This is a genomic window from Lentilactobacillus raoultii (assembly GCF_900411375.1).
In the GTDB taxonomy this organism is placed as follows: domain Bacteria; phylum Bacillota; class Bacilli; order Lactobacillales; family Lactobacillaceae; genus Lentilactobacillus; species Lentilactobacillus raoultii.
Genome location: NZ_LS422998.1, coordinates 57,672 through 113,524, shown reverse-complemented (window position 1 = coordinate 113,524; position 55,853 = coordinate 57,672). Strand labels below are relative to the sequence as shown.

Sequence of the window (55,853 nt, the reverse complement as noted above, 5' to 3'; positions counted from 1 at the left end):
AGCACTCCTTTGTATCTTTCTTTTGTCAATTAAAGTATACAGCGCAGGAGCCCTTGCGTTTTAATTTTGATCAGAAAAAGCCAAAAATCACGCAATATTGAAGTGATTTTTAGCTTTCAAGTTTCAGTTAATAATAATAAAATTGCACTAATTGTTGAAACCATGATTATTCCTCCATGCCAGTCTTCAATAGTGCCATCTGAGCCGCAATCTGGTCATCAGTTGCCATTGGATATTCCAAGGCAATTGGCACATCATTTGGTAAGTCGGCTAAAATTTGCTGCCAATCATAGATCCCGGTATTCAAATCATCTGACGTTGTTAAACGACCTTGATTCTCAATGGTATTTTTTAGATGAATATAGTTAGTAAACTCTGCCAAGGCTTTGGCACTGGCAATGGCATCGTTACCGGTAAAGGCCCAGTTTCCCAAATCATACACATAACCGATTTGATTAAGTCCAGCCCGGCGTGATGCATCCAAGAACTTTTTGATTGGTGCAACGTTACCGGAAACCTTAGTTTGATCATTTTCGACGTTTAGTTCGATTTCATTAATCGGTAATTTACTAAAAGCCTGCTTTAAATCACCGCTAAACCGATCGAAAGCCCCGGTATTAAACTTGATCTTCGAAACGCCCATCGCTTTGGCTTCATCAAAATAAGTTGGCAATTTAGGGTTCAACGTCCCATCTGACAGAAACAACTCGTCTGGCACACTATAATTAACGATTAGGCCGGTTTTTTCGGCTTGGCGGCCAACCGCTGCTGTTTCGGTCAAAACATCCTGAAAATACTCGCGCCGAACCTCAATCCCATCCGCGCCAAGCTTAGCTGTTCGATTAACCAAGTCGGCTTGAGTGGTGCCGTTTTTAACTGCTTGTTCAAAAATCCACGTGTTTAAAATGAGTGTCATGATTAAGTCCTCCATTGCCTTGGTGTCTTCAATTTTTCCCTGCAACCATTCTTCAATTTATCTACGATTGATATGGTAAACGATTACCTAATTAATGTCAACAATTTTGAAAGCGTTTAAGATAACTGATAAACCAGTGAACTCGATAAAATATAACAAGAAAAGATATTTTTAGGTTAACGATTACATTAAAAACTTTATTCAAAAAATTTCAACAAAAAATCCCGCTACCCAGTCAAACAGAACGTACCGCTTTCTGTTTAACCAAGTAACGGGATTTTTAATTTTGCCTGTGAAAAGCCTGATCTTAATTGATTGGTTCACAAGTTGATAAAGTAATTGGCACAAATTGTCCACCGGGGGATCGTGATTAAACTACTTTCACAGTTAATGTATTCTTCCCCATTTATTGTTAGGTATCTGCTTGATTCAAAAAATCAGTTGCGGTTTTATTTCGAACCTTGATCTCACATACCGACACTGAGGAATTGTGCCGGTTCTCCTAACATTGGCTGAATCATGAAATCATTAACCGTGAATCACGAAAAATTTAACCAGGCTTTTCACAGTGGTGACAATCATCATCACGATTGCCACGCATGATTAGACTAGCATAAAATAATAAATTTAGCATGGAGTGGCGCATAAGTGCAACGTTATTAATTATTGCAACAACCAATCCTCAAGTTGTCGTTCATCATTAACCAGCGGTTCAACTAATTCATGGCTGACAATATTTTTGACAAAAGCTAAACACTCACGGGCCTGCTTAATTTCGATCAAGTGATGGCCCTGCTCACAATAACTCAAAAAATATCGGTAAATTCGGCAGCCCACACCGGCTAAAACCGCCGTTTGCGGAATTTTAACCCGATTGGTCATTCGCACAAATTTTTTAAAGTAATGATAATTTTGATGATGAATCGCCGTTGTCACGGCATGGTTTAAAACTTCAACCGGTGTCTGATGTGCCAACGTTGGATTAATAATTTTAGCAGCCGTTCGCATTGCCCGTGGTAATAACAAGTCGAGAATTTCCAAAGGTTGTAATTGGCAAATCGAAATAAAGAGGTTCAGCTCATACTGATAATAATGATCAATATTAAATAAGTAATTATTAAGGGTCGTCAGATTACAAGCCGTTTTTTCCAACCGACCCCGTTCGAAGTATTCGATATACATCGCTAATCTCAACATATTATGATAATCAATTAGGCTTCCGGTTTGATGATAACGAGAAGCCGCTTGTCGTTGCTCCAGACGAAGCGAGCTGAGACTGCAATTAAGTTTAGCCTGCTCTAAGCCAAGATTTAAATCAGCAATCACCCTTTGATAGCCATCCGAATGATAAAACAGCAGCGAAACAAACTCACTAATTCCTACCTGCATCCGACTTAAGAAGGCCATTAAATTTTGAACGTTGGTATTATGCTGCCCATTTTCAAATCGAAAATAACTGGATCTCGAAACGATCCCATCATAAACGTCTTTTGCCCGCATTCCCTTATCGAGCCGGACTCGCTTTACGGTCAGCCCCACTTTCAGCTGATTCTGAAATAGCGATTTATTTGTTTGCTGTCCCATTACCCAACCCCCTGACTATAAGTAACCAAACCAATCATTAAATGGTGGTTATGAGTTAAACTTTAAGTTATACAATGATGCATGTCAACAAGCTTCCTCAAGATGTAACCTAGATTAAATTTTTGAAATCTAATCATAATTAGAATGACACCTAATAGTCACTAAACCGCATAAATTTCCAATAAATTTATTATTAGGACTGCTCCTCCAAACAAACCTCTGCATGTAAAAGATTGATTTTTCTCACTTCATAAGGATAGCTGCCACAGGCAATCAACCGGTTTATCCAGCACTCATTTAAAACCCTTTTCGTTGAAAAATTCCTTTTCCGTGCCATAATGATGAATGTAAATCCAAATAATTTTGTTTGATTGGCTTTTCAAAACAGGGCTGGATGCTTCGTGATAACAGTGTTTATCTCGTTTTCATAATGTCTTGAGAGGCTGATGCAAACGCTTGCGTTCTTACTGAAAGGGTTTACAATTAACAATCGTAAAAGTTAATAGCTTACTTTAAGTCAGGGGGGATTCATATGCGTGCTCGACACTTAAGCATTTTCTTTATCTTCATTTTCGGTGCCTTAGGAGGCCTGTTATTCGGATTTGATACTGGCATTATTTCGGGAGCCTCTTCCTTAATCGAAAATGACTTCAATTTAAACATTGAGCAAACCGGCTTTATTACATCCTCTGTTCTGATTGGTTCCTCAATTGGAGCGCTTTCTATTGGAACACTTTCGGATAAGTTTGGTCGAAAACGACTATTGTTGGTTGCTTCAATTCTCTTTTTAATTGGTTCCGGCCTTTCAATGGTGGCAGTTGGTTTTGCTTCCATGGTCACGGCCCGAATTATTCTAGGTTTTGCCGTTGGGTCGGCTTCCGCTTTGACACCGGCCTATCTAGCTGAATTGGCTGATGCACCTCATCGGGGATCGTTAGGAACCATGTTTCAACTAATGATTACCGCTGGGATTCTACTGGCTTACGTTTCCAACCTGAGTTTTCTGCATCACAACCTGTTAGGAATTCGTGATTGGCGATGGATGCTTGGGTCAGCTTTGATTCCAGCCGCAATTCTCTTCATTGGTTCATTGATTTTGCCTGAATCACCACGTTACCTGGTTGAAAAGGGGGATGTCAATAACGCCCGTGACGTCTTACATGAATTACGAAAGAATACCGGTGAAGATCCGGATAAGGAACTCGCTGATATTCAAAAAATTGCTAATCAACCAAAAGGTGGCTGGAAGGAACTGGTAACCTTTGCTCGTCCGGCAGTGATTGTTGCGATTGGTTTAATGTTGCTGCAACAATTGGTTGGGATTAACTCAGTCATTTACTTCCTGCCACAAGTCTTCATTAAAGGATTTGGCTTCGCTGAAGGCAACGCCATTTGGATTTCGGTTGGCATTGGTGTTGTTAACTTCCTTTGCACCGTCTTGGCTTATCAGATTATGGACAAATTCAACCGTCGAACCATCTTACTCTTTGGTTCAATCGTGATGGCTGTTTCAATCGGAATTCTGTCCGTTTTGAATTACACGTTAAGCGTTCAAGCCGCCGCTGTGCCAACCATGATTCTAATTGGCATTTACATTTTCGGCTTTGCGGTTTCATGGGGCCCAATTTGCTGGTTGATGCTGGGTGAAATTTTCCCATTGAACGTTCGTGGCGTTGGGAACTCCATTGGTTCAGCTGCCAACTGGATTGGAAACTTCATTGTTTCTCAATTCTTCCTGGTTCTGCTAAGCATGTTCCATAACAACGTTGGTGGCCCATTTGCCGTCTTTGCTTTCTTCGCTGTCCTTTCAATCTTCTTCGTGATTTACATGGTACCGGAAACCCGGGGCAAATCACTTGAACACATTGAAATGGAAATGCGTCAAAAGGCTGCTTTGAAGAAATCAGCCAATTAATTCTAGAAATAACTAAAAAATTGGTTATCGTTTCTCGCTATCATGAGTGAGAGCAATAACCAATTTTTTAGTTAATAGCCAAAATCTGCAGCTGTCCAGGTCCCCATAAACCCACCAGTGTGTTCATGCAAAGTGGCACCCATCCCAATAGTTTTTAAATCAGCATTTAGTAAGATGTCCCGGTGACCCCAGTTGGAATCTGCATCATTGTATATATACTCATGGACGTCTTTTCGGGCAACCGAATCACTGGTACTATCACTGTCCCAAAAATTTTGGGCCAAGCATTCGGCACCAAAGTCATCAACATTGAATTGACCGGCCAACTCCTCAGCAATGATGTTTCCCTGGTCATCTTCATGGGCAAAATGCGTCACAATCTGGGTCGACCGAAGCTGAGCCAAGGCATCCAAATTTGAATCTTCGGTATAAGGTTGTAAGCCTCGAGTTGCCCGTTCCTGATTCAAATATTTAAGGAAGCTGGCCCGATAATCACTTAATGAAAAATTGCTAATCGGATTATCAGTCTTTTGAGATGTTGCATCTGAATCGTCAGTTGCTGACTGCTCGGCTTTGGTTGAAGAAATACTACTACCCCCGGATGACTGGTTCGAATTCGTTTTTGAAGATTGCTTATCAGGAAGTTTCTTAAGGTCTCCCTGCCAAATCCATCCAAAAATCCGGCCATTTCTGGAAATCACGTACTGATACTTTGCTCGGTGGCCATTCGCGCGCTGAATGGTCACCACACGATTCGAAAAGAAGCGCGTCTGCCGATAATTTTTTGCATTATGGATACGTTTAGTTAACTGTTTAGTTGAATACAAATAACCACCTGTGACATGATAATCGGCTCCCGCCAACTTGGCCGTTTTAATGACTTTTATCCTTTGGCTAGCGTTAACTTGATGGCTATTTGCTAAATCTCCTCCAAATGCCGTTACCCCTAACGCTGCGGTCAAAATTCCCATTATAAACTGCTTTTTCACTGCATTCACATCCCCTCAAATTAGGCTGCCTGCCGATTGACTGACAGTTATATTTTCATTCTACAATATTAATTTTAAATTCACCATTTAACTTCAAAAAAGTTTGGATTACTCTTGAAATATTAAGTTTTAATGATATTATGGTGTGTAAATAATCTATCATATTGCGTGGATGAGAAGAGTAGCAATCAATCATTTTCTAAAGAGAGCGACCAATTGATGAGAAGGCCGCAAAGTGATGACTGCGAAGATGAGCTCAGAGCATTAAGACCCGTGAAAGCGGAACTTACGGTAAGACCCGTTACAGTCTCAGACTTAATGACATCAGTCAAGTGTAGCCGGCTAATTGTCAAATGAGTTACTGAGGTGATTGTCGCAAGACAGTCATAAATTTGGGTGGTACCGCGTCGTCAACGTCCCTGTAGAAATTAATTTTCTGCAGGGACGTTTTTAGTTGTCTTCAAAATCAGTCACGATAGGAGTTGAGTAGTTACTATGACAAAAAATAATGTTGAAATCAATGCTGATGGGACCATTCGCGGGCTTTCCAACTTAGCCGTGCAAATGATTGCCTTTGGTGGGTCAATCGGCACAGGATTATTTTTAGGCGCCGGTAGTACCATTCATCGAACCGGCCCCTCGATTTTGCTGGTCTATCTAATCATTGGTGGGTTCTTTTTCTTAATAATGCGGGCAATCGGTGAAATGATGTATGCCGATCCGCAGCAACACACCTTCGTCTCATTTATTGGCAAGTACGTTAACCCCCAATTGGGTTACTTTGCGGCCTGGAGCTATTGGCTGGAGTTGGTTTTGGCCGGAATGGCTGAATTAACCGCCATTTCCACCTACTTCAAATTTTGGTTTCCAGGAGTTGCGCCTTGGGTGATTCAAGTTGCCTTCCTGCTGCTTTTAACTTTGGTCAACCTGGCCATGGTCCGTTCCTTTGGCCGCTCGGAAACCCTTTTATCCGGCATTAAAATTCTGGCCATTCTGGCACTGATCATCATCGGCATCTACCTGATCACCACTCATCACCAAAATCCAGCCGGCACCAACGCTTCTTGGGGTAATTTAGTTCATCACTTTGCCCTATTTCCAAACGGAGCACATCAATTTATCAACGCCTTTCCGATGGTCTTCTTTGCCTTTCAAGGAATGGAATTTGTCGGCATTACCACGGCCGAAACCAAACGCCCCCGAAAGGTACTACCCAGAGCCGTTAATCAAATTATCGGCAGGATCCTGCTATTCTATATTGGCTCGCTATTGATCATCATGGCAATTACCCCATGGAACACGTTAAATCCAAGTGAAAGTCCGTTTGTCCAAATCTTCAAATTAGCCGGGCTACCCGCTGCTTCGCAAATCATTAATCTGGTCGTTATCGCGGCCGCTTGTTCAACTTTAAATAGCGCCATTTTTTCAACTGGTCGCCATCTCTATCAACTGGCTGAAGAGTCGCCGACAAGAGGAATGAACTTCCTTACCAAGGTTTCTAAAAACGGGATTCCCATCACAAGTGTTCTGTTTTCAGCCGGCATGATGCTACTGGCACCAATTATTAGTTCCTTTAATTCGTTGAGTACTGCCTTTGCGTTTATCGCATCGGTCTCCAGTGACATTTACATTCTGGTATGTATGCTGACCATGGTGGCTCACTATCAATATCGGCACTCAACTGATTTCAAAACAGATGGCTTTAAGATGCCTCAGTATCGATGGTCCAATCCGCTAACCATCGCCTTTTTCCTAGCCATTTTCATCAGTTTATTTTTCAATCAGTCATCCCTGTTTCCAGCTGTTGGCGCACTAATCTGGGCCATCGTCTTCAATGGCTGGTTGGCCTACCGACAACGAAAACTGACCGTTACCAATTCCGAAGAATCCCTTTAGGAGGTTTTTAACATGAGTCTGATCGATTTAAAGAACGAATTAAGCTACCATCACTTAAAAGACCGATACATTGATTTACCAGCCACCGGTGCCACCGTTGCAGAAGCCGCCGACGTCCTGCACGTTGACCCTGATGCGATTGCAAAATCACTGGTGATTGACGTTAACCAGCAACCAATTGTGGTTGTTCTAAGTGGCAATGCGCGATTAAACAACCACCTGTTTAAAACCGAATTTAATGTTCGACCCCACCTGCTACCGCCGGCAGAGGTTCAACAATCCACTGGCTATCCGGTTGGCGGGGTTAATCCAATTGGCTTGGAGAATGATTTACCGGTTTATCTCGATACTTCATTAAAGGGATTACCTTGGCTGTATCCGGCAGCTGGCGACCAATATCATGCTTTAAAGTTATCGTTGAGCGAATTAACTGAACTGAGTCATCCCGTCAGATGGGTGACCGTTAGCGTTTAAAATTAAGACTTTTTTCTTCTCTTAAGCTATCGGGATTTTCCGATGGCTTTTTTGGTTAGGTGCTTTGATCTGCTCACTTTTCCTAGGACAGTTTCCTCAAAGCAATGTACTGCGTCTAAGGGATCAAATGACAAAAAGCCAAACCCAGGTTTCCCGCCATTTGACGCCTTAGTCTCCGTAGATTAACCGCTTTGATCCACTCACTTTTATTAGGACAGTTCCTCAAAGCAGCACCGCTCCAGATAAGGGATCGATCGGAAAAATCCAAAAACGGGATTTCCCCGATCGACGCCTTATCTTCCGGGTGCTAATCGCTTTGATTCACTCACTTAATTTGAGTATAATAGTTATCATATGAGGGGTATTAAGAATATGATCACTTTTTAATCATTTTCGTGTTCGAAATTCTATTAAGAAAGGACTGCACCCAAAATGAATTATCGTCGAATCAGATCTGTTATTCTAGCGACACTTTCAGTCGCTATTCTGGGGACGGTCGGCGTCTTCAAACCGGCCAACACAATTCAGGCCAAATCAAAAATTCAGGCCACCAAAGTTGTTAAAACCAAACCCACCAGCTACTGGGTCAAAACCAACATTTCAAAAAAGGCCTATGCTTATAATGCCAATTTAAGCAAGAAACTCTTTAATTTAAAAACTCACCAAAAGGTTGTCTTTTCCAGTCAATCCCAGCGAAAGATCAAAATTAAGGGAACCTATCGCACTTATCGTTATGTTACAAACGATGCCAATACCTTAAAGGGCTGGGTCAACAGCAGTTACTTAACTAAAGCCAACGTGCCGGTCAAAAATGATGTCTCAACAACCACAACTTCGACAACGCCGGCCGTTGATAACAACTCCTCGACCAGCAGTAGTTCAACGGCCACTCAAACGGTTAAAACACCGGTTAAGGATCCCAATAAAGTCTACACGCCGGATCAGGGCGTTAGTTGGTCGTCAAGCAATATCACCTATGCCTTTTATCCGGCAATGAGCCTTGCTGAACGAACGCTGTGGACCACTGCTATTCAAGAATGGAACAGTGTCAATGTGGTCAACCTGACCGAGACCAGTAATTATAATAAGGCTAATATTAAAATTACCAATGTTGCAGCTGATTCCAGCGGTGCCGATGATGAAACCCTTGGTATTTCTTATATTCAACGGGACACCAAACGTAATCCAGCAGGGTTCTACGCCATGAAGTCGGCAACCATTGGGATTTTGCCGGAACAGGTTTTACGCTTCAACTTAGATTACGCCTACACGCAATTTATTGCGGTTCATGAACTTGGCCACGCCCTTGGATTGGCTCACAGCACTGATGAAAACGATGTGATGTATCCTTATGAAAAGAGTCCATATACGCAACACATTACCGAAGCAGACGTCAATACATTGAAATATTTGTACAACAAACAATAACTTAACAGTCATCAGAAAATCATTGCGAAAGTAATTAATGACTCCGATTAAAATAACAGCTGCCGGAAACTTTTAAATTTCCTGACAGCTGTTATTTTAACCTATCAACTAGCCCTTGAGGCCTTCCTGCTGAACCTCATTGGCTAACTTCTTTAATTGTGAAAAGGTACCGGTTTCAGCCGCGTAAACCTTGTCGGACACGGCAGCCAAAAGTTTAGGGAAATCTGCTGGCAACTGATATGGTTTATCCGGATTCCCATATGGAATGGCAATGACAGTCAGCTGATTTTGACTATTCAGTTGAGCAACATACGTGTTGTCGGCATGTCGGGACGCTTCCCGATTAAATTCAATAAATGCGTCATTAATTTGATCAGAAAGTTGTGATTTTTCCATCCAAAAACTCCTTTTAAGCTTAACTAAAACTCACCAATTGTATTAAAGTTATCTTATCAGAATTAAGTTGAGAATCAATGACAGAAAAATTAAATATTGACGACCTCTTTATTTCAAAGCGAAAAACGTCTCAAAGAGAAAGGCTCACCAATTATGAACTGGTTCCCCTCTCTGAGACGTTTTTAAACTAAACTGCTACACCAATTACTTTTTAACCAATATCCTTTTGATTGGTCTCATCACCGAACACCCAAACCACAATTCCGGCAAAGAGTGCAATCCCACCAATTGTCCAAAAGATCATGTTGGCATTCGTCACTTTCAGCATCCAGGCCACCACGATCGGCATCGCAACAGTAAAGAGCTTGGCAGCCCCATTGGCAATGCCGGAACCGCGGAACCGAAACTTGGTTGGAAAAAGTTCAGCAACGTAAACGGCAATCACTGAGGCCATCAACACGTAAAAACAAGCTTCCAGCAAAAAACCGATTGTCATGACACCAACTACCGTTGATTGCTGGCCATACATGAAACCGAAGACGGCCGTCATGAAAAAAGCCGGCGCAATCGTCTTTTTACGACCGATTCGATCAACCAAATAAGCACCCACAGCACATCCCACAGGTGCCCCTACCATCATAAAGGCTGACATCCAAAGTGATCCGGAAATATTAATCCCCCGACTACTCAAAAGTGTTGGAACCCATGAAGTAAATGTGTACTGGCAAATAATGGTGGCCGAAGCCGCAACCGTTGCGACAAATAAGCTTACCCAAAGTGAATGGTGGACCACTTCACGCTTTTTGACAGTGACAGAATCAACATCGTCGTTAATCCCATTAACTTCCAGTCTTTCGATGATCGCTCGGGCCTCATCATCTCGTCCATGCGCCATCAACCAACGTGGGGATTCAGGAATGTTGCGCCGCAAGTACCAAAGAATGGCAGCCACAATCCCAACGGCCATAAACATCACCCGCCAGCCATAGCGGGGAATAATCGCACTGCAAAGAATCATTGTGATCGGGGCCCCACAATTCGCAACCAGCGACGTTGTGGCACACCATTTGCCGCGACTATGTATTGGGGCAAATTCATTAATCATTGAATATCCGGTCACAATTTCTGATCCCAAGCCGACACTGGCCATCAGCCGGCAAAAAATCAAGAAAGCCATATTGGGAGCAAAAGCGCCTAAAAAGGTAAATCCACCAAACATTAATAAGTTAATCTGATAAGCGACTCGCCGGCCCTTCAAATCGCCGATAAAGCCGGCAATGATCGAACCAAGAAATAAACCGAGAAACCCACTTGATAAGAAGTAGGAATTTAATTGTAAGGTTGACCAATGCGCCTTTAAAACGGTGGTTGCTACGGCACTGGCCAGGTAAACATCTACGGCATCCAAAAACATGCCGCCAGCTACCAACGCAAAAATTTCATAGAATAATGGTGACTCTTTTGTTCGGTCAATTCGACCCTGTAGACTGATTTGTCTTTCCATAGGCACCTACCCCCTAAACTTTCTCGTCTCTTAAACTTAATTCAAGTTAAAGTCAATTATCCAAAATCAGGAATTTTTGATTCGTAATCTTCAATTTGCTGTTCATAATTCATCGTAATGGCAATGTCGTCCAAGCCATTCACAAATTTATGTTTCCACAGCGGGTCAATCTCAAACGGGAAAACCTTTCCCCGAAAGCTGACCGTTTGGTTGGGTAAATCAACGGTAATTTTTTCATCCGGCGCAGCTTGGGCCAAAAATTCCCGCTGATCCTTTGGCAATTTAATTGCTAAAAAACCATTTTTGGTACTATTCATATAGAAAATATCGCTGTACCCACCGGCAATTACAACTCGAAAGCCCCAGTCTTTCAATGCCCAAACCGCGTGCTCTCGAGAAGAACCGCAACCAAAGTTGTCACCGGCAATCAGAATTTCGGCACCCTGTCGTTCCGGCCGATTTAAAACAAACTCAGGATTGGGCTTATTTGGTCGGAGATATCGCCAATCATAGAATAGATTTTTGCCATAACCGGTCTTCAAAATATTTTTTAAAAATTGCTTGGGAATCAGTTGATCTGTATCGATATTATCCCGCATAATCGGAATCGACGTACTCTTAATCACATTAATTTTTTCCATTTAACTTACGCCTCCTGTTTTCGAAGATCAATAAAGTGACCATGAATGGCGGCTGCGGCTACCATCGCTGGGCTGGCCAAATGCGTCCGTGAGCCGACACCTTGGCGGCCCTCAAAGTTTCGATTAGAAGTCGAGGCACAGTGAATGCCGGCCGGGACATGATCAGGATTCATCCCCAAGCAGGCGGAGCAGCCGGGTTCCCGCCACTCACAACCAGCCGCTTTAAAGATCTTATCAATCCCAATTGCTTCAGCCCGCTCCTTAATGGCTCGCGAGCCGGGAACCACCCAAGCCGTCAGCCCTTTCGCAATGTGATGACCCTTTAAGACTTGAGCAGCAATTTTCAAATCAGACAACCGGCCATTGGTACAGGAACCAAAGAAGGCCCATTTAATCGGAATTTCAGTAGCCCTTTGACCCGGTTTCAAACCAACGTAGTCATAAGCTTTACGGTCATCCTCATCCTGAATTTCGGGGAATTGCTGATCGATTGGAACGGCCATCCCAGGATTAGTTCCCCAGGTGACATACGGTGCCAAATCAGTCACATCAAAATCGACCACTTTATCAAAAGCCATTTCATCATCGGTTTTAAACTGTTGCCAATAGGTAATGGCCTTCTCAATATTTTTAGGCGCGTATTGCCGGCCTTTTACGTAATCAAAAGTGGTTTGATCGGGATGAATGCTACCCATCTTGGCGCCGCCTTCGATTGCCATGTTGCAGAGGGTCATCCGTTCTTCCATGCTCATCCGATCGATAGTATCGCCATAAAATTCGGCAGCATATCCGGTGCCAAACGCCACGCCTTCTCTGGCAATAATCCCCATGATAATGTCTTTAGCATAAACGCCACGTGGCAACTTCCCATGAACGTGGATGCCCATGGTTTTGGGTTTAGTCTGCCAAATTGTTTGAGTTGCCAAAACATGTTCGACCTCGCTGGTCCCAATCCCAAAAGCAATTGAACCAAAAGCACCATGGGTGGCAGTATGGGAATCACCACACACAATGACCATGCCGGGCTGGGTCAATCCCAACTGAGGGCCAATCACGTGAATAATTCCCTGATCTTCGTCCCCCATCCCAGCTAAGCGAATGCCAAACTCTTCAGCATTTTTCTGCAAGGTATCAATCTGTTTTCGAGCAATTTCATCTTGAATGTTAAAGATATCGACGGTGGGCACATTATGATCCATTGTCGCGAAAGTTTTGTCGGTCCGGCGAACTTTTCGGTGATTTTCACGTAATCCTTCGAAAGCTTGGGGTGAGGTTACTTCATGTAGTAAATGTAAATCAACATAAATTAACTGTGGCTCGCCCACTTTCCCGGTAATGACGTGTTGATCCCAAATTTTATCGAACATTGTTTTCGACATACGCGTTCCTTCTTTCACAAATTTGATTAATAATGGCGCTGGTAACTTGATCAGTTGTCGCCTGACCACCTAAATCAGGGGTCACAATGCCGCTTTCAATAACGGCGTCGACACCCTTCGCAATTTCATCGGCCAAATCCGGTCGATCAAACGAGTGCCGAAGCATCATGGCAACCGAGTTAATCATCGAAAGCGGGTTGGCAATCCCCTTGCCGGCAATATCCGGCGCCGACCCATGAATCGGCTCATAAAGCGCTGGTCCGGTGGTTCCTCGACTCATCGACGGGATGGTCCCAAGTGAACCCGTAATTTCAGCGGATTCATCACTTAAAATGTCGCCAAACATGTTCTCGGTTAAAATAACGTCGAACTGTTCCGGGGCACTGATGATTTTCATGGCAGCCGCGTCAACATAACTGGTGTCATACGTCACGTCCGGATAGTCGGCTGAAACGTCTTCAACCACTCGCCGCCAAAGGTTGCTGGTTGCCAAGACGTTAGCTTTATCCACCATCGTAACGTGTTGACGTCGCTTTTCAGCCATTTCAAACGCTACTTGGGCCACTCGACGAATCTCATCAACCGTATAGTGCATCGTGTCAATCGCGCGGTAGTCATCAATTTCTCTTGGTTGGCCAAAATAGATGCCACTGGTTAACTCACGGACAATCACAAAGTCGACTGGCTCGACCTGCTTAATCGGCGAATACTTTTGCATTGCCCGGCTAATTGAAGTTGGGCGAATATTCGCAAATAAATTTAATTTCTGACGAATCTCCAGCAGCCCCTTTTCAGGCCGTTTAATTGCCCGATCCCACTTTGGCCCACCAATCGCGGCTAATAAAACGGCATCACTAGCTTTTGCCGATGCCAAAGTGGCCTCAGGCAACGGATCGCCAGTTTCATCAATTCCGGCCCCGCCAAAGGGTCGCTCATCAATTTGGTAAGCAAACTCATCTTCGCTGACGGTTTTTAAGACGGCCAACCCGGCTTTCATAATTTCCGGGCCGATATAATCACCCGGCAAAACTGTAATCTTTGCAATTTGATCACTCATTAATGAACGGCCTCCTTTACTTTATCCATAATTTTCTTTAAATCAGTCTCAGTGACAATTGATTCATCATCTGCCACCCGCTTAAAGATTGGGAAGATTTTCTTCATATCCTCGCGATCCACGTGATAGCCGATTTGGTTTAATTTGGCCATCACAGCGTGCGATCCTGACAGTTTGCCAAGTGGTAACGTCGTCTTGTTGGCACCCACTGATTCCGGTGTCAAAATCTCATAAGTTTGTGGATTCTTCAGCATCCCGTCTTGGTGAATCCCCGATTCGTGGGCAAAGGCATTAGCACCAACCACGGCTTTGTTATGTGGCACCGGCATGTTGGCGAAGTCACTGATCATATCAGAAATCCGTTTAGTTTCTTTCAAATCAATGTTGCTGGTAGCGTCATAGTAGTCTTTACGGACATAAAGAGCAGCGGCCACTTCTTCAAGAGCGGCGTTTCCGGCCCGTTCACCAATGCCATTGATGGTGCCTTCAATTCGGGTAGCCCCATTTTCAATTGAAGCCAAACTATTGGCAACCGCCATCCCTAAATCATCGTGGCAGTGAACGGAGAAGGTAATCTCATCAAACTCTTTAACGTTTTCGCGAAGATTCTTAAACAAGCGGGCGAATTCTACCGGGTTGGTGTACCCGACCGTATCGGGAATGTTGATCACGGTAGCACCGGCATGAATGGCGGTTTCAATTGAATCAACTAAGAAATCGGGTTCGGTGCGAGTCGCATCTTCCGGTGAAAATTCAACGATATCAAAGAATTTATGAGCGTATGTGACAGAATCGCGAATAGCTGCAATCACCTGCTCTTTAGTCATATGAAGTTTGGAATCCCGATGAATTGGGCTGGTGGCAATAAAGACGTGGACCTGTTTGTTCACCGCATCTTTTGTGGCTTTGATGCAGGCATCGATATCACCTTTTCGGGCTCTAGCTAAGCCGGTAACCTGCGTATGAGAAACTGCTCGTGACACGGCCTGAACGGCTTCAAAATCTTCCGGGGAAGCCACGGGAAAGCCGGCTTCAATCACATTAACGCCCCATTTTTCAAGTTCCTTTGCAATAGCGACTTTTTGTTCAACACTGAAGTTCACGCCAATTGTCTGTTCACCGTCACGCAACGTTGTATCGAAAAATTGAATTTGTTTTGTCATTATAAAGATCTCCTTAATAAAATTTGTAAAAAAATAGTACCACCAGTCATCTGGGGTACTTTCACCGCCCCATTGCTTCTCAAATAGGGCTCGTCCAAATTGTCCGAGTCCGCTTCAAAGTAATAAGGCTAATAACGCAGCTGCTTTAAATGAAACCTTGTTGAATTTTACTGATGCAATTGCCTTAGTCATTTAAAACAGCTCCCTTCGTTTAATCGTTCTCGTTCATTCAGATTTAGTTAAATTAACTATGTGTCGGGATTGCTCCCGAATGTTCTTCACTAACTTGTGAAGATATGTGGGTTCATTGTGAAGTTGGTCGATGCCAACAGATCGATGAAGGTCAGACTGTTAACCATAAATGCGGCCAACTCACATTTGAAGTTCTTTGATTTTGATACATGGTCAACCATCTCCTAATTTATTTTTGATGAACAAAAAACGCCCTCTCAGCTTAATGCTGAAAAGGACGTTTAACCGTGTTACCACCTAACTTTGTCATTCACTCACATGAATAACCTCAACGAGTACCGATTTAAGTTCGATACTCCGACTTTTTTAAGGGAAGCCAGTCCCAAGTCCCTCGAAAAGGATTTTCGCTCAACCACACTTTCATTCACCAGGAAGATACATCTTCTCATCAACGATGCTTTCTTTAAACTTCGCTGGTCACTACTTAACGATTGATTAACACGTCGTTCATCAAATTGATTGGTGCTAGTATACAAAGCTTTTTCACAGTTTGTCAACACAGTTTTTAATTATTTTCTTTTTATTTTCACATTCAGAAAGTGATCATCGCCAAAGAAAATTAACTAAAATGTTATTGATTTTTAGAAAGCATCGCTAGTTTAACACTTCGTCAAATTCGATCATGACGAATACATGAGGATTCAAAGTCAAATTCAGTAATATATCATCGATTATAGAAAAATAAAAAGGAGCCACCTTAAATTTGACTTTTTAGGCAGCTCCTTAAATGAGAGAAATTAGGGTTATCCCTAATCATTATTCTGGGTCATTTCACTCGACTATCCAACTTGGCGTCACTTGATACTTGGTATAAGTCGTCTGGCGATCACACAGATAAAGTTGCTGTGAACTTAGTAGCCTGACATTATACGTGTATCGTTCACTGGTTGGCGCGATTTCTCGAAAATCCTGAGAAGTTGAGTAAGTCCAACCGGTAATTCGATAGGTATGATAGCCCAAATATTTGTATTTAACATACGTCAGTCCATACGGGTCAGCCTTCAAATAACCGCCATAGGTTGGCGAATATTGAAGCTGGTTCATTCCCGTGTGGTTTGCCCAATACTCCAAATACGACTTTTTCCCTGAATACCAGCATCCCCGCAAAGCTTTAGGCGTCCCACGATGATAGGTGCTGGCCTGAGCACTGGTATTTAATAACCACGCTCCCCCTAAAAGAAAGCCGATTACCAATAATTTCTGCGAACGCATCCTCATAACCTCCAGATGATAAAATATGTCACAACAAAAAATATTTTATCACTTTTTTCACATTGTAGTGCGCCCATTCACAAAAATTTAATTAAATATTATCTAATTAGGCTTTTTGATTTATAAATTGCTATCAATTAAATTGTGATCTTTTTAGAATTTGTTTCGAAACTGTTTAAGCAAGTTAAAGTGGCAGTGATGCAACTGCTCTGTCATAAAGCACAAACTAATTCATCAATTTTGCAGGCTTCTTTGATTTCTAAAAAGTGACGTAAGCACTTCCTTAAATTTTTTGATTTGTAAGTTATTCTTTGAAGAAATTAAATAGATATTCCTCTCAACAGGAAAGCCACTAATACTTAAGAATTTTAGATTAGCATCATTCTTTGGAATCCAAAATTTTGATAATAATCCAATACCATTTCCCCTACTAAGCGTTCGATATACCGTTTCGTGTTGAGAAACGCGAATAATGTTTTTGGCTTTAATTTGATTTTGACGCAAAAAACAACTTAACATGTCAGCTGTACTAGACCCCTCTTCTCTCATAACAAAAATTTGGTCCTGCAAATCAGCTATGCCAACTTTACGTTTTTGGGCTAAAGGATGGCTTCGATTGGCAACAAAATATACGATGTCTTTTGCAACAACTGTTACATAATACGATTTTTGGTAATTATTTAACTGCCGATCATTCAGAGGGGCAACAACACAATCCATGTCTGCTGAAGTTAAACTGGCAAGTGCCTTTGAAGAATTACTGATATTTATCATCAAATAAGTATTCGGAAGCTTTTCGTTGACTAAATCATAAATTTCTGGAACCAAAATAGTCCCCACTGATGTTGCCGCAACTCTTAGGTTGGTCTCTTTAACGTTTCGGTTCTCAAAAGCATGGCGTAAATCCGTTTCAAGATGGGAAATTTTATAAGCGTAGTTCAAAACAAAATAACCATCTTCAGTCGGCTTATATTTACTGCCATCATACTTTAAAAGTTTAGTATGCAATTCGTCTTCAAGGGATTTGATATGAACTGAGACGGTGGGCTGACTTAAATGTAATTTTTTGGCAGTTTTAGAATAATTTCCAATTTCAGAAAGTTGTATAAACGTTCTTAACGATTTTAAAGTTACCATGATTAATATTATTAATACCCCTATTTAATATTTTTATTCAATTAATCTTAACGTAATACTGACAATACAAGCTTTTTACACAACAATGATACTCTAAAACTGCATTAAAATAAATAATAAAGAAGGATTCTCACATGATGAACAAAGCAATGATTGTCTTAATTGATGGCGCCGCTACAGATTATTTAACAAAGTCATCAGCTCCTAATATTAATAAATTAGCTACAGACACCAATGGATTTTATAAAATTATTGATAGTCAAATCCCAACTGTAACAAATGTTAACCATGCTCGCATCTTAACCGGCAAATTCCCGGAGGTTAACGGAATTAACGGGAACGTCTTTTTTAATAAACGAACCAATGAAAAAACGTTTATCGAATCACCAAAGTATCTCAATGCTCCTACAATTTTTGCTGAACTCAAGAAGCAACATTTGAGTTCGGCTTTGCTAACGGTAAAAGGTAAAATTGACGAAATTTTTGGGCAGAAAGCAACTTACCGAATTAATGCAGAAAAACCAGATAACGATTTCCTAAAGTCTATTGGCACTAAACTGCCACCAAGGATTGATAGTTTAGAAAGTGGCAAGTGGGTTGTTGAAACTGCCAAGCAACTAATCCGGTCTAAATCTCCTGACTTTGTTTATGCGACTACCAACGATTATATAATGCACCATTTTTCCCCAGACAATCCGCACGCCCGTCAGTTCATCAGCCAGATTGATCAACAAATTGCTGAAATTCACCAACTTGAGCCTGACAGAACAATCTATATCACAGCTGACCATGGCATGAATAATAAACCTACACTAATTAATCTTCAGACATTTCTTAATCGTCAGAATTTTTCAACTACTGTTATTCTGCCACTAGCGGACCGCTATCTAAAGAATCATCAGTATCAGGAATCAGGAGCCGCATATATCTACGTAAGCAATCCTAGCGATGTTGATCACGTTAAAATTGTTGTTCAACAATTACCAGGTATTGAGAAAGTGCTAACAAGAGACGAAGCAGTCGTTAATTACCATTTAAACGGGCAAAGAATAGGTGACTTACTTGTATTTGCCGCAAAAGATGTCGCATTTGGATTACAGGATAAAGAAGTCCTCAAAAATTACCCTGGTCGTTCACACGGGTCTCTTCATGAATTAGAAGTACCGTTATTTTGTATTTCAAATCAAGAGACTCGACCTACTGAATATGAAACTTCACGAGATCTTTTTAACCATTTGAAACAGCTGTTGGCCTTCTGATTTGAGAAAAACTGAGGTTTCACTCAAAAAAGTGTCCCAGATAAACTGGATCGTAATTGTCATGTTTACCTTTTGACAAACTCTCCTAATAGATGACCTTTCATTCAAAATGCTTTAACGATTTTACCACGGTTGACACCGAATCTTTCTAATTAGTGGCTCTTTGTACAGACCATGCTTCAGAATACGTTTCAGGGTGTGCGTCTTGAAAAATCGAATAATAGCCATTTCGAAGCCCCCTCGTCTGTTGATAATCAATTTCGGCCTGAATGTATCCGGCTCGTTCGTGATCCAAATCGGCAAGCACATTGCCTAGCGGATCAATAATTTTGCTATGACCAAAGAATTCCAACCTATTATCAAGCCCAATCCGATTAGCTGCGACAATGGGCACAATATTATCCAGTGCCCTGGCTCGAACACAGAGTTCCCAATCGTGAACCCGCGGTCGTTCCCAGTTGGTGGAAACAGTGATCAGATCAGCCTGCTTCAGTGCCAACGCTCTGGCTGCTTCCGGATAGAACGTGTCGTAGCAAATCATCATTCCCAAAGTGCCAATTTTGGTTTTAAAAACCGGGTATGCGTTACCAGGCGTGAAATACCGTTGCTCGGTATCAAAAAGATGCACCTTGCGATAAACACCCACCACCTGTCCGTCATCGTCAATCAAGACACTCGAATTATAGAGTCGCTGTCGCATTTTAGGATCCCGTTCGGCAAAGCCAAAAATCAGATGGACCCGATATTTAGCGGCCACCCTTTGCATAAATGAAACGGCTGCTCCGTTAACCGGCTCTGCTAAATCAAAAAACTTTTGCCCACACTCATAGCCGGTCGTGCTAAGCTCCGGAAAAACGATTAACTCTGTTCGAAAATGTTGGGCTTTAATCTGATCGACCCAATCTGCCATGGCATTTAAATTAAAGCTGACCCGGTTTAGCTCTGGTTGAAACTGAACAGCTGCGACTTGAACCTTCATCATTAACGCCCCCTTGAGCACTAGATTAAACGAATAATAAGAGTCAAATTTATTTAATGTGATGTTTTCTAACATTTATTGACTAAATTATAATCATTTTGATTAATTAGTCAATCGCTTTTAAAAACTTCTTCAAAGAAATGTGATGACCGATTTATCTTAGCTTGGGCACACCAATTAACTAAAATAAGCTTAGATGACTATTGACTTTATTAATTATAAGAACAGCTTATGTCAAAATAAACAATTGGAATCGCCAAATCCATTGACTTGCTTGATCTTTAGCCGTACACTACAGTTGTAATTTGATATTGGACCGGTCCGATAAGCAAATTGGTTGTCAATAATGATGAACAACATTTTTGGAGGGATTTTGATGCCAAACTTTGATTCCGATGATTATTTACAAAAAGTCAACCTCTACTGGAACGCAGCAAACTATTTATCAGTTGGTCAACTCTTCTTACGCGACAATCCACTATTGAAACGAGAGTTGGTGGCTGACGATGTTAAAATCAAGCCAATCGGCCACTGGGGCACGATTGCCTCACAAAACTTTATGTATGCCCATTTAAACCGGGTCATCAAAAAATATGACTTAAACATGTTTTATATTGAAGGCTCCGGTCATGGTGGCCAGGTAATGGTTTCCAATTCTTATCTGGATGGCAGTTACAGTGAGATTTATCCTAAAATTGCCCAAAACGAAACCGGGTTGCAACGACTATTTAAACAATTTTCGTTTCCTGGCGGCATTGCTTCTCACGCGGCGCCCGAAACACCGGGTTCCATGCACGAAGGTGGCGAACTTGGTTACTCGATTTCTCATGGGACCGGTGCTATTCTGGATAACCCAGACGTCATCGCGGCCGTTGAAATTGGTGACGGGGAAGCTGAAACCGGGCCACTTGCCGCTTCCTGGTTCTCAAACAAATTCATCAATCCAATTAATGACGGCGCCGTGTTGCCAATGCTTAATCTAAACGGATTTAAAATTTCCAACCCAACGCTGCTATCCCGAATGAGTGACCAAGAATTAACCAACTACTTTGAAGGCATGGGCTGGAAACCATACTTTGTTGAGACCGACGGTGATCCAAAAGATTATCAACGCGTTCACCGGACAATGGCTGTCACCATGGACACCATTATTTCCGAGATTAAAGCCATTCAAAAGCACGCTCGAACTCAACAAGATGCTTCACTGCCTCATTGGCCAATGCTGATTTTACGTTCGCCAAAGGGCTGGACGGGTCCTAAGACTGATTTGGCCGGTAACCCGATTGAAAACTCCTTTAGAGCTCATCAAGTACCGATTCCAGTCAGTGCCGGAGATATGACTCATAAGGAAATGCTGACGACTTGGCTGAAATCTTACTACCCTGAAGAAATTTTCAACCAAAATGGTTCAATCAAACAGGTGATTAAAGAAACCACCCCTGATGGCAACCAACGCATGGCAATGAACCCGATTACCAATGGTGGCATCAATGCCCAACCGTTAAAGATGCCTGATCCACAAAAGTTTGCCCTTAAGATCACCAAGCCAGGCGCTAAAGAAGCCCAGGATACTGAAGTGCTGTCTCATTTCTACAGTCAAATTATGGCGGATAATCCTCACTCGTTTCGGGCATTTGGACCAGATGAAACCAAATCCAACAAATTCTTCTCCATGTTGGATGACGGCAAACGACAGTGGTTGGAACCAATTAAGACACCAAACGATGAAAATATGGCTCCAGCAGGCCGGACAATTGATTCACAGCTATCAGAACATCAGGCTGAAGGCTGGCTTGAAGGTTACGTTCTTAGTGGCCGCCATGGATTCTTTGCTTCATACGAAGCCTTTACCCGAGTCATTGACTCAATGTTGACTCAACACTACAAATGGTTACGAAAGGCATCCGAACAACCATGGCGTCATGATTATCCATCCCTTAACATCATGAACGTTTCCCACGCCTTCCAACAAGATCATAATGGTTACACTCATCAGGATCCCGGCATGTTGGGCCACTTGGCAGAAAAAGGTCATGAACTAGTTAACGAATATACGCCGGCAGATGCCAATTCCTTGCTGGCAGTGATGAATTCGGCCCTGCAAGCCCGCGAAAAAATTAACTTGATTGTGGCTTCCAAGCACCCACGCCCACAATGGTTCTCGATGGATGAAGCCACCCGGCTGGTTAAAGACGGCTTGGGGATTATTCCTTGGGCTTCCAACGACGGTGACGGCACACCTGACATTATCTTTGCGACAGCCGGTACTGAAGCCACAATGGAAAGCTTAGCCGCTATTGATTTGCTGCACCAAGCCTTTCCAAAACTCAAGGTTCGCTTCATCAACGTCATCGACATCTTGAAGTTACGGCCAGCCAATGAAGATCAAGACGGTCGCGGCTTAACCAATGATGAATTTGACAAGTTATTTACGACTACCAAGCCGGTCATCTTCGCCTTCCACGGCTTTGAAAACACCTTCCGTGGGCTGGTTTACCACCGTCATAATCACAATCTCAGTTTTCATGGTTATCGTGAGAACGGTGACATCACCACACCATTTGACATGCGGGTTCTAAACGAATTGGATCGTTATCACTTGGCAAAGGATGCCATCAGCCGTACCAAATTTAACCAGGAAGCCACTGACTTTAAGGCAAAGATGGATCAACTGCTTCAAAAGCATCACGATTACATCCGTGAATATGGGACTGATATTCCGGAAGTTAAAAACTGGCACTGGTCAGGGACCCTCAATCGTGATTTAGCGACTAACTAAACTTCATAACAACTCCTTCTAAAAAGCGTCCTTCTAGCCTTAATGGTCAGAAGAACGTTTTTGAATTTTCTCATTTCCTTGCCAGACAAACAAAGTTGGTTATATACTGGATGGCGAAAACGGATCAAAATTTTATTGTAAAGGAAGAATTCAATGCTTAAAAAATGGGGGCATTTTAGCCTTTGGCTGTTAGTTGGTGTCGTCGTTCTTTTCGGCTTAGTTGGTGTGGGCTGGCATAACGCTGCTAGTCACCATGGTAATCATCCCGAACGACATCATTTCACTACTGCTTCAGCTGCTCAATTAAAGGCTAAAAAGATTCATTTGACTCATCGGGAAAAACACGTGGCCAAAAAATACCGGTTGAACAAACTTCAGACCCGAACCGCCAGTAAAATTCACTTAACCGCAATTGGTGATTCGGTCATGGTTGACGTCAAACCCGATTTGAAACAGACTTTTCCCCACAGTGCTATTAGCGGCTCGGTCGGCCGGCAGTTTTATTCACTCCCCGGCATTGTTCGCCAGCTAAAAGCCAGCGGTCACCTTGCCAAATACCTGGTGATCAATTTAGGAACCAACGGCCCACCGACTAAGGCCGATATTAACTCAGTTTTAAAGACGGTCGGCAAACAACGACACATTTTCTGGATTAATACTCGGGTCCCGCGGCATTGGCAAAATACCACCAATCGCCTTATCAAACAAACCGCTAAAAAGCATCATAACGTTCACGTGGTGGATTGGTACAGTGCCAGCAAGGGGCATGTCGGCTGGTTTGCCAGCGATCGAGTTCATGTAGATTTGACTGGTGCCGTTTACTACACGCACACGTTGGCTAAAGAAATTTCCAAAGATTTAAATTAGAAGTTAAAAAACTGCTTGTCTGGTGGAAACTGGACAAACGGTTTTTTAAGTTGGTACTTAATCTGCAGAGAGTTAAGCTTGTAACAACGCCTTTAACTCGTCGAACGCCACTGGAAGCTTTTTATCGGCTCCGGCATCTGTAAAATGATGACCAGTGGGCATTAAGACAAACTTGGCATGCAGGTGGCGAGCCAGCGTCAAGGTATATGGGTATGGCACACTCGGATCATTGATGGCCGAGATGACGGTTACGTTTCGAATTTTCGGTAAAATTGCTGAATAATCAACTGGATGTTCAGTAAATGCATCCAGTGCCGGCAATGTCCAAATTGGTTCATCAAAGCCCGAGACCAACAAAACGTTGACGTTTTTGACCTCGTGTTGCAGCAAATAGTGCAACACTTGAATGCATCCGAGACTATGGCCAACCAGCGTCATTCCGTCAACCGGCTTAATCATCTGATCACAATACTGATCCCACGCCAATGTCTTTGGGTGATTGGAATCCGGAAAGTTCAACTTTTTAAACGGTACCTGCAACTGTTCCTCAACCTGCTTTTCCAGCCAGGGAAACCAGTGATCATGTGCAAATGATGTGTAACCATGGAACATGTAAATGATTGGGGTCGTCAAATTATTTCACCTTCATTTTTATAACTTGATTCGATTATAGCCTCAGTGACGGTGAATTTCGAGAGTTGCTTCCAGATTTTTTTGGCAAAAGATATGTTGCAACAACAAATCTTTCAATTATCATCTGTATCGTCAATTTTGTCCGAATTTGGGTAATATCAAAAAAATTATCGATATTGATAGTTTTAATTGATTCGAAATCCGAGTGGCTTATAATAAGATTAATTATCTAGTTAGCTAGGGGAGATCATCTCGTGAAATTTAATCGGTTTTTCTTAATTGCTATTTTATCGATAGTGTTTACTGTTATCCCAATTAATATCCATGCCTCTTCGGATCCAGATGCTGTGCCGCCTCACCAAATCTCTAAAAAACAGTTGACGAATCTTCAAAAAAAGTATCGATGTTTGGATAACGTCTCTTATTACAAAGCCAAACGGTCAGCTCCTGTCACATTTAGTTTTTACGACACGAATAATCCCAAAATTGTCCACCAAAGAACCGTCCAAATTCCCAAAGGCACCGTCATTATCGGTAATAAACTAGCATTAAATTCAAAAACAAACACGCCTAATATTTTCCAATTTAACATTAATACCCTAAGTTATGCTTTAAAGAAGTCATGGGTTAATGACAACACGCAACACCCAGATCTGTACACTAAGGATATAAATTCAATCAATAACACATTTTCAAAGATTAGCCGTCCTGCTTACATGCCGGTCTATTCTGAGGGTGCTTTCTATAAATATCTTGGCGACAAAGTTGATATTAGTCCGTGGAATGCCTCCACTGATCAGGTCAAATTAACATCAGATGGCTACGTTGAGTTTAGAAAGATTAATCCGGGGCAAGATACGGACCACCTGTTTAACCTAGTTCCTGTTTCAAGCTCAAAAATCTATAAAACTCTTGTGAAGCGCAATACGCGTTACCTTTACTATTCACATCACTTGAAAGGCGTTAATGACCGTAAAATCGCCAACTCGGGACCAACTAAGTATCGGTTAGCTGTTCGAAACTTACACCACCCATTTACGCTATTTGATGGTGATCAGGGCGAAGTTATTATGAGTAAATACCAAGTTGGAAACGCGACTTACTATACGGAGGATGGCGCTTATAGTGAGTAATCACTACCTTTCAAAAGCTAACGAAAGGTCCTGCACATCAGCATCTCAACTGCTAATGTACAGGACCCTTCTAAGTTGTGACGATTCATTTAAATAAATAAATAACTTTTTCAAAATCTATCCTCACCACCATTCTAAGTAACCATTACTTGGCTTCTTGTCATGATCATCTAAATATTGAGCAATATGTGAGCCTGGATCCGTATAGTCTAAGGCGAAATCTATAGCTACACTAGCTAGTGAAGCTGCATCACCCATTTTACGAATGGTCCTGATTTTTTTAGTTATCCGGGTATAAAATTAATTTGAAATTCTCAACAAAAACCAGTTAACACCTATATCACTTGAGATATAAATGTTAACTGACTTTTTAAATTATCATCAATGTTATCAAACTAACGATTAAGCGTCAAAATACGTTTGCTTCTCCCAATCCGTGACACTCAATTGAAACTTGGTTAATTCAGCCTGCTTCAACTCTAAGTATTTTGGAACCGCAATGCCCAAAGTATCGTTAAGGACCGCATCCTGTTTTAAGTTGGTTAACGCTTGAGACAGTGAAGCCGGCAACTGAACAATCTGTTGAGACTTGCACTGTTCATTACTCATTTCTGTTACAACATTAGCTTTACGCAAAAAAATTATAAGTAATAATTTTAAAGAAAGTAAGAAAGCGTAAACAAACAGTAAGGGCCTCATTTCAGATGAAAGAGTCTCTTTAACTGCCCGATACCAATTAACAAAGAACTTTTCTTTATGATTATACTGCAACCGATATTTGTATGAATAACTAAGATCTCTAAATAACAGAAGAAGCAATAATTGGAGCAGTAAAATTCCAATCACGTAAAAAAAATTTATAGATAAAAAAAGCCAGTCATACTTTTTTAACTGTAACTCCACAACCATTGCAGCAAATGGCATTAATACAATTGCAAATTGTCCAGAACCAATAATTGAAAGAAAAACTCCACATAAGAAATAGGTTGGCAATAAGCTCAAAAGAAGAGTTGGCAAAATTAGCTTCATTGTCCACACAACCCAAAATAATAATTGATAAAAAATGTATACCATACCAATTTTTGGCTCATTCGATGCCACATAAATTGGTGGAGGATCAAGAAAAGTTGTTATCCCTTGCAAAATACAAAGGCATCCCCATAAAATAAAAAAAGGATTTTTTAAAATCTTATCAAGTTTTCTTTTAAAATAACCCTTTGTAACCATTTGGCTCTCTCCTTTTAAAATATTCGGGATTTCTTACCAAGATATTTATGTATAAATCGAAATCATCCTTCAATGTGTAAAATGATTTCGATTGATTTGTACTGTTAAAAACGAATAGGATGAATCATCCAAAATTTCACGGTATATAAATAATTATACTTCCCATGACCAATCTTATAATAATACTTTATGATAGGAATTTTATACCCATGCGCAAAAATCAATTTACGATAACTATAACTTTTTGAAGGAGTAACTTTCGACTTATTTATGTATCGAATAATCATCACTCTCCTTTTGCTATCATACCTATACCGTGTTGTTCTCGAATCCTTAAAGTATATCCTCTGGTCATAGTCTTCATACTGTCCCCAGTTTGCTCCATTGTATTTAAGGATCAGCTGTTTTTTGGCGGAACCTAGTATATACGGGGTATATCTATGCCAAGTACCAGCTGAAACGGGCAAGGCATATGCCTGTTGAAACAAAAACATTCCAAAAAATGCAGTAATAAATAGCAAAATGCACGTTGTGGTTTTTCTCATTAACTATCCCTCACATCACATATTTTCTCCGTAACCATAACCCCTTATGCCCTATGTGGATGAGACGTTATGTAACTTGAAGTCCCAATTATTCTTGAATGCCGACTATTGAGATACCATGTAAATTTATCCTTAGTATAAATTTCATATGCATCTTCGTCAAAATAACGGGTAACTTTGAAGTTTAAAATATGATAGCCTGTTAAATACTTTTCTACTTTACTTGCTTTGCGTGTCGCCCAATCGGATGGATTCACTTTAAGAGGATACTTCCTAGAAATATGAATGCCAACATATCTCTCCCTATCTCTGTAATTTAAAAACCAGTTAACGTCAATATTGCTTGAGATATGACTATTAACTGGTATTTTTAAATTATCATCAATGTTATCAAACTAACGATTAGGCGTCAAAATACGTTTGCTTCTCCCAATCTGTGACACTCAATTGAAACTTGGTTAATTCAGCCTGTTTCAACTCTAAGTATTTTGGAACGACAATGCCTAAAGTGTCGTTAAGGACCGCATCCTGTTTTAAGTTAGTTAACGCTTGAGACAATGAAGCCGGCAACTGAACAATTTGTTGGGACTTGCGCTGGTCGGCCGTCATTTGATAAATGTTGTCTTCCACATTCTTGGGTGGCGTCAACTTTTGCTTAAGCCCATCAAGGCCGGCTGCCAAAACGGCCGCAATAGCTAAATATGGATTGGCCGATGGATCACCGCTTCGCAACTCAAAACGGGTTTGTGGGCCACGGCCATCTGGTACCCGAACCAGAGCCGTCCGATTGGCAATTGCCCAAGCCACATAGGTTGGGGCTTCATACCCTGGGACCAGTCGTTTAAAGCTATTAATACTTGGATTGGTAATGGCGGTAAACGCCGGTGCATGTGTCAGAATTCCTGCCAGGTAATGTAATCCTAGTGAGGAAAGACCGTGATCTGCCTTGGGATCATCAAATAAATTACGAGAACCGTCAAATAGTGAGGTGTTTAAATGCATCCCTGATCCATTGACACCCGCCAACGGTTTTGGCATAAAGGTTGCCCGCAAGCCGTATTTCACGGCAACTGTCTTAGCAGTTAGTTTTAATAATTGAATCCGATCGGCTGTGGTGACCGCATCATCAAATCGAAAATCAATTTCGCTTTGGCCCGGTGCAACCTCATGGTGATCCGCTTCAATCGCGAAGCCCATCTTCTTCAACGTGTTAATGGTTTCTCGTCGGCAAGCCTCGCTTTTATCAGCCGGATACACATCAAAGTAGGAGGCTTGGTCGTTTAAATCAACTGTCGGCCGCCCTTGTTCATCCGCTTGAAACAGGAAATATTCCATCTCAGCGCCGACATTCAAATGCCCGCAGCCAATCTCGGCCAGTGATGCGTCCAGTTGCTTCAAAACAAACCGCGGATCGCCTTCAAACGGTGTCCCATCACTATTATGCACGTCACAAATTAGTGAAGCTGTTTTGCCGCCATTGATAATCCACGGATAGACCGTCCAAGTATCCAAGTCAGGATAAAGATACATATCAGAATTTTGAATCGGCAAAAAGCCGGCAATCGAAGACCCATCGATTTTAATCTGATTGTTTAACGCTTCATCCAACAGATCAACCGGAATTTCAATATTTTTCAGTGCCCCGTTGAGATCCGAGAACGTCATTCTCAAATACTCAATTTTTTCGTCTTTTGCTAATTTACGAATCTCATCACTTGTTCTCATGAAAAACCTCCTGAGTCGTCATTGTTTTGGGATCCCTAAACTCATTATCCAGGTTCCCTTAACCAGTATTATACACGTAATATCTTCTGACATCAGATTTTTTTGAAAGTTTTGATTTTATTTTCAATTATTTTCATTTAAGGCTACAAACCAAAAAGGGCTCAAAATCATTCTGAGTCCTTTTAGAATAATCCTTGCTTTTAGCAAAAAATTTCTTTTTTAATCTAAAAATTAATCCCTCTGTTTAGCTTTAGTCAAAGCATCTCTAACGGCCGCCTTTAACGCGTTACTTGAAGTAGACGCCCCCGAAATACTATCCACGTCGACCGTGTTTTCGCGGACCATTGCTTTGGGTAATTCCGTCATCGCTTTTTGACCCACGTCTTCGCTTTCACTTTGTTGCAAAACCTCAACGGCTGAAATTTTGCCATCGTTTAAAGTCACTCTAACCACCACATGGCCGCCGATGCCATTGTTACTTTCACCAATGAATTGATTGGCAGCCGTCGAGAACTGTCGATCAGTTGCTTGATGATCAAGATCACTCTTTAAAAGCGCCTTTGGAGCAGCTGATTTAGAAGCGCTGGTTGTTGCATCCAACACCTTTTCAGCCGCGACTTCTTTAGTGACAGCCGCGTTTTCACCGGCAATTTTGCCAAAGATTAAACACTCCGCTAAGTTGCCACCGCCATTGTATTGATTAGCGTTAATACCGCCAAATTCACCAGCACTGTACAAATGCGGAATCGGTTGGTCAAAAGCGTCTAAGACTTGCGCCCGCGCATTGCGTTTGGCACCACCTTGCGTATTGAGCATGGCCGTGGCCAACGGCGTCGCAAAGTAAGGCCCACCGCCAAACGCCCGCATCGTGTCACCATTTCGATTTAAGCTTAAATCCTCACCATTTTCTGCGAAAACATTAAATCGTTCAACGGTTTGCTTGAGTGTCTTGGGGTCCGCCTTAATTTTATGGGCCAGGTCTGTCAGCGTGGCCGCTTTAATCGTGATTTTAAAGAAATCCGGATATGGCAGTTTACCCTTTGATTTAATTTGATTGTATTGTGTCCGATCAAAAATCAAATGGGGATGGGACTGTACCGTTGGCACCCGCCAACTGCCGTGCTCAAAGGCATGACCGTGACGGCCATTTTCGTCTTCGCGAACGTAACGACTCCCATCATCGGCGGCCACAAAAATACTGCCATTTGATAAATCAGGCCACGGACTTAAAATGAACTTCCCTCTGGATTCGAGTGGATTTTCAAACGTAAAGCCGGTGTTAAAGCCAAAGCCCTCAAAGGCACTCATATGCCATAGTTTGGCACCGACCTCCTGAGCCATCTTTAGCCCATCGCCCTTGTTGTACAGTGTGCCAATGACTTTTAACTTAGGAACCCCGATAAAATTCTGAATGGCTTCTGGGTTGTTTTCGAAGCCACCCATGGCCATAACAACCCCGTTGGTTGCCTGAACGTTAATCAATTGACCGTGTCGTTCAATTTGAACCCCGTTAACGACCTTAGTCTCAGGATCTTGAATGAGATGCTTTGCCGGGGAAGCCAGCCAAACATCAATCTGTGACTGACGCTTTTCAACCTGTTGACGCAATGTCTGCCACAATGAGGCATCAAAGTACCCATCGTGAACCGTCGTTAAGTCAACGGTTTCAGCGCCCTCAAATTCCGGGTATTCTGGTGACAACCCATTCGCAAACGCTTCAAAATCCGGATCACGATGAACGCGGTTATACGAAACTGGCTGATCAACACCTAAATATTTTTTAAAGTATTCTGGGATGGTCGTTAAGCCATGGACGTAGGTTTCAAGAATCTGCTCATCGATCTTGATGGGACCAAATAATTGTTTAAAATAACGTTTCATCTTGCTAAAATCATGCCCTGTCAAAACGACCTGCCCAGCATACCGGGTGTTGCCGCCTTCATGCCCTTCAGGAGCTGCATCAATTAACAAAACTTTGGCACCATTATCAGCCGCAAATCTGGCCGCTGTGGCTCCTGCGGCACCAAAACCAATCACTATAACATCATAAGTCGCCGCCCATTGAGGTTGGGTTGTTTTAAAATCTGATTGTTCCATTGTCAACTTCTCCTTTTTAATCGGGTCTTCCAATCAATGATGAAACCCGAAGCATTTAAGAAAACGCTTTCGGTTCTATTATCCTCCGATTCTTAAAAAAATGAAACGTCATTTAGTCACTTTCATCAAGCCAGCCTTACGACACTGCCGCCTTGAATTTCAACATTTCAAATTAGATCGCTGACTGACAGATTTTTAAATTCATGATAGGATGAAGGTAATCAAATGGCATAGGAGGTGGTCGGCCAACATGGGATTTAAAGAGCTGATGCTAAGTCGGTGGGGGCTATTTACTTTCATGATCATTGGCTTATTTTTTCTTGACTTCTACTCTTGGCCTACCAAGTTGATGTCTTTCAATACGCTTACTAAGTTAATTGCCTTTTCATTTTTTGGTATTGCATTTGGTATTGCCGTTTGGCAGGATCACCACAAAAATGACTAATGGCTCAATACCTATCAGTCATTCCATGAAAGGGAGGTCCAGCCGATGCTTAACAAACTTTTCGTGAAAAATTACATTGGTCAATCATTGATGCAATGGCTGGCACAACTCAGCCTTGCAACTGTCGTGTTATTAATCGAAACACGACAACTAAGTCAGCCAATGGGAATCAGTCTGTTTTTAGCGACAATCTTCTTAGAAATTGGCTGTCTGATTATTAAAGTCAGGCTTAAGAAACGACACGCAACCAAACTTTAACCTTCTAAAAGAAGACAAAAAGCCCTGACATTCTACAGGTTCATTTGTAGAATGCCAGGGCTTTCAAGTTAGTCAATTACATATTGGAGTTATACTTCGACAACGCTATACTGCTTAATTAACGCCAGTAGTCTCACCATATCGTCATTAAAGACCTGTCCGATATTGCCGATTCGAAAACTATCAATGGTTGAGACTTTGCCGGGATAGATAATAAACCCTTTTTCCTTGAGGTAGTTATAGAACTTCTGGAAATTGAAGTCTTTACTTGGGTATCTGAAGGATGTAATAATCGGTGACTGAACGGCTTCATCAATCACTGGTTGATACCCGAGTGTCATCATCCCTTGACGCAACGTTTTTTCATTATGTGCGTACCGTCTGTTTCTCGCTGGCACCCCTCCTTCCGCTGCCAATTCTTTCAGCGCTTGAAGAAAAGCGTAGACCACGTGAGTCGGTGAGGTAAACCGCCACTTGCCGTCGTGGACCTCAAAACACTGATACTGGTCATACAAGTCTAACGCCAATGAGCGGGCATTCCCGGCAGTTTGATCAATCGTTTGACGTTTGGCGATCACTAATCCAAATCCCGGAACACCTTGAATACACTTATTGGAACTGCTGATCAGATAATCGATTCCGAGCGCTTCGACGTTGATTGGGATGCCGCCAAAACTGGACATGGCATCGACAATGGTCACGATGCCCATGGCGTGAATTTTTGGAATCAGCGTTTCAATTGGGTTTAAAATGCCGGTAGTCGTCTCACAATGAACCATCGCAAAGTGGGTTACTTCCGGATGAGCGGCCAGTTTATCCATAATTTTTTCAAGCCCGGTCACTTCATCTTCATCAAAGACGACGTCAACGTGATTAATCCCCAGGTAGTCGGCAATTTGCGCCATTCGCTGTCCATACGCGCCGTTAATGGCAATCATCAACGTAGCCCCCTGTTTGGGAACCGCCGTGCCAATTGTTGACTCAACTGCAAATGTCCCGCTTCCCTGCATTAACACTGCTGTATAGGTCTTTTTTGACGCATTGGCTAATTTAACCAGGGCTGCGCGGACCTGCTGGGTATCTTCCTTGTACTCATCGTCCCAAGTCCCGTGGTCCACCAACATCTGTTCTTTCACCGTCCGACTGGTGGTCAACGGTCCCGGAGTTAGTAGAAGTGGTGCCGTTTCAACTTGTGGTTGAGTGGCCGCCTCATTAATTGCCGGAATCAACTTAATCAATTCACTAAGTTGGTTAACAACGTAGTCGGCCCCGGCTGCTTCCAGCTCTTCAGCGGCTTTGTTTCTTAATTCATTTTGTTCAGCGATCGTCAATTGATCAAATTCACCTTGAGACAACCCGATCAGATTTCCGCCTTCAACAACCCCTACCGAAATAGCATGGGCTGCTTTGCCCTCCAAAATATCGTTAACCGTATCGCCGACTTTAATCACGTTTCGTGGTTCAGTCACTCCCAACTGTTTAATTGCTGCCAACAGCATGGCGGCATGGGGCCGACCAACGCCGTTTGTTTGTTCGGAAGTCACGTTCGCTTGGGGCCGGTAGCCCTGTTTGGCAGCCAGTGGCAGAATTCGGTCCAACATTGACTGAGTATAGCCAGTGGTTGACCCGTATGAAATCTGGTTGGCTTCTAAATAAGTCACCAATTCTTTGACACCCTGCTTTAACTGAGCGGTTTCTGCTAAAACGGCTGTAATTCGACGTTGAAATTCAGTATAAATCTCGGTAACGGCCGTCTCAATTGGCGTTTCAGGATGTTTAGCCAACCATTTGGCCTGAATAGCGGGATTGGCCAACATTTTTTTAACGTGTGTCAATTTATCAAGACCCAAATCCAACCGAATTTCGGCGGTCGGGATATGAATATCGAAATGAGCAAAGGCTTGTTTAAACGCGATAATTGGTGCCTGACTGCCATAATCAACGGTCGTTCCGGCCCAATCAAAAACAACGGCTTGAATCATGTCTATCTCTCCATTTCCTCTAATGACAACTTTTCATTACTAAAGATACTGATTAATTTAACGGTGATGCTGCGATTAATGAGCGCTACGTTTGATGTATCTGGTTCGCAATTGATAGGAAATAATTTCCAGTGGAATCGTAAAGGCTAGGATCAGGTAAACAATCATCCCCACTTCATGGAAATCAAAGTAGAAGCCACTGGCCATAAACAGCTGATAACCAATGCCACCGGCTCCGGCAGCCGCACCGACTGCCACTGCATTGGCAAAATTAATTTCAAACCGAATGAAGGTCCAACTCAGAAAACTTGGCATCACGGAAGGCACAATCACCTGAGTGACCAGCGGCCAAAAGCCGACCCCAATCGCCCGCAGTGCAGCCAACGATTCCTTTGGCAGTTCATCAATACTGTCAGCATAGACTTTAACCAGATAGGCAACGCTGTGAAACGTTAAACCGATCACTGCCGCGTTGGCACCTAATCCCAACGCAACACTGTAGATTAACACCCACAAAATGGTTGGAATTGCCCGAATTAGCGCCATGCAGCTTTGCACTGCCACAATTAACCAACGGGGTGCTAAATTACGGGCAGCCATCAGCGCAATGAAGAAGGCGACAAGCGCCCCAATCAACGTTGTCAAGAAGGCCAGTGAAATGCTTTGCACCAGTGCACCGAGCAAACTCGTCATACTGGTATTTGACGCAGCCGGATGCAGCAGCATAATTCTCAGGTTATCAAGTAAGCCCTTGGTGGCCGCTGCCAAATTGACCCCCTTTGGAATAATCGTCGGAATGGTCAGCGCCGTTGTCAGTAACAGTAGCAACAACACCCCATAAATGGTTCTGCGCCGACGATCTTTCAATCGAAACGAAAAATTCAGTTTAGGAATCACTTTAGGCGCAACCGGCATCATTTCCAGCTGCTTTTCAGGCTTGCTAATCATGGGCAATTCTCCTTTCAACGAAGTTTGATGACAGTTCAACGGCAATCACCAGGATAATAATTGCCAAAACCACTAATCCGGCCGGTCCGTATCGAAGACTCTTAAAATACAGATCAAAGACAAAGCCGATGCCGGTCCCGGTTAACAGTCCCACCAAAGTAGCATCCCGGAGGTTGTTTTCAATCATGTAAAGAACCCAGGAAATCAATGGTGTACAAATTTCCGGCAGGACCGCTTGGGAAACCACCTGAAAGTAGTTGGCGCCAGTTACCTGAAGCGCCTGAATCTTTTCAATATCCACGTCTTCAATGGTTTCCATAAATGCCCGGGTTAGAAAGCCAACGCTTAAAAATAGCAAGGCCAGAAAGCCTGTAAAATCATTCTGCTTAAACGAAAACAGCAGTAGCATTGCCCAGCCAACGATTGGGATATTCCGCATGAACGAGGCAAACCCACGGATCACCCAGCTCACTACCTGACTCGGTCCCGTTGATTTTGCGCCCATCAAGGCCAAGCCCAACGAGATGACCGCGGCCACGCTGGTTGCTGCGACTGAAACCAGCAACGTCCGAATGAGGGCGCCCAAGATTTCCTGCCAATAGGCCATCGATTGGGAATTAGGAATAAAGTTTTTAGCTAACCAAATGATCCCGCGATCCAAGTAAAGAAAAGCGGCCGAGTTAAAGTCAAGAACTAACGATGCGCCGACGTACAGGACACCAATCAGTCCAATCAGCAGGGTTAGCTTTAACCGCTTTTTTAAAAAAAAGGCGTTGCCGTTGGTTTGACGAAGTTCCATTAAATTCACTCCCTCCTATTCGGTTACTAGTGAATCGACACCCGAGTAAATTGCTTCAATTTGACGATCAGTAGCTTCAGCTGCTTGGCCGTCAAAGACAATTCGACCGTTATTTAAGCCAATTAAATGATCGGCATAGGTCTTGGCAATATCAACCTGGTGCAGGTTAATTAAAATCATCAATTGTTTTTCGTCAGCCAGCCGGCGTAAAATGGTCATCACCATCGTCGTAGACCGGGGATCCAGTGACGCAATTGGTTCATCGCACAGCATCATTTTGGGATGTTGCATCAATGATCTGGCAATGCCGACCCGTTGCTTTTGACCACCACTTAAATCGCTGCAGTAGTTGAAAGCAAACTCTTTTAGGCCAACTTCATCGATTAATTGAAGGGCTTCCTGCTTTTCCTGCTTAGAGTAAAGCGATAGCACGCCGGCGATGGTTGATTTACGCGCCAAGCTGCCGTGAAGCACATTTTCGATGGTAGTTAACGGTTCAATCAAATTATAATTCTGAAAGATCATCCCAATTTTTGAACGGGTCTGTTTGAGCTGACGGCGAGATAGCTCACGAATATTTTGACCGTCAAAAAGGATTTGACCACTATCATCCGTAATTAATTGGTTAATACTGCGAAGTAACGTGGTCTTACCGGCACCTGACGGCCCAATAATCGCCGTTACTTCACCGGCCTTGGCAGTAAATGAGACATCACGTAATGACTTTTTCCCACCTTCATAAGTTTTGGATAAGTTTTTGACTTCAAGCATTGACTTAATTTTCCTCCCGAACTTTTCAATTAATTGTTCACTTTTATCACAGTATGCCGCGGTTACAATAGTCAATCAGCATCTATTCGCCCAAAATTTTATGGGTTGGTTGATACCATTTATCCGAAATGGCGACAAACTTGGTGTTACCATCTTTTGTGAATAATCCCCGGACCTTTGCATTTTCAGGCGCGAAGAATAAGTGATTGTTAGTAACGGATTTTGAAGTCAGCTGCTTGATGATCTTGTTGGTATCCTTGTCGCTGATCTTGCTCTTATTAACCACCAGAGGTTCGTTTTGAACCGCGTAAGCCGCAATGGCAACTGAGGACTTCCCTCTGACCGAGTTAAATGGTGCCGGGGCATTTTGATTAATTTTGAAAATGGCACCGGCCTTGGTTGAATCGTTTTGGAACTTACCATATTGGGTTAAATCCATGTCATCAAAGGCGGCAACATCCGCATCCCCCTTCAAAAGGTTAACTGCAGATCCCTGGTGTGATTGGCCATACATCACCTTGCTAAAGAACTTGCCACTTTGGGCCAAATCATCCGTACTTTTCAAATTAAAGGCTTTTTTGATTGCGCCGGCTGGAATTGAAAAACCGGAAGTTGATGTATTTGAGACAAACGACATCCGCTTGCCCTTAATATTCTTCAAAGAATACTTGCCGTTTACCTTATACTTAGCGGCTTGCGCTTTTGGCACCATGATATAACTATGATAATAAGCATCCTTTAAAGTACCGGACTTACCGGAATAAGTTAAAATCGGTTGAACATTGTGGCTTTGTTTATGGGCTTGAATGTACCCATCAGGCCCCATCAACGCAATCTGGGCCTTCCCAGAAGCAATTGATTGAATCGCCACATTATAGTCGGTGGTCGTTTGAACATTCACCTTTTTACCAGTTGCTTTGTGAATTTCGGTTGTCAGTGCCTTTCTGGCTGCCGTCTCCTCCTTCGCTGAATCACTGGGAAGAAAGACCACGTTTAACGTATCCGAACTTTTCCCACCGCTGGCCAGCGATCCCTTCCCACAAGCTGCCAGTGAGACAGCAACTCCTAGTAAACCGGCTGCCATCATTGTTTTCTTCCAAATCGTCATCACTCATACCCCTATCTTTTAAATTCTCACACGTCCGATCACGTGCGGGTTAAGATTGTCGATTAGCTTTAACCGTGATTAATTGTATCGAGGCAATGTAAATTTTCAGCAAATTCCCTGTAAGCCTTTGTAAACAACTTGTCAAAAATACTAAAAATATGTAAATTTTTAATAAATGAATGGATTCATTAGGCAGTTATCCTATTGACAAATACCGGTGATCCCCCTATGCTTGTAAAAATGAGATGAATACTAATATTGCTTTAAGTGTTTGTAACAGAACACACCATTTATTAGCACTTCTTTAATCATGATCAATTTAGAAGAATTGCAGGAGGATCAAGAATTATGGGAAAACAAGTTATTGGGACCGATGCCGTTAAACGCGGGATGGCCCAAATGCAGAAAAACGGTGTCATCATGGACGTCGTGAATCCGGAACAAGCTAAAATTGCCGAAGATGCCGGGGCGGTTGCCGTCATGGCTTTGGAACGAGTACCTGCCGATATTCGAAAAGCCGGCGGGGTTGCCCGAATGTCAGATCCGGCAATGGTCGAGTCCATTATGAACGCCGTTTCAATTCCGGTAATGGCTAAAGCCCGTATCGGCCACTCTGCTGAAGCCCGGGTCCTTGAAGCCGTTGGTGTTGATTACATCGATGAAAGTGAAGTTTTAACTCCTGCCGATAATCAATACCATATTCTAAAGAGTGACTATACGGTGCCATTTGTTTGCGGCTGCCGAAATCTCGGCGAAGCGCTGCGGCGAATCGGTGAAGGTGCTGCAATGCTACGAACCAAGGGCGAACCAGGAACGGGTAACATTGTCGAAGCTGTGACCCACATTCGCAAAGTTCAAACGCAGATCAGAGACGTAGCGGCTGCCAAGCCTGATCAATTAATGACCATTGCCCGTGATCTAAGAGCGCCATACGACTTGGTTCAGTGGGTTCACGAAAATGGCAAACTGCCGGTGATTAATTTTGCTGCAGGTGGTGTTTCAACACCGGCCGACGCTGCTTTGTTAATGAACCTTGGTGCAGATGGGATTTTTGTCGGTTCTGGAATTTTCAAATCAAAGAATCCGGCTAAATTTGCCAAAGCCATCGTTCAAGCAACGGCTCATCCAACTGACTACAAGTTAATTGCCGAAGTTTCCAAGAATCTCGGAGATCCCATGAAGGGGATTGATATGTCAGAATTGGCTGAAGCCGATCTAATGGAAACCCGTGGTAACTAAAAGGAGGTCGAAGCCATGATTGGCGTTTTATCCTTACAAGGTGCCATCAGCGAACACGCCCATGTTTTAAATCAAATTGGTGTTAAGAGTAAGCCGATTCTTAATCGAGACGACTTAAACGGGATCGACGGCCTGATCATCCCTGGTGGTGAAAGTACGGCTATCAAAAAATTAATGGCCTACAATCATCTTTTCCCGGCCATCAAACAACTCATTCAAGACGGATTGCCGACCTTTGGAACCTGTGCCGGGATGGTTCTCTTGTCACAACCGGATTCCTTTGATATGTTACCCGCCACCGTGGTTCGAAATGGTTTTGGCCGTCAGCAGCAAAGCTTTGAAGCTGACCTGACTTTTAAAGCATTAGCCAAGCCTTTTCACGCTGTCTTTATTCGGGCACCCTATTTAAAAAATGTCGCGGACAACGTCAAGGTACTTGCGTCAATTGAGGACAAGGTCGTGGCCGTTGCCAAAGATCACGTGTTGGCAACCGCCTTTCATCCCGAGTTGACCGGCGACGTCCGGCTGCATGAATACTTTATCGATCACTTTGTTCACTAATTCAGCAATCTAATAACCGGACAACAAAAAAGACTGAACCCAATTCAAAGTTTTTCTAAGAATTGACTTCAGTCTTTTTTATTACATCATACTTTATTTGGTTTATTAAAACGGTTGCTTCATTTGACGCCTTAGTCTCCGTAGATTAACCGTTTGTGTCCGCTCACTTTTTAGGACAGCTACACCCGGCAGACTCCTACATGTAAGGGATCAATCTGAAAAATCCAAAAACGGGATTTCCCAGATTGACGCCTTACATTCCGGAATCTAACCGCCGGACTCCGCTCACTATCCGTTAACCAAAAGTTCCATTTGCCCCTTTTGTGGCGCAAAATTAATGCCCACTAATGGTTCTCTTAAAATCTTACCATATTCTTCCAAAACATCATCAGGCAATGGTGTGTGCGCTTGCAAAGATGCCAAGACGTCACCGGCATCATGAGCGGCGCCCAAATCAATAAATAAATTAATCTTATTGACCACATCTCGGAAAAGATCTGTTAGTAAACTATTTGGCTTCCCCGCTACGTCAGTAATAACGACTTGTGAAGCGTCAAACCCCAAATGGTTAAAACTCACCATTTTTAATACATCGAATAAATTATCCATTGCCCTGCAGTCCCTTCATCACGTTTACCTTATTACTTAATTATAGTCATAATTTACTGGGAAAGGAAAGCATTTTTACTTCTTTGGCCGACAATTTCAACATTAACTTTTGACAATCGTCCTCATAAGATTAAATAACCCTTTTAAAATGATGAGAATTGGTGTTATACTCAAGTAACAGTTTTAAATATTATATTTTAAGAGGTGTCCATTATGACAAGAAAAATTGGTGTTATTGGGATGGGCCACGTTGGCTCAACCGTTGCTCACTACATAGTTGCGGAAGGTTTCGCGGACGAATTAGTCTTAATCGATACAAATGAAAAGAAGGTTAACGCCGACGCAACTGATTTTGAGGATGCAATGGCCAACTTACCGGTACATACAAATTTAACAGTCAACGATTACGATGCTTTAGCAGATGCTGACGTCGTGATTTCCGCGGTCGGCAACATCGGCCTTCAAAAAGACAATAAAGAACACGACCGGTTTATTGAATTGCCATTCACCAAAGAAGCCGTCAAAAGCGTGAGTCGGAAGTTAAAGGCCTCAGGTTTTCACGGAATCCTAGTTAATATCACCAACCCGTGTGACGTGATTACCATGATGTATCAACATTACACCGGTTTTTCAAAGGACCGGGTGATGGGAACCGGAACGCTCTTGGATTCGTCAAGAATGCGACGTGCCGTGTCGGCCGAATTACAAATTGATCCCCGCTCGGTTGGCGGCTACAATCTGGGTGAACATGGTAATTCCCAGTTTACTGCCTGGTCAACAGTCCGCGTTTTAGGCCAGCCGATTACCAAGGTTGCCGCAGAACGCCAAATTGATTTAGCTAAACTTGACGAAGTTGCCCGGGCTGGTGGTTACACAGTCTTTCATGGCAAACGTTACACTAACTACGGCATTGCCTCAGCTGCCGTTCGCTTAGCTAACATCATCATCAGTGATGCGCGAACCGAAATTCCAGTTTCCAATTACCACGAGGAATACGGTACCTACCTTTCTTATCCGGCCATTGTTGGACGAGAAGGCATTGCTGAACAATTAAAGCTTGATTTAACAAAGGATGAAAAACAAAAGCTCCAAACTTCCGCCAACTACATTCGAACCCGCTTTGAGGATACTGTAGCTGAGATGGAAAGTGCCGAAGCAGAATAATGTTTTCAGCTTAAAAGTCGGATATGCCATTTAAGGTGATCCGACTTTTTTGGTGATGCCGCTTTTAGCCTATCAATCAACCAGACAGTGATTTCAAACAACTCCAGTTAACGTTTTTGCTTATTCTCAGCCTAATAAAAATGACCACCAATTTCCATCCCCCAACAGCAAGAGAAAATTGGTGGTCATTTATGCTTTTAAGAAATTGCTTTTTCAGTATCCAACTCTTTAATCAATCTCATCAAATCCTTGGCATTTTCAACTACATAATCTGCGCCAGCTCTTTCCAGTTCGGCGGTTGCTTGATTTTTCAGCGAATTCCGACGAGCAAACGGCAAGGCACTGAATTCCGATTGAGACAGGCCAATCAAGCTACTGCCTTCAACCATTCCAATCGTCACAACGCCGGCGGCCTTTCCTTCAAAAATATCACGCGGTGTATCGCCAACTTTAATAACTGACTCGGTATTTCGAATCCGGAGCTTGGTCATTGCCTGCTTAATCATTTCAACTCCTGAATAAGCAACGTCTTTAAATTCATCGGCCGTCACATTAATAACCGGATCAAAGCCCTGCTCACTGGCCAGGGGCAAAATTTGTGTCAACATTTCCCTAGTATAATGGGTGGTCGTCGCAAAGCGGATGCCTTGAGTCCGAAAATATGAAATCAGTGCCGGCATCCCCGATTTAACCTTGGCAATTTGTGGCAGAATCTCCAGAATATTACGGTTAAACCATCGATTAAGTTGCGCAACTCCCGTTTCCAAAGATAAATCAGGATGAGCTATGTACCATTCTTTTTGGCACTTTTCGGTTGCCATTAAGCGTTTAATTTGAATCAGGGGGTCAGTCCCGTCACAACTAAAATCAGTCAAGTTTACCTCAATCCCAAATTGGTTAAATGTTTTTCGCAGGGCAATTGCTGGTGCTTGATTGCCATAATCAATCGTCGTTCCTGCCCAATCAAATATCACTGCTCGAATCATGTCGTGTTCTCCTTTAAATTGCTTATTTATATTTTTATTTTAGAGATAATGTGTAAATATTTAACGAAATCAATGTAAAAGTTATGTAAATATAACTATACACGAAACCATTAATGCATGAGTAGTTTCTAAATTTTTGATTTCTTTAACTGGCGTTTTCATTCACACCCTCTATTAATTTAAATACGATAAAAGGCACCGCAATTTTTGAGAAATTCGCAAAATTAGTTAGGCCGGGTAATTAAGGGATTTTCACAAATTACTCAAACATTTCCCTTAATTTCTTCACAAATTCTTCACAGCTTTGACACGAACGTCGCTTAAACTATTATTTAATGAATAAAAGATTCCCCCAATTTCACAAACATAATCACAACCTAAAAATAAGGAGTTTTTTGATTGCACAATACAAAACAAACCGTCCTTGATGAACTGATTTCATTAATGGATGCAACCCGTGACAAAGCGATTGCCAGCATCAAATTGGTAAAGCCCGACGATCCAATTTCCTATCACCCTAACCTCGCAAATGGCCCAATCCCTTCTGATTCCAGCCTGGCTCAATTCAATGTGGCTTCCGAGTTGGCCAAACGAATTCTGAATGATGACCCCACTGCGACAGCCATTGTGGCCCAGTATCAATCGGGGATTATTCTTGAGTTAACGAAACAACACGAAGTTGATTACGAAAATCCTCGAAACGTTAAAAGAGTCATTAATACCTGGCTGGGAATCACTGAATTAAACGATTGATCGGCTTCATTTCAAAACATCTCAAAAATAGCTTTTAAACTTCAGTGCTGGGATGTGACCGGCTTTTTGAACTTGCAATGGCTGGATTGACTCACTATAATACTAATCAACGAAGGGAATTTTCATAAGCTTAGTTAAGAATCACCAAGGAGCTTATGAATTGAACGAAACAAAGCAACGCATTATTAATGAGTTGATTCAAATTATGACCGACAATCAGGATAGTGCAATTAAAAATCTATCCATGCGAATTTTGATAAATCATCAAACCAGTAAAATGGTTCATTCGACCCCATTGCCTGTGGAATCAATCCCATCAAATCGCAGTTTGGCCTGCTTTAATGTCGCGGCTGAATTAGCAAACTTAATGATGAATAACGTCACCATCACTAAGCGAATCGTCGAGAAGTACGAGCCGGGGATCATTGAGACATTGGTTGATCAGCATCCAACCGATTATAATAATCCAAAAAACGTGATGCGCGTGATCAATGCTTGGTTAGGGATTAAAACAAGTGAATACTAACTGAATGCCATGGAGAAATGATTCCAGGCATTTTTTGTTTTTAAGAACCGATTGGAGGAAAACATGAAATTTGTCATCGCACCTGATTCATTTAAGGGCGGCTTAACCGCCAAAGAAGCTGCCAACGCTATGGCGACTGGCATTAAGCGAATTTTCCCAGATGCCGATTACACCTTGGTGCCAATGGCCGATGGTGGTGAGGGAACCGTTCAATCATTAGTTGACGCCACCAACGGCCAGCTGGTTGCTGAAACGGTGACCGGTCCACTGGGGCAGCCGGTCACCGCTCAATTTGGCCTGCTGGGTCATCAGCCAACTGCCGTGATTGAAATGGCCCAAGCCAGCGGTCTTCAATACGTGACCAAGCGAACTGCCAACCCACTTAAAACCACCACTTACGGCACTGGTGAATTGATCCTAAAAGCCCTTGACCATGGCGTTTCAAAAATCATTTTAGGAATTGGCGGCAGCGCCACTGTTGACGGCGGTGCCGGGATGGCCCAAGCAATCGGTGTGCAACTGCTGGATCACGCCGGCCAAGAGATTCCGATTGGTGGCGGCAACCTCAACCAATTGGCCCAAATCGATTTATCGCGGCTCGATGCCAGAATTGCCAACACAAAAATTCTGGTTGCATCAGACGTGACTAACCCGCTCATCGGTCCCAATGGTGCTGCTACTATTTTCGGCCCTCAAAAGGGGGCTACTGCGAAAATGGTCCAACAACTGGATCATAACTTGACTCATTATGCCAATTTACTTCACCAGACCACCGGCCAGTCCATAGCTGATTATCCGGGAGCCGGAGCGGCTGGTGGTTTGGGGGCCGGTCTGCTTGCCTTTACCCACGCTAAAATGCAGCGGGGTGTCGACGTGGTCATTCAATACAGTGATTTCAAAGAAAAAGCTTTGGGAGCCGACTTTGTCTTTACCGGAGAAGGTGGCATTGATTTTCAAACCAAGTTTGGCAAAACACCCTATGGCGTTGCCCGAGCTGCTAAAAAATTTTCCCCTCAAGCGCCGGTAATTGTGATTGCTGGTAACGTCGGCCAGGGAATTGACCAGCTTTATGGTGACGATGCTATCGATGCGATTTTCACCAGTGTTGCTGGCGTCAAAACCTTACCAGAGGCTTTAGAATCCGCTTCCCATGATATTTCACAAACTGCTGAAAATATTGCCAGATTAATTAAAGCCACAACCCGATTCAATTTATAAGAAAATTGCCATTGAAAATTGCTGCCAATACTTAAAGAAATGAATCAGCGAGCCAAGATCGACGCAATTTTAGCGCCGCCATTATATAATTTTAGTTGTGGCTAACCATTAATTTTCTGACACGTTGTAGCGGAGGGTTATCATGACAAAACTCAAAAGAACTATTGGATTTGGTGGACTGATTTCACTTGGCGCCGGTGGGGTGATCGGCAGCAGCTGGATCTACACGAACAGTCAATTTTTCAAGGCCTATGGTGCCGGTGGGGAAATCTTTGGCCTGATCATTGCGGCGATCTTAGCCGTCATGGTTTCCCTGTCCTTTGCCGAACTTTCAACAATTTTTACTAAATCGGGTGGCGAAGTGGTTTACGCCTATGCCGCCTTTGGTAAACGCGGCGCCTTGTTTGCCGGTTGGGCATTGATCGGCGCTTACTTAAGTATTCTGGCCTTTTTTGTGACCGCTTCCAGTCTTTTGATTGCGTACCTGTTTCCAGAAATTGCAACCGGTCCCGCCTACTCGTTTGCGGGCGTCAAGGTTCACTTTTGGGAACTAATAATTGGCGTCAGCATTACGTTGCTGGTATTCGGGATTAACTACTTCGGCGCCAGATTGACCGGCAACGTTCAACTTGTGCTTTTAATGGGGCTGCTCATCTTAGGCGCCACGTTAGTCATCGTTGGGTTTACACAGGGACAACTTGATCATTTTTGGCCGGCTTTCTATTCACATCAAAACAGTCTTTCGTCGACCATCCGATTTGTGTTGCCGGCCATGACCTTTTTAACCGGCTGGGAATCCGTGGCCATTATGGCCGAGGAAGCACATCTCAATAAACGTTTGATCGGTAAAGTGGTGGTTTTTTCAATCGTGATTGCAGCCGGCTACTACATTCTGGTGCTGATGTCATCAGCGTTAATCTTTCCTTGGAAACAAACAGCGACTCTGACGATGGGGACAATTGATGCTTTTAAAGCGGCCGGTTTTCCACTCTTGGGAACTTTTGCGTTTATTATCTCTTTCTTAGGGTTGGCCACCAGCTTCTTAACTTTGTTTGCGGCCACCCCACGCTTGATTTTTGCTTTAGCTCGTGGACGAATGTTGCCAGCTGGATTAGCAAAAGTCCATCCTAAATACGGCACACCAACCAACGCTCTCTGGTTGGTTCTAGTGCTGGTACTGGGAATCGGTTGGTTGGGCAAGGGCGCTCTGATCTATTTTCTGGATATTGGTGGTTTCTTAATTGCGCTCGCATGGTCGTTTAACGCGCTAAGTCTCTTCAAAATTCGACGCGCCCATCCCGAATTAAAAGCTGGTTTCCATGTTAAGCACCCGATTTTCCCAGCGATTGGCGGCTTATTTGCCTTTAGTGTTGCCGCCCTAACGCTTATCCCAGGCACTCCGATCTCACTGGTTTGGCCTTACGAATACGTTGTTTTGGGCATCTGGATGATCCTGGGTGTGATTGGCTTTTTAACCAGTCGTCATGCCAAACCAGCCCCGGATGATTTCCTCGGTGAGACCCGTCAGTCATCAAGCAAGTCTCGGTAACGTTGCTATCCTTAATCAGAATTGCTTTCGACGACATTACTGCTAACTCATTCTTTCATTTTTCGGGCCTCTAAAAAATTTGGTAAATCCGTTCAAATACCTTTTTTAACGGTGTGAAACTGGTTTTTTCATGGTACAATTTTACTTGTGTAACCTTTTTGGCAACACAAATAAATCTCAGTGAAGCAGGGAATTGACCATGATTATTACTCGGCACAGCAAAATGTGGCGAATCGGCTACTTTGTCATTGGCAGTTTAATCTTTATCATCATTGGATTGTTCATCTGGCATGACCACCAAGAGCAGGAGCGACTTGCCCAAAAAAACTACATCAATTCAAACATCCCCACGCTGTTCATTCACGGCTGGTCCGGCACACTTCGGTCAGAACGGAAAATGGCCGCAGACGCCGAAGCCAGTGGTGCCGCCCAACGCCGAATGGTCATTCGGGTGCGGCCCAATGGTAAAATCAAGGTTACCGGAACTATCAAAAAATGGATGAGAAATCCAATTATCTTCTTACGCATGGATAATAACCGGGCTGGCGAATTTCAATATGCCCGTTGGCTGACCAAAGTTTGCAAACTGTTAAAGGCCAAATACCACATCAATCGATTGAACTTTGTCGGCCATTCGATGGGTTCTTATGCCACCGTTTACTACAATATGATGAACGGTAATCGACGGGATCTGCCACGGTCAAATAAACTCTGTCTGATTGCCGGCCCCTATAACGGCATTATCAATAACGGTAAGCAAAATCAGCCGATTGTCGGCCCACTGGCAAAGTTATGGGATGACCAACCAAACGCTAACCGACTGCTCAAAAACAATCGACCTAAGATCATTCATCCCGAATACCAAATGCTTAATCAGCTAAAAGAGAACCTCCCTCATCAGGTCAGAATTTTAAATATTTACGGTGATCTAAATGATGGTTCCCATTCCGATGGTGTGGTGACCAACGAATCCGCTCTGTCACTGGGATATTTGGTCAAAGGCCGAATCAGCTACTACCAAGTCTTCAAAACTTCCGGCCCAAATGCCCAACACAGTGCGTTACATAACCACAATCTGGCAGTTGATCGGGCCCTCACCAATTTTCTTTGGGGTAAACATTACAACATGTCTTCAAGTGCACCGAAATATAATCCGATGCTCGATAAAATGATGAATCCCAGCATGGCTTTTAAAGGCCGCCATCAATCAACGGCTAAAAACAATTAGTCAGTGCTTTAAAATCAGCTGATTGCAGCTAAAAAACACCAGTTAAGCTTATCACGAGAATTAAATTCTCCCAACAACGCTTAGCTGGTGTTTTTTCGATCAAAATTATTAAGTCAAGGCATCAATTTTTAATAGTGAGCGCTGATATTCAGCTAAAATATCAGGCCCTGCGCCGGCAGTCCGTTCTTTTCGATACTGGGTAGCAATTTTTCGACGAATTTCAGCATTGTAGCTTCGACTGATTCGGCCAATCGCGTAAGCGGCCGTCGCCCGAATCATCGGTCTTGGATCCTGTTGCATGACTTCCAGTAAGTCGGGGATAGCCGTTGAATCATTTAAATTTGCCAAGGCAATGATGGCGTTGCGTTGAAGGGGTTTCTTTCCCCGCCAGGCACCGGCCATTTGGCCAAACTGCTCATTGAACTGTCGGTTGGACAATTTCAGCATGGGTAATAGTTCCGGTCGGACCTTTTCAACATCAGGTTCCATGTCGGCATGTAAATGAAAGTCTTTGCCGCGATTAAAGGGACAAACCACTTGGCAGATATCACAACCATAAATCACATTTCGAATTTTGGGCCGAAATTCATCGGCCATTAAGCCCTTAGTCTGAGTCTGATAGGATAAGCAACGTTGCGCATTCATTCGCCCATCTCCCAGCAATGCCTTGACCGGACAAGCATCCAAGCAACGCGTGCACTCGCCGCACTGGCAAGGAATCGGCGAATCCGGTTCAAGAGAAAGATTGGTGATAATTTCGCCCAAATACACAAAGGAGCCAAATTCTTCAGTGATTAGCAAGCCATTTTTACCAATGAACCCCAAGCCGGCCCGGTTAGCCACCGCGACATCGATCAGCTGACCGGTATCGACCATTGGTTCAAAGTGGATCGTGGGATCGTTAACCAGCGCTTGAATTCGCGTAATCAACGCCGTCATTTTTTCACGTAACACGCCGTGGTAATCCTTTCCCCAAGAGGCCCGGGCAAATTGGCCACGCTTTAATTTAGTGTGCGTCGGTCGTTTCCTTAATCGGCTTGGATAGGCCAACGCAATCGCAATGATTGATTTAGGGTGATCAAAAATCAGGTTGGGATTTAAGCGGTCATCAAGATTGGGATGTTCAAACCCACTGGTGTGGCCCGCCGCCTTTTGTGCTTCCAAGCTGCTTCGGAGCTCCTCGAAATTGTCGGCCGTCGTAAAGCCAATCTTATCGATCCCCAACTGTTGGCTTTCGTTAATAATTTGCTGCTTCAATGCGTCATTGATCGACATCGCGGCTCCCCCATTTCGGTACTAATTGGTCTTTATCGTACCGTATGGTAGCCATATGGTCAATTAATCAGTCAAAAAAACGATCAATTAACCGTAATTCATTAATCTTCGCGGTTAACTGATCGCTTTCATTAGCTAATCAAAATCCAGACGCCGACAAATCATTCCATTCGGCAAGCTCCCCTATAGGTGGCGCATCCTTAATTCATATCGGCAGGCACCATCTTTCGCTGACGGAAGTATTCCAAACCACCGAAAACCACTGTCCAGATAATCGCACCAACCGCACCAATCACATCTTCAGGGACAAAGAACAGGCTGATAAAAATCACACCAAAGAACAGAATGGTTAGCGGACTGGTAACCCGATACCATGGCATCACAAAGCCATCTGGTAAGAAGTCCTGTGAAGCCCGGTACTTTCTGTGGGCAACCATTGCAAGCGTGTAAACGATGATGTACATATCACTTGAAACCCCGGTCACAATGGTGAAGACAGACGTAATCGCCGTTGTTAAGCTCATCAATGGCGTAACCAAGACCAACGCTGCTGAGAAAATAATGGCGGCTGCCGGGACCCCATTTTTAGAAATTTTAGCAAAATGCTTATGCATCCAGCTAGTTTCCGGGACTTCAGTCGCCAATTGATAGAAATGCCGACCGGCGGAAAAAATACAACTGTTCAAAGCTGAAGCCGCTGACGTTAGCACCACAAAGTTAATTAAAGCGGCTGCCGCCGGAAAACCGGCCAGTTTGAACACCTGAACAAACGGGCTGCTATCGGCCGACAACGATGTCCAGGGAATAATGCCCATGATGACGATCAATGCACCAATATAAAACAACAGGATTCGAATCAGGGTTTCGTTGACCGCTTTTTTAATAATCATATGGGGACTCTTGGCTTCACCAATCGTAATGCTGACAAATTCAATTCCTTGAAAGGCGAAGAAAACCATTGGAAAAGCAGCCACAAAGTTAAAAATCCCGTGGGGAAATAATGTAAAATGGTGGAAAACGTTAGTCAGTGTCGCATGGCCAAGCGGTGTGACCGCATGACTACTCATCATAAAGATACCAGTTACAATCATGGCAATAATTGCAACAATTTTAATCATCGCAAACCAAAACTCCGCTTCACCAAATAACCGGGCGGCAATTAGATTGACACCGGCTAAAATTCCCAAAAAGAGCAGTTCTACCAACCATGACGGCACGTTTGGAAACCAATACTGAACATAGGTGGCGGTTGCCGTCAATTCGGCCATGCAGACAAATATTAAGCCAATCCAATAGGTCCAACCAGTAAAATGGCCGGCCGTTGGTCCCAAATAACGGGAAATAAATGACACAAAGGTGTGTTGGGAAGGATCGGAATAAAACATTTCGCCGATGGCCCGCATCATAAAGAAGAAAAAGAGTCCCAACACCAAATAAACCAGCATCACCGATGGTCCGGTCTTACTAATTGTGCTACCCGCTCCCAAGAATAACCCGGTACCAATAGTGCCGCCAATCGCAATCATTTGAACATGCCGATTGCTCAAAGCCCGCATGGTGCCATCTTGATTCTCGACAATTTTTGATTTCATAAGCTTTCCTCCTGTAAAATAAGAGCTGGATAAGACGACTATTAAAACATTTCTCATTTTAATAGTCATAGTTTACCACATTTCCACAATCAGTGTCATGTTTTTTTACATATGAAATCATAAATAGAATTTTTAGGCCTTTAAAGACCATCGATAGCAGGCTTTATTAGTATAGATGTTAATAAACTTTACATTTAAAAACGTTGAAATTAAAAGGGCCTCCTTGATTCGAGTACCCTTTCGTTTGACTAAATTAAATATTGTAAATCACTTGCAATTGACGGATAAGCAAAGATTGTCTGCTGAATCTGTTGATTTGTCAGCTTCAAATCCAACACTGCCGTCAGTGCATTCAGCAGGTGTTCCGCCATTGATGACAAGACCGTTGCCCCAATCACTTGATGGCTTTTTGCGGATCGAATCACAATCACTCTAGCTGCTTCATCTTTAACCCGATTATAAGTGTACCAGTGCGTAACGTCCAATGAGCTGATATCAAAGCGATCCGGATGTGCACTTGCTTCTTGATAGCTAACGCCTACCTGACCGATTTCCGTTGTGCCAAAGAGAATGTGGGGAATCGCTGGATATTGAATTGGCTGCGTTGTTTGGCCCGTTAGAAGTTGGGCGACATACCGGCCCTCATACGAGGAAACGGGCGTCAGTTTGGGTTGTGGCTTGTCCAAAACGTCCCCCACTGCATAAATGCTGGTCGCACTGGTCTGTAAATGATCATCGACAATGATTCCCTTCTTGGAAGTCCGTACACCGGCTTTCGCAAGTTGCAAGCCTTCAAGACTGGCATCCCGACCAACTGCGGCAACAACATAGTCGGAAGCCAGCGTCTCCTTATCAGTTGTTAACTCATATCCCGACTCAGTTTTAGCCACCGCTTTAACCGTCTGATCAAAATGAAACGTCACCCCCTCATCAATCATTTGCTGAATCAGAATCTCAACTAGTGGTTGGGCAAATGCTTTTAAGGGTTGCTCGTTATGATGGACAATGTCAACATCCGCACCGGCCTGATTGGCAATGTTGGCTAATTCCATGGTCACCAACCCCGCCCCAATAAAGGTTATATGGGCTGGCAGCGTACTTAAATCCAGAAAATCAGTGCTGGTTTTTAACAAATCGCTGCCGGGCAAATTCAGCTGACGCGGCTTTCGACCAGTTGCCAAAATAATATGATCAGCCGAAACAATCGATTGATCCGCCAATTTTACCCGATGCTCATCAACAAATTCAGCCTGCCCATGATAAGTCTCAATGCCGGCAGCAGTCAGACCTTTTTGCGTGCCGCTCGGAATCTGTGACGTGTACGCCCGCTTAAAGGCCATCAACTGCGGCCAATCGATTTGTGGAACATCGGTTAAGCCGCTACCCTGCATTCTGGCAACCCGATCTTTAGCTTCTACCGCTGAATATAGCATTTTCTTGGGATCACAGCCGCGGTTGGGACACGTCCCGCCAAATAAATCATTTTCAATGACCAAAACCGATTTCTGACCGATCAATCCATAAGCAGCTGCCGTGCCGGCTGGTCCCGCGCCAAAAACAATCACATCATACTGTGTTTTCAAAATCGCCACCCCTTTCACATATACTTTAATTGTAACGGATTTTGAACCAGGTGGTCTGACTGATACTTGAAATTTCCGTTTGATTTTTGGGTGTCATGAGAATTCAACAATTTGAGTCACCTTTCTTCCAGTTGTATAATATGATTTTATACAATGTGTTTTCAATTTTAGGAGATGTCTTTTTTGCCGTTTACTGCCCTTTCGCATTTCTTAGCTGCTAACGCTAAATTTATTAATGCACTCACTGAACATCTTTACCTGACCATTATTTCATTGGCAATTGCCATTTTAATTGCCATTCCGCTAGCAGTTTATGCTCGCAACCACGCTTTTTTTGCACGTTTAGCGTTGGGCTTTGCTTCAATTATGCAAACAATTCCGTCACTGGCCATTTTGGGAATTTTGATTCCAATCGTCGGAATTGGCAGTCAGCCGGCAATAATTGCCTTGGTGCTTTATGGCATTTTACCAATTTATAGCAATACATATACCGCTTTGACCACCATTGATCCTAATTTAACCGAAGCCGCTGAAGTTTTTGGTTTAACCAGATGGCAACGACTGTTTCGAATTGAATTGCCCCTTGCCAAAGCTAATATTCTGGCCGGCATTAAAACCGCCACCGTTTTGATTATCGGCACCGCCACTCTGGCCGCTTTAATTGGTGCCGGTGGTTTGGGAACTTTTATTTTATTGGGTATTGATCGCAGTAACAGTGCCCTCACCCTAACTGGGGCGATTGGTTCCGCTGCACTGGCGATTATCTTTAGCTGGTTGATTACCCAGTTTGGCCGGTTAAAAGCCAAAACCATGGTCATCATTGGTGCCAGTGGATTAGCCTTACTATTAATCGGGACTGCCGCTCCCAAAATCTACCAGGCAACTCAACCGGAAAAGATTGTCATTGCCGGTAAGTTGGGCTCTGAACCGGATATTCTCATTCATATGTACAAAGATTTGATTGAAGCCGATGATTCTCGAGCAACCGTTACTTTAAAGCCTAATTTCGGTAAAACCAGCTTTTTGTTTTCCGCCCTTAAAAGTCATCAAATTGACGTTTACCCGGAATTTACCGGCACTGTCTTGGAAGACCTGCTTCCAGTAAAGAATCGACAACTCCAAGCCAAGTCAGCTCCCCAAATTTATCACTTGGCTAAATCCGAATTGGCTGATCGGGCTCACATGACTTATTTAACGCCTTTAAACTACAACAATACTTATGCAATTGTTACCACCCGCCATTTCGCACGAATCCACCATCTCCGCACAATCAGCGATCTCAAGAAGCTGCCCACCCGCCTTCACAGCGGGTTTGATCTGGAATTCATGAACCGGCAGGATGGCTATCTGGGCTTGATTAAAAAATATGGATTAAACTTCCACAATACCGATTTGGACCCGGATTTACGGTATCAGGCCATTCGGCGGGGTCAGGTTCAAGTCATCGACGGTTACTCAACCGATTCACAAATCCGCCAGTATCATTTGGTGGCCTTGAGAGACGACAAACACCTCTTTCCGACCTATCAGGGTGCCCCGTTAATGACCACCACCTTTGCCAAAAAGCATCCTAACATTGTTAGGCAATTAAATCGCTTGGCCGGTCACATCACGGCCAGTCAAATGCGGGAAATGAATTATCAGGTCAACGTCAAAAACATCAGCGCTGACAAAGTTGCCAAGTCATACTTACGCGCCCATCATTTACTAGGGAAGTGACTTTTATGTCATCAAAACCAATTATTCAACTAGCCAACGTTTCGGTTGTCTTTGGCCAACAAACGGCTATCGACCACCTTTCTTTAGCGGTTTACCCTCATGAGATTCTGGTTCTGGTCGGTGAATCCGGTGGTGGTAAAACCACCATTTTGCGAACCATCAGTGGACTGGTCAAACCGATCAGCGGCCAGATCTCGGTCAATGGGCTACCGTTAAATAAAGAAAATCTGCGTCATATTCGCTTGAATATGGGCTATGTGCTTCAGCAGATTTCACTTTTCCCAAACATGACCATTAAGCAAAACCTAACGTTACTACCAGAAATTAAACATCAAGCGAAAAAGCCGACCGATCAAATCATTAAGGAATTGATGGCGGCCGCCAAACTTCCCCTTGATTATCTGTCAAAATATCCCAGTGAATTATCCGGTGGTGAGCAACAGCGAGTTGGAATTATTCGCGCTTTTGGGACCCGACCGGCGTTAATCTTAATGGATGAACCCTTCAGCGCCCTGGATCCGGTCTCACGAGAACAGCTGCAGGATTTGACCCTGGCAATTCACGCCCACTTTAATAACACGATTCTGTTCATTACTCACGATATGAATGAAGCTCTGAAAATGGGCCAACGAATCGGCGTCGTGAAAGACGGTCAAGTTCTACAGTTGAGCACACCGGATGAAATTGTTCGGCATCCTAATAATGCTTACGTCAAAACGTTATTTAACGGTAGTGAGGCTCACCAAACCCAAAACGTCTATCTCCGCCGACTGGTCTTGGCAGGTTATGGACAATCAACACCATTTCAGGGCCTTGAGATTACAACAATTGCCGGCGATCAGACGTTGGGAACCACCTACCAGATTCTGGCCGAGAACCACCAATTAGCTGTTAAACAACAGGACCAGGTAATCGGCTATTTAAATGCAGACAGTGTGCTGAGATTTTTGGCTGCCAGAGCAAAAAAAGATGATGCCAAGCACACCTAAGCCACTTGATATCATCCCATATTTTTGATCGTTAAATTCGTTGTTCAATTTGATCGATGTTGATTTCCAATACTCTGGTAATCCAAGGAAATTTTTGTTTCATTTCATCAAATTCGGTCCCCGACTTAATGAATTGACCGGTACCGTGAACGTGAAAGCCCGCACCAGGGCCAACCGTTCCCTCGACTTCCTTACTGCCAACCGCAACGGTCACGTGATTATCCGCGGCAAAGTCCTGCTCAATGCTGTGCATGCCAGCTGCCGGAATCAATAACTGATGATCGGTCACCTTAACATACGATGCCCAAGTGTTCACAACATGTGCCGGTTGAGCATTAATTGTCACGATCGTCACGGGGCCTTCATGCTTCATGACGTCTAAAAATTTTTGATCCATCTCGAAACTTCCTTTCATCGAAAACGGTTAATGATCGCTAAAAATAACTAGCAACCATTACCATTTTACACCATTGAGTTGCCCAAAACGGGTACAATTTTAGCTTTCTTTTACCCTGTACCATGGTGTCGGATGCAAATGCCGATACTTCGGTGTACAATAATAGGACGGCCTTTTTGTTGACACCGTTAACAAATCAAGCCCAACGAACCACTAAACTAAAACGATTGGATTGACGACGAATGATTATCACGGTTGTAGGTGGTAACGGCTACGTGGGTAGCGGCCTTCTACTGGAACTAAGTCAATTTGCGGATTTTCAGCTTTTTAGTATTTCGCGAAGCGGCCAACCGGCTCGCTCATCGATGCTAAAAAACGTCCACTGGATCAAAGGCGATGTCACCCAGTCCGGTGATTGGGAAGCCATCATTGCTAAAAGTGACTGGGTGATTGACTGTGTTGGTATCTTATTACCTAACCCGATTAAACAAACGACCTATTGGAAAAACAGCGTTCAACCAGCTAAAACGCTGATCAATCTGATTCATCGCCAAAACCTGGCAGCTGATAAGACACCCAACACCCACTTTCTATTTGTTTCTGCCAACTATGCGCCATCACTAATGAAAAATTACTTAAAAGCCAAGCTGGAAGTGGAAAAGGATATGGCAGAACTACTACCTAAAAACTCGGTCGCCATTTACCCCGGCATTATCACTGATCAGTCAAAACCACTAGTTAAACTATTCAAAGCCATTGCCAAAGTAACCACTCTAAGCCCTTATTTTAAACGGTTGCGGTTCATCCCAAGAACCGCTGTGGCTCAAGAAACTGTCCGAATTTTAACTGGTGAAGACAGTTTCTTGACTAGTCGGATTGAGGGGTAGGGGTCACTTTTCTTAGGACAGTTTCTTCATGCAAATGACTGCGTCCAAGGGATTCATTCGCAAAAAGCCAAAACCGGGCT

At 43.2% G+C, this 55,853-nt stretch carries 48 protein-coding genes and 1 pseudogene; 21 read left to right on the top strand and 28 right to left on the bottom strand.

Annotated features, from left to right (window positions below):
* Positions 1-166 precede the first annotated feature (166 nt).
* Positions 167-916, bottom strand: a complete 750-nt coding sequence (locus ED605_RS11800; RefSeq protein WP_121979085.1) for a sugar phosphate isomerase/epimerase family protein — start codon at positions 914-916, stop codon at positions 167-169.
* A 663-nt stretch (positions 917-1,579) separates the two neighbouring features.
* On the bottom strand, positions 1,580-2,500 hold the full coding sequence (locus tag ED605_RS11795) for a helix-turn-helix domain-containing protein (protein WP_121979084.1): 921 nt from the start codon (positions 2,498-2,500) through the stop codon (positions 1,580-1,582).
* A 532-nt stretch (positions 2,501-3,032) separates the two neighbouring features.
* Between ED605_RS11795 and ED605_RS11790 the strand changes: the two genes are divergently transcribed.
* Entirely contained in the window at positions 3,033-4,415 is a 1,383-nt protein-coding gene (locus ED605_RS11790) for a sugar porter family MFS transporter (RefSeq protein ID WP_121979083.1), read from the top strand.
* Positions 4,416-4,486: 71 nt separating this feature from the next.
* Here the strand turns inward: ED605_RS11790 and ED605_RS11785 are convergent, their stop codons facing one another.
* The gene (locus tag ED605_RS11785) at positions 4,487-5,404 is read right to left on the bottom strand and encodes a CAP domain-containing protein (protein WP_225419129.1); all 918 of its coding nucleotides are present in this window, start codon (positions 5,402-5,404) and stop codon (positions 4,487-4,489) included.
* A 495-nt stretch (positions 5,405-5,899) separates the two neighbouring features.
* On the opposite strand from ED605_RS11785, the gene ED605_RS11780 reads away from it, so the two are divergent.
* From ED605_RS11780 to ED605_RS11770, 3 genes are all read left to right on the top strand, one after another.
* Complete coding sequence (locus ED605_RS11780) at positions 5,900-7,300, top strand: amino acid permease (RefSeq protein ID WP_121979082.1); 1,401 nt, start codon at positions 5,900-5,902, stop codon at positions 7,298-7,300.
* A 12-nt stretch (positions 7,301-7,312) separates the two neighbouring features.
* A complete protein-coding gene (locus ED605_RS11775; RefSeq protein WP_121979081.1) occupies positions 7,313-7,774 on the top strand; it encodes a YbaK/EbsC family protein in 462 nt (153 codons plus the stop codon).
* Between the two features lie 432 nt (positions 7,775-8,206).
* A complete protein-coding gene (locus ED605_RS11770; RefSeq protein WP_121979080.1) occupies positions 8,207-9,202 on the top strand; it encodes a matrixin family metalloprotease in 996 nt (331 codons plus the stop codon).
* A gap of 108 nt (positions 9,203-9,310) precedes the next feature.
* On the opposite strand, the gene ED605_RS11765 is transcribed toward ED605_RS11770, so the two are convergent.
* The 8 genes from ED605_RS11765 to ED605_RS11730 all read right to left on the bottom strand — a co-directional run bounded on the left by ED605_RS11765 (position 9,311) and on the right by ED605_RS11730 (position 17,943).
* The gene (locus ED605_RS11765) at positions 9,311-9,598 is read right to left on the bottom strand and encodes a hypothetical protein (RefSeq protein ID WP_121979079.1); all 288 of its coding nucleotides are present in this window, start codon (positions 9,596-9,598) and stop codon (positions 9,311-9,313) included.
* Between the two features lie 211 nt (positions 9,599-9,809).
* On the bottom strand, positions 9,810-11,102 hold the full coding sequence (locus ED605_RS11760) for an MFS transporter (protein WP_121979078.1): 1,293 nt from the start codon (positions 11,100-11,102) through the stop codon (positions 9,810-9,812).
* A 56-nt stretch (positions 11,103-11,158) separates the two neighbouring features.
* The gene (gene leuD, locus ED605_RS11755) at positions 11,159-11,743 is read right to left on the bottom strand and encodes a 3-isopropylmalate dehydratase small subunit (RefSeq protein WP_121979077.1); all 585 of its coding nucleotides are present in this window, start codon (positions 11,741-11,743) and stop codon (positions 11,159-11,161) included.
* 5 nt (positions 11,744-11,748) lie between these two features.
* Positions 11,749-13,122 (bottom strand): 3-isopropylmalate dehydratase large subunit, encoded by a 1,374-nt coding sequence (gene leuC / locus ED605_RS11750; protein ID WP_121979076.1) that lies wholly within the window; start codon positions 13,120-13,122, stop codon positions 11,749-11,751.
* Positions 13,100-14,179, bottom strand: coding sequence for a 3-isopropylmalate dehydrogenase (leuB, locus tag ED605_RS11745; protein WP_121979075.1), 1,080 nt, complete (start codon positions 14,177-14,179; stop codon positions 13,100-13,102). Before leuB ends, leuC begins: the two co-directional genes overlap by 23 nt.
* A complete protein-coding gene (locus ED605_RS11740; RefSeq protein ID WP_121979074.1) occupies positions 14,179-15,342 on the bottom strand; it encodes a 2-isopropylmalate synthase in 1,164 nt (387 codons plus the stop codon). Before ED605_RS11740 ends, leuB begins: the two co-directional genes overlap by 1 nt.
* 1,023 nt (positions 15,343-16,365) lie before the next feature.
* Positions 16,366-16,806 (bottom strand): hypothetical protein, encoded by a 441-nt coding sequence (locus tag ED605_RS11735; RefSeq protein WP_121979073.1) that lies wholly within the window; start codon positions 16,804-16,806, stop codon positions 16,366-16,368.
* Positions 16,807-17,040: 234 nt separating this feature from the next.
* A complete protein-coding gene (locus tag ED605_RS11730; RefSeq protein WP_121979072.1) occupies positions 17,041-17,943 on the bottom strand; it encodes a LysR substrate-binding domain-containing protein in 903 nt (300 codons plus the stop codon).
* A 134-nt stretch (positions 17,944-18,077) separates the two neighbouring features.
* Between ED605_RS11730 and ED605_RS11725 the strand changes: the two genes are divergently transcribed.
* Complete coding sequence (locus ED605_RS11725; protein ID WP_121979071.1) at positions 18,078-19,202, top strand: alkaline phosphatase family protein; 1,125 nt, start codon at positions 18,078-18,080, stop codon at positions 19,200-19,202.
* 148 nt (positions 19,203-19,350) lie between these two features.
* Here the strand turns inward: ED605_RS11725 and ED605_RS11720 are convergent, their stop codons facing one another.
* Positions 19,351-20,184: a carbon-nitrogen hydrolase family protein gene (locus ED605_RS11720; protein WP_225419128.1), complete on the bottom strand. Its 834-nt coding sequence runs from the start codon at positions 20,182-20,184 to the stop codon at positions 19,351-19,353.
* Between the two features lie 373 nt (positions 20,185-20,557).
* On the opposite strand from ED605_RS11720, the gene ED605_RS11715 reads away from it, so the two are divergent.
* Positions 20,558-22,960 carry a phosphoketolase family protein gene (locus ED605_RS11715; protein WP_121979069.1) on the top strand — a complete coding sequence of 801 codons (2,403 nt, stop codon included), beginning with the start codon at positions 20,558-20,560 and terminating at the stop codon, positions 22,958-22,960.
* A gap of 153 nt (positions 22,961-23,113) precedes the next feature.
* Complete coding sequence (locus tag ED605_RS11710) at positions 23,114-23,827, top strand: SGNH/GDSL hydrolase family protein (RefSeq protein WP_121979068.1); 714 nt, start codon at positions 23,114-23,116, stop codon at positions 23,825-23,827.
* A gap of 72 nt (positions 23,828-23,899) precedes the next feature.
* On the opposite strand, the gene ED605_RS11705 is transcribed toward ED605_RS11710, so the two are convergent.
* On the bottom strand, positions 23,900-24,439 hold the full coding sequence (locus ED605_RS11705; protein ID WP_121979094.1) for an RBBP9/YdeN family alpha/beta hydrolase: 540 nt from the start codon (positions 24,437-24,439) through the stop codon (positions 23,900-23,902).
* 275 nt (positions 24,440-24,714) lie between these two features.
* On the opposite strand from ED605_RS11705, the gene ED605_RS11700 reads away from it, so the two are divergent.
* On the top strand, positions 24,715-25,593 hold the full coding sequence (locus tag ED605_RS11700) for a hypothetical protein (protein ID WP_121979067.1): 879 nt from the start codon (positions 24,715-24,717) through the stop codon (positions 25,591-25,593).
* A 402-nt stretch (positions 25,594-25,995) separates the two neighbouring features.
* On the opposite strand, the gene ED605_RS11695 is transcribed toward ED605_RS11700, so the two are convergent.
* From ED605_RS11695 to ED605_RS11680, 3 genes are all read right to left on the bottom strand, one after another.
* The gene (locus ED605_RS11695) at positions 25,996-26,820 is read right to left on the bottom strand and encodes a hypothetical protein (protein WP_121979066.1); all 825 of its coding nucleotides are present in this window, start codon (positions 26,818-26,820) and stop codon (positions 25,996-25,998) included.
* 947 nt (positions 26,821-27,767) lie between these two features.
* Entirely contained in the window at positions 27,768-29,090 is a 1,323-nt protein-coding gene (gene glnA, locus ED605_RS11685; RefSeq protein ID WP_121979064.1) for a type I glutamate--ammonia ligase, read from the bottom strand.
* Between the two features lie 231 nt (positions 29,091-29,321).
* Positions 29,322-31,187, bottom strand: a complete 1,866-nt coding sequence (locus tag ED605_RS11680) for an FAD-binding protein (protein ID WP_121979063.1) — start codon at positions 31,185-31,187, stop codon at positions 29,322-29,324.
* A gap of 250 nt (positions 31,188-31,437) precedes the next feature.
* Here ED605_RS11680 and ED605_RS11675 point away from each other — a divergent pair, with 250 nt between their 5' ends.
* Together ED605_RS11675 and ED605_RS11670 are read left to right on the top strand one after the other, a co-directional pair.
* Complete coding sequence (locus ED605_RS11675) at positions 31,438-31,632, top strand: hypothetical protein (protein ID WP_121979062.1); 195 nt, start codon at positions 31,438-31,440, stop codon at positions 31,630-31,632.
* Positions 31,633-31,677: 45 nt separating this feature from the next.
* Complete coding sequence (locus ED605_RS11670; RefSeq protein ID WP_121979061.1) at positions 31,678-31,890, top strand: hypothetical protein; 213 nt, start codon at positions 31,678-31,680, stop codon at positions 31,888-31,890.
* Between the two features lie 89 nt (positions 31,891-31,979).
* Here ED605_RS11670 and phnW read toward each other — a convergent pair whose 3' ends face one another.
* The 6 genes and pseudogenes from phnW to ED605_RS11645 all read right to left on the bottom strand — a co-directional run bounded on the left by phnW (position 31,980) and on the right by ED605_RS11645 (position 37,498).
* A complete protein-coding gene (gene phnW / locus ED605_RS14795) occupies positions 31,980-33,107 on the bottom strand; it encodes a 2-aminoethylphosphonate--pyruvate transaminase (protein WP_225419130.1) in 1,128 nt (375 codons plus the stop codon).
* An 18-nt stretch (positions 33,108-33,125) separates the two neighbouring features.
* Positions 33,126-33,872 (bottom strand): annotated as a pseudogene (phnX, locus tag ED605_RS14790) (phosphonoacetaldehyde hydrolase); the annotation flags it as partial.
* Positions 33,873-33,947: 75 nt separating this feature from the next.
* The gene (locus tag ED605_RS11660) at positions 33,948-34,820 is read right to left on the bottom strand and encodes a PhnE/PtxC family ABC transporter permease (RefSeq protein WP_121979059.1); all 873 of its coding nucleotides are present in this window, start codon (positions 34,818-34,820) and stop codon (positions 33,948-33,950) included.
* On the bottom strand, positions 34,813-35,619 hold the full coding sequence (locus ED605_RS11655) for a phosphate/phosphonate ABC transporter permease (RefSeq protein ID WP_121979058.1): 807 nt from the start codon (positions 35,617-35,619) through the stop codon (positions 34,813-34,815). The genes ED605_RS11660 and ED605_RS11655 overlap by 8 nt, the downstream gene beginning before the upstream one ends.
* 15 nt (positions 35,620-35,634) lie before the next feature.
* Positions 35,635-36,390, bottom strand: coding sequence for a phosphonate ABC transporter ATP-binding protein (phnC, locus tag ED605_RS11650; RefSeq protein ID WP_121979057.1), 756 nt, complete (start codon positions 36,388-36,390; stop codon positions 35,635-35,637).
* An 82-nt stretch (positions 36,391-36,472) separates the two neighbouring features.
* Positions 36,473-37,498: a phosphate/phosphite/phosphonate ABC transporter substrate-binding protein gene (locus tag ED605_RS11645; protein WP_121979056.1), complete on the bottom strand. Its 1,026-nt coding sequence runs from the start codon at positions 37,496-37,498 to the stop codon at positions 36,473-36,475.
* Between the two features lie 348 nt (positions 37,499-37,846).
* On the opposite strand from ED605_RS11645, the gene pdxS reads away from it, so the two are divergent.
* Together pdxS and pdxT are read left to right on the top strand one after the other, a co-directional pair.
* Positions 37,847-38,737 (top strand): pyridoxal 5'-phosphate synthase lyase subunit PdxS, encoded by an 891-nt coding sequence (gene pdxS / locus ED605_RS11640; RefSeq protein ID WP_121979055.1) that lies wholly within the window; start codon positions 37,847-37,849, stop codon positions 38,735-38,737.
* 15 nt (positions 38,738-38,752) lie between these two features.
* Positions 38,753-39,298, top strand: coding sequence for a pyridoxal 5'-phosphate synthase glutaminase subunit PdxT (gene pdxT / locus ED605_RS11635; RefSeq protein WP_121979054.1), 546 nt, complete (start codon positions 38,753-38,755; stop codon positions 39,296-39,298).
* Between the two features lie 288 nt (positions 39,299-39,586).
* Here the strand turns inward: pdxT and ED605_RS11630 are convergent, their stop codons facing one another.
* Entirely contained in the window at positions 39,587-39,907 is a 321-nt protein-coding gene (locus ED605_RS11630; RefSeq protein ID WP_121979053.1) for a hypothetical protein, read from the bottom strand.
* A gap of 213 nt (positions 39,908-40,120) precedes the next feature.
* On the opposite strand from ED605_RS11630, the gene ED605_RS11625 reads away from it, so the two are divergent.
* Positions 40,121-41,071, top strand: coding sequence for an L-lactate dehydrogenase (locus ED605_RS11625; protein ID WP_121979052.1), 951 nt, complete (start codon positions 40,121-40,123; stop codon positions 41,069-41,071).
* Between the two features lie 197 nt (positions 41,072-41,268).
* On the opposite strand, the gene phnX (ED605_RS11620) is transcribed toward ED605_RS11625, so the two are convergent.
* Positions 41,269-42,057, bottom strand: coding sequence for a phosphonoacetaldehyde hydrolase (gene phnX, locus ED605_RS11620; RefSeq protein WP_121979051.1), 789 nt, complete (start codon positions 42,055-42,057; stop codon positions 41,269-41,271).
* Between the two features lie 399 nt (positions 42,058-42,456).
* On the opposite strand from phnX (ED605_RS11620), the gene ED605_RS11615 reads away from it, so the two are divergent.
* The 5 genes from ED605_RS11615 to ED605_RS11595 all read left to right on the top strand — a co-directional run bounded on the left by ED605_RS11615 (position 42,457) and on the right by ED605_RS11595 (position 47,331).
* Positions 42,457-42,810, top strand: a complete 354-nt coding sequence (locus tag ED605_RS11615; protein WP_121979050.1) for a hypothetical protein — start codon at positions 42,457-42,459, stop codon at positions 42,808-42,810.
* 160 nt (positions 42,811-42,970) lie between these two features.
* Positions 42,971-43,336: a hypothetical protein gene (locus ED605_RS11610; protein ID WP_121979049.1), complete on the top strand. Its 366-nt coding sequence runs from the start codon at positions 42,971-42,973 to the stop codon at positions 43,334-43,336.
* Positions 43,337-43,399: 63 nt separating this feature from the next.
* The gene (locus tag ED605_RS11605) at positions 43,400-44,554 is read left to right on the top strand and encodes a glycerate kinase family protein (RefSeq protein WP_121979048.1); all 1,155 of its coding nucleotides are present in this window, start codon (positions 43,400-43,402) and stop codon (positions 44,552-44,554) included.
* Between the two features lie 142 nt (positions 44,555-44,696).
* The gene (locus tag ED605_RS11600; RefSeq protein ID WP_370825075.1) at positions 44,697-46,103 is read left to right on the top strand and encodes an APC family permease; all 1,407 of its coding nucleotides are present in this window, start codon (positions 44,697-44,699) and stop codon (positions 46,101-46,103) included.
* Between the two features lie 199 nt (positions 46,104-46,302).
* Positions 46,303-47,331, top strand: coding sequence for an alpha/beta hydrolase (locus ED605_RS11595; protein ID WP_121979046.1), 1,029 nt, complete (start codon positions 46,303-46,305; stop codon positions 47,329-47,331).
* Between the two features lie 108 nt (positions 47,332-47,439).
* Here the strand turns inward: ED605_RS11595 and queG are convergent, their stop codons facing one another.
* The 3 genes from queG to ED605_RS11580 all read right to left on the bottom strand — a co-directional run bounded on the left by queG (position 47,440) and on the right by ED605_RS11580 (position 51,790).
* Complete coding sequence (gene queG, locus ED605_RS11590; protein ID WP_121979045.1) at positions 47,440-48,606, bottom strand: tRNA epoxyqueuosine(34) reductase QueG; 1,167 nt, start codon at positions 48,604-48,606, stop codon at positions 47,440-47,442.
* Between the two features lie 200 nt (positions 48,607-48,806).
* Positions 48,807-50,198: an amino acid permease gene (locus tag ED605_RS11585; protein WP_121979044.1), complete on the bottom strand. Its 1,392-nt coding sequence runs from the start codon at positions 50,196-50,198 to the stop codon at positions 48,807-48,809.
* A 248-nt stretch (positions 50,199-50,446) separates the two neighbouring features.
* Entirely contained in the window at positions 50,447-51,790 is a 1,344-nt protein-coding gene (locus ED605_RS11580; protein ID WP_370825071.1) for a dihydrolipoyl dehydrogenase family protein, read from the bottom strand.
* Between the two features lie 174 nt (positions 51,791-51,964).
* Between ED605_RS11580 and ED605_RS11575 the strand changes: the two genes are divergently transcribed.
* The gene (locus ED605_RS11575; RefSeq protein WP_121979042.1) at positions 51,965-53,500 is read left to right on the top strand and encodes an ABC transporter permease/substrate-binding protein; all 1,536 of its coding nucleotides are present in this window, start codon (positions 51,965-51,967) and stop codon (positions 53,498-53,500) included.
* Positions 53,501-53,505: 5 nt separating this feature from the next.
* Positions 53,506-54,489 (top strand): ATP-binding cassette domain-containing protein, encoded by a 984-nt coding sequence (locus ED605_RS11570; protein WP_121979041.1) that lies wholly within the window; start codon positions 53,506-53,508, stop codon positions 54,487-54,489.
* Positions 54,490-54,520: 31 nt separating this feature from the next.
* On the opposite strand, the gene ED605_RS11565 is transcribed toward ED605_RS11570, so the two are convergent.
* Positions 54,521-54,886 (bottom strand): pyridoxamine 5'-phosphate oxidase family protein, encoded by a 366-nt coding sequence (locus ED605_RS11565; RefSeq protein WP_121979040.1) that lies wholly within the window; start codon positions 54,884-54,886, stop codon positions 54,521-54,523.
* A 242-nt stretch (positions 54,887-55,128) separates the two neighbouring features.
* On the opposite strand from ED605_RS11565, the gene ED605_RS11560 reads away from it, so the two are divergent.
* Complete coding sequence (locus ED605_RS11560) at positions 55,129-55,773, top strand: NAD-dependent epimerase/dehydratase family protein (RefSeq protein ID WP_225419127.1); 645 nt, start codon at positions 55,129-55,131, stop codon at positions 55,771-55,773.
* Positions 55,774-55,853 lie beyond the last annotated feature (80 nt).

What these genes read in the sequence shown, in the direction of transcription:
- leuB (WP_121979075.1), bottom strand. Translation starts at nt 14,179, where the DNA reads ATGAGTGATCAAATTGCAAAGATTACAGTTTTGCCGGGTGATTATATC.
- ED605_RS11760 (WP_121979078.1), bottom strand. Translation starts at nt 11,102, where the DNA reads ATGGAAAGACAAATCAGTCTACAGGGTCGAATTGACCGAACAAAAGAG.
- ED605_RS11715 (WP_121979069.1), top strand. Translation starts at nt 20,558, where the DNA reads ATGCCAAACTTTGATTCCGATGATTATTTACAAAAAGTCAACCTCTAC.
- ED605_RS11670 (WP_121979061.1), top strand. Translation starts at nt 31,678, where the DNA reads ATGCTTAACAAACTTTTCGTGAAAAATTACATTGGTCAATCATTGATG.
- ED605_RS11655 (WP_121979058.1), bottom strand. Translation starts at nt 35,619, where the DNA reads ATGGAACTTCGTCAAACCAACGGCAACGCCTTTTTTTTAAAAAAGCGG.
- ED605_RS11560 (WP_225419127.1), top strand. Translation starts at nt 55,129, where the DNA reads ATGATTATCACGGTTGTAGGTGGTAACGGCTACGTGGGTAGCGGCCTT.
- ED605_RS11765 (WP_121979079.1), bottom strand. Translation starts at nt 9,598, where the DNA reads ATGGAAAAATCACAACTTTCTGATCAAATTAATGACGCATTTATTGAA.
- glnA (WP_121979064.1), bottom strand. Translation starts at nt 29,090, where the DNA reads ATGAGAACAAGTGATGAGATTCGTAAATTAGCAAAAGACGAAAAAATT.
- ED605_RS11680 (WP_121979063.1), bottom strand. Translation starts at nt 31,187, where the DNA reads ATGGAACAATCAGATTTTAAAACAACCCAACCTCAATGGGCGGCGACT.
- ED605_RS11630 (WP_121979053.1), bottom strand. Translation starts at nt 39,907, where the DNA reads ATGGATAATTTATTCGATGTATTAAAAATGGTGAGTTTTAACCATTTG.
- ED605_RS11735 (WP_121979073.1), bottom strand. Translation starts at nt 16,806, where the DNA reads ATGCGTTCGCAGAAATTATTGGTAATCGGCTTTCTTTTAGGGGGAGCG.
- pdxS (WP_121979055.1), top strand. Translation starts at nt 37,847, where the DNA reads ATGGGAAAACAAGTTATTGGGACCGATGCCGTTAAACGCGGGATGGCC.
- ED605_RS11645 (WP_121979056.1), bottom strand. Translation starts at nt 37,498, where the DNA reads ATGACGATTTGGAAGAAAACAATGATGGCAGCCGGTTTACTAGGAGTT.
- ED605_RS11675 (WP_121979062.1), top strand. Translation starts at nt 31,438, where the DNA reads ATGGGATTTAAAGAGCTGATGCTAAGTCGGTGGGGGCTATTTACTTTC.
- ED605_RS11565 (WP_121979040.1), bottom strand. Translation starts at nt 54,886, where the DNA reads ATGGATCAAAAATTTTTAGACGTCATGAAGCATGAAGGCCCCGTGACG.
- queG (WP_121979045.1), bottom strand. Translation starts at nt 48,606, where the DNA reads ATGTCGATCAATGACGCATTGAAGCAGCAAATTATTAACGAAAGCCAA.
- ED605_RS11705 (WP_121979094.1), bottom strand. Translation starts at nt 24,439, where the DNA reads ATGTTCCATGGTTACACATCATTTGCACATGATCACTGGTTTCCCTGG.
- leuD (WP_121979077.1), bottom strand. Translation starts at nt 11,743, where the DNA reads ATGGAAAAAATTAATGTGATTAAGAGTACGTCGATTCCGATTATGCGG.
- ED605_RS11725 (WP_121979071.1), top strand. Translation starts at nt 18,078, where the DNA reads ATGATGAACAAAGCAATGATTGTCTTAATTGATGGCGCCGCTACAGAT.
- phnX (WP_121979051.1), bottom strand. Translation starts at nt 42,057, where the DNA reads ATGATTCGAGCAGTGATATTTGATTGGGCAGGAACGACGATTGATTAT.
- ED605_RS11595 (WP_121979046.1), top strand. Translation starts at nt 46,303, where the DNA reads ATGATTATTACTCGGCACAGCAAAATGTGGCGAATCGGCTACTTTGTC.
- ED605_RS11730 (WP_121979072.1), bottom strand. Translation starts at nt 17,943, where the DNA reads ATGGTAACTTTAAAATCGTTAAGAACGTTTATACAACTTTCTGAAATT.
- pdxT (WP_121979054.1), top strand. Translation starts at nt 38,753, where the DNA reads ATGATTGGCGTTTTATCCTTACAAGGTGCCATCAGCGAACACGCCCAT.
- ED605_RS11570 (WP_121979041.1), top strand. Translation starts at nt 53,506, where the DNA reads ATGTCATCAAAACCAATTATTCAACTAGCCAACGTTTCGGTTGTCTTT.
- ED605_RS11710 (WP_121979068.1), top strand. Translation starts at nt 23,114, where the DNA reads ATGCTTAAAAAATGGGGGCATTTTAGCCTTTGGCTGTTAGTTGGTGTC.
- ED605_RS11600 (WP_370825075.1), top strand. Translation starts at nt 44,697, where the DNA reads ATGACAAAACTCAAAAGAACTATTGGATTTGGTGGACTGATTTCACTT.
- ED605_RS11770 (WP_121979080.1), top strand. Translation starts at nt 8,207, where the DNA reads ATGAATTATCGTCGAATCAGATCTGTTATTCTAGCGACACTTTCAGTC.
- ED605_RS11780 (WP_121979082.1), top strand. Translation starts at nt 5,900, where the DNA reads ATGACAAAAAATAATGTTGAAATCAATGCTGATGGGACCATTCGCGGG.
- ED605_RS11660 (WP_121979059.1), bottom strand. Translation starts at nt 34,820, where the DNA reads ATGATTAGCAAGCCTGAAAAGCAGCTGGAAATGATGCCGGTTGCGCCT.
- ED605_RS11720 (WP_225419128.1), bottom strand. Translation starts at nt 20,184, where the DNA reads ATGATGAAGGTTCAAGTCGCAGCTGTTCAGTTTCAACCAGAGCTAAAC.
- ED605_RS11605 (WP_121979048.1), top strand. Translation starts at nt 43,400, where the DNA reads ATGAAATTTGTCATCGCACCTGATTCATTTAAGGGCGGCTTAACCGCC.
- leuC (WP_121979076.1), bottom strand. Translation starts at nt 13,122, where the DNA reads ATGTCGAAAACAATGTTCGATAAAATTTGGGATCAACACGTCATTACC.
- ED605_RS11740 (WP_121979074.1), bottom strand. Translation starts at nt 15,342, where the DNA reads ATGACAAAACAAATTCAATTTTTCGATACAACGTTGCGTGACGGTGAA.
- ED605_RS11790 (WP_121979083.1), top strand. Translation starts at nt 3,033, where the DNA reads ATGCGTGCTCGACACTTAAGCATTTTCTTTATCTTCATTTTCGGTGCC.
- ED605_RS11775 (WP_121979081.1), top strand. Translation starts at nt 7,313, where the DNA reads ATGAGTCTGATCGATTTAAAGAACGAATTAAGCTACCATCACTTAAAA.
- ED605_RS11795 (WP_121979084.1), bottom strand. Translation starts at nt 2,500, where the DNA reads ATGGGACAGCAAACAAATAAATCGCTATTTCAGAATCAGCTGAAAGTG.
- phnC (WP_121979057.1), bottom strand. Translation starts at nt 36,390, where the DNA reads ATGCTTGAAGTCAAAAACTTATCCAAAACTTATGAAGGTGGGAAAAAG.
- ED605_RS11625 (WP_121979052.1), top strand. Translation starts at nt 40,121, where the DNA reads ATGACAAGAAAAATTGGTGTTATTGGGATGGGCCACGTTGGCTCAACC.
- ED605_RS11585 (WP_121979044.1), bottom strand. Translation starts at nt 50,198, where the DNA reads ATGAAATCAAAAATTGTCGAGAATCAAGATGGCACCATGCGGGCTTTG.
- ED605_RS11695 (WP_121979066.1), bottom strand. Translation starts at nt 26,820, where the DNA reads ATGGTTACAAAGGGTTATTTTAAAAGAAAACTTGATAAGATTTTAAAA.
- ED605_RS11800 (WP_121979085.1), bottom strand. Translation starts at nt 916, where the DNA reads ATGACACTCATTTTAAACACGTGGATTTTTGAACAAGCAGTTAAAAAC.